At 58.3% G+C, this 43,567-nt stretch carries 63 protein-coding genes and 1 pseudogene (1 of these 64 running past the window's edge); 10 read left to right on the top strand and 54 right to left on the bottom strand.

All coding sequences use genetic code 11. From position 1 onward, the window contains the following. Positions 1-41 precede the first annotated feature (41 nt). On the top strand, positions 42-701 hold the full coding sequence (locus RGM3321_RS28340; RefSeq protein WP_244395793.1) for a hypothetical protein: 660 nt from the start codon (positions 42-44) through the stop codon (positions 699-701). Positions 702-740: 39 nt separating this feature from the next. On the opposite strand, the gene RGM3321_RS28335 is transcribed toward RGM3321_RS28340, so the two are convergent. Together RGM3321_RS28335 and RGM3321_RS28330 are read right to left on the bottom strand one after the other, a co-directional pair. After that, entirely contained in the window at positions 741-959 is a 219-nt protein-coding gene (locus RGM3321_RS28335; protein WP_024641928.1) for a hypothetical protein, read from the bottom strand. A 384-nt stretch (positions 960-1,343) separates the two neighbouring features. Beyond that, positions 1,344-1,556, bottom strand: coding sequence for a hypothetical protein (locus tag RGM3321_RS28330; RefSeq protein ID WP_244395776.1), 213 nt, complete (start codon positions 1,554-1,556; stop codon positions 1,344-1,346). A 124-nt stretch (positions 1,557-1,680) separates the two neighbouring features. On the opposite strand from RGM3321_RS28330, the pseudogene RGM3321_RS28325 reads away from it, so the two are divergent. The 4 genes and pseudogenes from RGM3321_RS28325 (at position 1,681) to RGM3321_RS28310 (ending at position 3,817) form a co-directional block, all read left to right on the top strand. After that, positions 1,681-2,178: pseudogene (locus RGM3321_RS28325) on the top strand (hypothetical protein). 51 nt (positions 2,179-2,229) lie between these two features. Next, the gene (locus RGM3321_RS28320) at positions 2,230-2,454 is read left to right on the top strand and encodes a hypothetical protein (protein WP_244395775.1); all 225 of its coding nucleotides are present in this window, start codon (positions 2,230-2,232) and stop codon (positions 2,452-2,454) included. Positions 2,455-2,492: 38 nt separating this feature from the next. Further along, positions 2,493-2,705, top strand: coding sequence for a hypothetical protein (locus RGM3321_RS28315; protein ID WP_096137030.1), 213 nt, complete (start codon positions 2,493-2,495; stop codon positions 2,703-2,705). Further along, positions 2,705-3,817, top strand: coding sequence for a tyrosine-type recombinase/integrase (locus tag RGM3321_RS28310; protein WP_244395792.1), 1,113 nt, complete (start codon positions 2,705-2,707; stop codon positions 3,815-3,817). Before RGM3321_RS28315 ends, RGM3321_RS28310 begins: the two co-directional genes overlap by 1 nt. A gap of 239 nt (positions 3,818-4,056) precedes the next feature. Here RGM3321_RS28310 and RGM3321_RS28305 read toward each other — a convergent pair whose 3' ends face one another. From RGM3321_RS28305 to RGM3321_RS28145, 33 genes are all read right to left on the bottom strand, one after another. Next, entirely contained in the window at positions 4,057-4,314 is a 258-nt protein-coding gene (locus RGM3321_RS28305) for a hypothetical protein (RefSeq protein WP_244395774.1), read from the bottom strand. After that, the gene (locus RGM3321_RS28300; protein ID WP_244395773.1) at positions 4,301-4,612 is read right to left on the bottom strand and encodes a hypothetical protein; all 312 of its coding nucleotides are present in this window, start codon (positions 4,610-4,612) and stop codon (positions 4,301-4,303) included. Before RGM3321_RS28300 ends, RGM3321_RS28305 begins: the two co-directional genes overlap by 14 nt. Positions 4,613-4,709: 97 nt before the next feature. Further along, the gene (locus RGM3321_RS28295) at positions 4,710-5,954 is read right to left on the bottom strand and encodes an SGNH/GDSL hydrolase family protein (RefSeq protein WP_244395772.1); all 1,245 of its coding nucleotides are present in this window, start codon (positions 5,952-5,954) and stop codon (positions 4,710-4,712) included. Continuing rightward, positions 5,951-6,163, bottom strand: a complete 213-nt coding sequence (locus RGM3321_RS28290; protein WP_244395771.1) for a hypothetical protein — start codon at positions 6,161-6,163, stop codon at positions 5,951-5,953. Before RGM3321_RS28290 ends, RGM3321_RS28295 begins: the two co-directional genes overlap by 4 nt. Positions 6,164-6,175: 12 nt before the next feature. Beyond that, entirely contained in the window at positions 6,176-6,703 is a 528-nt protein-coding gene (locus RGM3321_RS28285; RefSeq protein WP_244395770.1) for a DUF2514 domain-containing protein, read from the bottom strand. Then, complete coding sequence (locus RGM3321_RS28280; RefSeq protein WP_244395769.1) at positions 6,688-7,104, bottom strand: DUF6527 family protein; 417 nt, start codon at positions 7,102-7,104, stop codon at positions 6,688-6,690. The genes RGM3321_RS28285 and RGM3321_RS28280 overlap by 16 nt, the downstream gene beginning before the upstream one ends. Next, positions 7,101-7,646 carry a glycoside hydrolase family 19 protein gene (locus tag RGM3321_RS28275; RefSeq protein ID WP_244395768.1) on the bottom strand — a complete coding sequence of 182 codons (546 nt, stop codon included), beginning with the start codon at positions 7,644-7,646 and terminating at the stop codon, positions 7,101-7,103. The genes RGM3321_RS28280 and RGM3321_RS28275 overlap by 4 nt, the downstream gene beginning before the upstream one ends. 64 nt (positions 7,647-7,710) lie before the next feature. After that, positions 7,711-9,144 (bottom strand): tail fiber domain-containing protein, encoded by a 1,434-nt coding sequence (locus RGM3321_RS28270; protein WP_244395767.1) that lies wholly within the window; start codon positions 9,142-9,144, stop codon positions 7,711-7,713. Between the two features lie 25 nt (positions 9,145-9,169). Further along, positions 9,170-9,856: a hypothetical protein gene (locus RGM3321_RS28265; RefSeq protein ID WP_244395766.1), complete on the bottom strand. Its 687-nt coding sequence runs from the start codon at positions 9,854-9,856 to the stop codon at positions 9,170-9,172. Continuing rightward, complete coding sequence (locus RGM3321_RS28260; protein ID WP_244395791.1) at positions 9,856-10,164, bottom strand: hypothetical protein; 309 nt, start codon at positions 10,162-10,164, stop codon at positions 9,856-9,858. Before RGM3321_RS28260 ends, RGM3321_RS28265 begins: the two co-directional genes overlap by 1 nt. Before the next feature lie 8 nt (positions 10,165-10,172). Beyond that, a complete protein-coding gene (locus RGM3321_RS28255) occupies positions 10,173-13,976 on the bottom strand; it encodes a DUF1983 domain-containing protein (RefSeq protein ID WP_244395765.1) in 3,804 nt (1,267 codons plus the stop codon). Between the two features lie 57 nt (positions 13,977-14,033). Then, positions 14,034-14,627, bottom strand: coding sequence for a tail assembly protein (locus RGM3321_RS28250; protein WP_244395764.1), 594 nt, complete (start codon positions 14,625-14,627; stop codon positions 14,034-14,036). Positions 14,628-14,685: 58 nt separating this feature from the next. Beyond that, positions 14,686-15,321, bottom strand: coding sequence for a zinc ribbon domain-containing protein (locus RGM3321_RS28245; RefSeq protein ID WP_244395763.1), 636 nt, complete (start codon positions 15,319-15,321; stop codon positions 14,686-14,688). A gap of 82 nt (positions 15,322-15,403) precedes the next feature. Beyond that, positions 15,404-16,207 (bottom strand): C40 family peptidase, encoded by an 804-nt coding sequence (locus tag RGM3321_RS28240; RefSeq protein ID WP_244395762.1) that lies wholly within the window; start codon positions 16,205-16,207, stop codon positions 15,404-15,406. A gap of 1 nt (position 16,208) precedes the next feature. Next, positions 16,209-16,958, bottom strand: coding sequence for a phage minor tail protein L (locus tag RGM3321_RS28235; RefSeq protein ID WP_244395761.1), 750 nt, complete (start codon positions 16,956-16,958; stop codon positions 16,209-16,211). A 9-nt stretch (positions 16,959-16,967) separates the two neighbouring features. Then, positions 16,968-17,306: a phage tail protein gene (locus tag RGM3321_RS28230; protein ID WP_244395760.1), complete on the bottom strand. Its 339-nt coding sequence runs from the start codon at positions 17,304-17,306 to the stop codon at positions 16,968-16,970. A 2-nt stretch (positions 17,307-17,308) separates the two neighbouring features. Beyond that, entirely contained in the window at positions 17,309-20,800 is a 3,492-nt protein-coding gene (locus RGM3321_RS28225) for a phage tail tape measure protein (RefSeq protein WP_244395759.1), read from the bottom strand. A 10-nt stretch (positions 20,801-20,810) separates the two neighbouring features. Then, positions 20,811-21,059 carry a DUF1799 domain-containing protein gene (locus RGM3321_RS28220; protein ID WP_010201907.1) on the bottom strand — a complete coding sequence of 83 codons (249 nt, stop codon included), beginning with the start codon at positions 21,057-21,059 and terminating at the stop codon, positions 20,811-20,813. Between the two features lie 62 nt (positions 21,060-21,121). Next, positions 21,122-21,505: a phage tail assembly chaperone gene (locus RGM3321_RS28215; protein ID WP_244395758.1), complete on the bottom strand. Its 384-nt coding sequence runs from the start codon at positions 21,503-21,505 to the stop codon at positions 21,122-21,124. A 3-nt stretch (positions 21,506-21,508) separates the two neighbouring features. Next, a complete protein-coding gene (locus tag RGM3321_RS28210) occupies positions 21,509-22,165 on the bottom strand; it encodes a phage tail protein (RefSeq protein WP_244395757.1) in 657 nt (218 codons plus the stop codon). Positions 22,166-22,231: 66 nt separating this feature from the next. Further along, complete coding sequence (locus RGM3321_RS28205; RefSeq protein ID WP_244395756.1) at positions 22,232-23,020, bottom strand: hypothetical protein; 789 nt, start codon at positions 23,018-23,020, stop codon at positions 22,232-22,234. 15 nt (positions 23,021-23,035) lie between these two features. Then, positions 23,036-23,446 carry a phage tail terminator-like protein gene (locus tag RGM3321_RS28200; RefSeq protein WP_244395755.1) on the bottom strand — a complete coding sequence of 137 codons (411 nt, stop codon included), beginning with the start codon at positions 23,444-23,446 and terminating at the stop codon, positions 23,036-23,038. Then, positions 23,443-24,099 (bottom strand): hypothetical protein, encoded by a 657-nt coding sequence (locus RGM3321_RS28195; protein WP_244395754.1) that lies wholly within the window; start codon positions 24,097-24,099, stop codon positions 23,443-23,445. The genes RGM3321_RS28200 and RGM3321_RS28195 overlap by 4 nt, the downstream gene beginning before the upstream one ends. Next, a complete protein-coding gene (locus RGM3321_RS28190; protein ID WP_244395753.1) occupies positions 24,096-24,464 on the bottom strand; it encodes a hypothetical protein in 369 nt (122 codons plus the stop codon). Before RGM3321_RS28190 ends, RGM3321_RS28195 begins: the two co-directional genes overlap by 4 nt. 16 nt (positions 24,465-24,480) lie before the next feature. Continuing rightward, the gene (locus RGM3321_RS28185) at positions 24,481-24,981 is read right to left on the bottom strand and encodes a DnaT-like ssDNA-binding protein (RefSeq protein ID WP_244395752.1); all 501 of its coding nucleotides are present in this window, start codon (positions 24,979-24,981) and stop codon (positions 24,481-24,483) included. Between the two features lie 3 nt (positions 24,982-24,984). After that, positions 24,985-25,413, bottom strand: a complete 429-nt coding sequence (locus RGM3321_RS28180) for a CTP synthase (protein WP_244395751.1) — start codon at positions 25,411-25,413, stop codon at positions 24,985-24,987. Between the two features lie 45 nt (positions 25,414-25,458). Next, positions 25,459-26,409 (bottom strand): major capsid protein, encoded by a 951-nt coding sequence (locus RGM3321_RS28175; protein ID WP_002553404.1) that lies wholly within the window; start codon positions 26,407-26,409, stop codon positions 25,459-25,461. Between the two features lie 12 nt (positions 26,410-26,421). Further along, positions 26,422-27,150 carry a hypothetical protein gene (locus tag RGM3321_RS28170; RefSeq protein ID WP_244395750.1) on the bottom strand — a complete coding sequence of 243 codons (729 nt, stop codon included), beginning with the start codon at positions 27,148-27,150 and terminating at the stop codon, positions 26,422-26,424. Positions 27,151-27,232: 82 nt separating this feature from the next. Beyond that, positions 27,233-28,318 carry a minor capsid protein gene (locus RGM3321_RS28165; protein ID WP_244395749.1) on the bottom strand — a complete coding sequence of 362 codons (1,086 nt, stop codon included), beginning with the start codon at positions 28,316-28,318 and terminating at the stop codon, positions 27,233-27,235. After that, on the bottom strand, positions 28,293-29,714 hold the full coding sequence (locus tag RGM3321_RS28160) for a DUF4055 domain-containing protein (protein ID WP_244395748.1): 1,422 nt from the start codon (positions 29,712-29,714) through the stop codon (positions 28,293-28,295). Before RGM3321_RS28160 ends, RGM3321_RS28165 begins: the two co-directional genes overlap by 26 nt. Continuing rightward, positions 29,711-31,012 carry a terminase family protein gene (locus RGM3321_RS28155; RefSeq protein WP_244395747.1) on the bottom strand — a complete coding sequence of 434 codons (1,302 nt, stop codon included), beginning with the start codon at positions 31,010-31,012 and terminating at the stop codon, positions 29,711-29,713. The genes RGM3321_RS28160 and RGM3321_RS28155 overlap by 4 nt, the downstream gene beginning before the upstream one ends. Next, positions 30,999-31,460 carry a DUF2280 domain-containing protein gene (locus RGM3321_RS28150; RefSeq protein ID WP_244395746.1) on the bottom strand — a complete coding sequence of 154 codons (462 nt, stop codon included), beginning with the start codon at positions 31,458-31,460 and terminating at the stop codon, positions 30,999-31,001. Before RGM3321_RS28150 ends, RGM3321_RS28155 begins: the two co-directional genes overlap by 14 nt. Positions 31,461-31,491: 31 nt before the next feature. Then, positions 31,492-32,115 carry a putative metallopeptidase gene (locus tag RGM3321_RS28145; RefSeq protein WP_244395745.1) on the bottom strand — a complete coding sequence of 208 codons (624 nt, stop codon included), beginning with the start codon at positions 32,113-32,115 and terminating at the stop codon, positions 31,492-31,494. 120 nt (positions 32,116-32,235) lie between these two features. Here RGM3321_RS28145 and RGM3321_RS28140 point away from each other — a divergent pair, with 120 nt between their 5' ends. Then, positions 32,236-32,433, top strand: coding sequence for a hypothetical protein (locus RGM3321_RS28140; RefSeq protein WP_244395744.1), 198 nt, complete (start codon positions 32,236-32,238; stop codon positions 32,431-32,433). Between the two features lie 15 nt (positions 32,434-32,448). Here RGM3321_RS28140 and RGM3321_RS28135 read toward each other — a convergent pair whose 3' ends face one another. The 19 genes from RGM3321_RS28135 to RGM3321_RS28045 all read right to left on the bottom strand — a co-directional run bounded on the left by RGM3321_RS28135 (position 32,449) and on the right by RGM3321_RS28045 (position 41,755). Then, on the bottom strand, positions 32,449-32,718 hold the full coding sequence (locus tag RGM3321_RS28135) for a hypothetical protein (protein WP_244395790.1): 270 nt from the start codon (positions 32,716-32,718) through the stop codon (positions 32,449-32,451). Between the two features lie 181 nt (positions 32,719-32,899). Then, complete coding sequence (locus tag RGM3321_RS28130; protein WP_244395743.1) at positions 32,900-33,091, bottom strand: hypothetical protein; 192 nt, start codon at positions 33,089-33,091, stop codon at positions 32,900-32,902. A gap of 131 nt (positions 33,092-33,222) precedes the next feature. Then, a complete protein-coding gene (locus tag RGM3321_RS28125; protein WP_244395742.1) occupies positions 33,223-33,582 on the bottom strand; it encodes a Gp49 family protein in 360 nt (119 codons plus the stop codon). A gap of 86 nt (positions 33,583-33,668) precedes the next feature. Further along, positions 33,669-34,007: a hypothetical protein gene (locus RGM3321_RS28120; protein ID WP_244395741.1), complete on the bottom strand. Its 339-nt coding sequence runs from the start codon at positions 34,005-34,007 to the stop codon at positions 33,669-33,671. Further along, positions 34,007-34,378: a hypothetical protein gene (locus RGM3321_RS28115; RefSeq protein ID WP_055010094.1), complete on the bottom strand. Its 372-nt coding sequence runs from the start codon at positions 34,376-34,378 to the stop codon at positions 34,007-34,009. Before RGM3321_RS28115 ends, RGM3321_RS28120 begins: the two co-directional genes overlap by 1 nt. 227 nt (positions 34,379-34,605) lie before the next feature. Further along, positions 34,606-35,187: a hypothetical protein gene (locus tag RGM3321_RS28110; RefSeq protein ID WP_244395740.1), complete on the bottom strand. Its 582-nt coding sequence runs from the start codon at positions 35,185-35,187 to the stop codon at positions 34,606-34,608. Next, on the bottom strand, positions 35,184-35,771 hold the full coding sequence (locus tag RGM3321_RS28105) for a recombination protein NinG (RefSeq protein WP_244395739.1): 588 nt from the start codon (positions 35,769-35,771) through the stop codon (positions 35,184-35,186). Before RGM3321_RS28105 ends, RGM3321_RS28110 begins: the two co-directional genes overlap by 4 nt. After that, positions 35,762-35,992, bottom strand: coding sequence for a hypothetical protein (locus RGM3321_RS28100; protein WP_244395738.1), 231 nt, complete (start codon positions 35,990-35,992; stop codon positions 35,762-35,764). Before RGM3321_RS28100 ends, RGM3321_RS28105 begins: the two co-directional genes overlap by 10 nt. After that, positions 35,989-36,291, bottom strand: coding sequence for a hypothetical protein (locus RGM3321_RS28095; protein ID WP_244395737.1), 303 nt, complete (start codon positions 36,289-36,291; stop codon positions 35,989-35,991). The genes RGM3321_RS28100 and RGM3321_RS28095 overlap by 4 nt, the downstream gene beginning before the upstream one ends. Then, positions 36,291-36,689: a recombination protein NinB gene (locus RGM3321_RS28090; protein WP_244395736.1), complete on the bottom strand. Its 399-nt coding sequence runs from the start codon at positions 36,687-36,689 to the stop codon at positions 36,291-36,293. Before RGM3321_RS28090 ends, RGM3321_RS28095 begins: the two co-directional genes overlap by 1 nt. 90 nt (positions 36,690-36,779) lie before the next feature. Next, the gene (locus RGM3321_RS28085; protein ID WP_244395735.1) at positions 36,780-37,703 is read right to left on the bottom strand and encodes a hypothetical protein; all 924 of its coding nucleotides are present in this window, start codon (positions 37,701-37,703) and stop codon (positions 36,780-36,782) included. Beyond that, complete coding sequence (locus tag RGM3321_RS28080) at positions 37,696-38,064, bottom strand: hypothetical protein (protein ID WP_244395734.1); 369 nt, start codon at positions 38,062-38,064, stop codon at positions 37,696-37,698. The genes RGM3321_RS28085 and RGM3321_RS28080 overlap by 8 nt, the downstream gene beginning before the upstream one ends. After that, entirely contained in the window at positions 38,061-38,444 is a 384-nt protein-coding gene (locus RGM3321_RS28075) for a phage protein NinX family protein (protein WP_244395733.1), read from the bottom strand. Before RGM3321_RS28075 ends, RGM3321_RS28080 begins: the two co-directional genes overlap by 4 nt. Next, positions 38,441-38,692, bottom strand: coding sequence for a hypothetical protein (locus RGM3321_RS28070; protein ID WP_244395732.1), 252 nt, complete (start codon positions 38,690-38,692; stop codon positions 38,441-38,443). Before RGM3321_RS28070 ends, RGM3321_RS28075 begins: the two co-directional genes overlap by 4 nt. Further along, positions 38,689-39,420: a replication protein P gene (locus RGM3321_RS28065; protein ID WP_244395731.1), complete on the bottom strand. Its 732-nt coding sequence runs from the start codon at positions 39,418-39,420 to the stop codon at positions 38,689-38,691. Before RGM3321_RS28065 ends, RGM3321_RS28070 begins: the two co-directional genes overlap by 4 nt. Beyond that, positions 39,417-40,082 (bottom strand): helix-turn-helix domain-containing protein, encoded by a 666-nt coding sequence (locus RGM3321_RS28060; RefSeq protein WP_244395730.1) that lies wholly within the window; start codon positions 40,080-40,082, stop codon positions 39,417-39,419. Before RGM3321_RS28060 ends, RGM3321_RS28065 begins: the two co-directional genes overlap by 4 nt. An 83-nt stretch (positions 40,083-40,165) precedes the next feature. After that, complete coding sequence (locus RGM3321_RS28055; RefSeq protein ID WP_244395729.1) at positions 40,166-40,972, bottom strand: phage regulatory protein/antirepressor Ant; 807 nt, start codon at positions 40,970-40,972, stop codon at positions 40,166-40,168. Between the two features lie 334 nt (positions 40,973-41,306). Further along, on the bottom strand, positions 41,307-41,495 hold the full coding sequence (locus RGM3321_RS28050; protein ID WP_122425135.1) for a hypothetical protein: 189 nt from the start codon (positions 41,493-41,495) through the stop codon (positions 41,307-41,309). 29 nt (positions 41,496-41,524) lie between these two features. Next, positions 41,525-41,755, bottom strand: a complete 231-nt coding sequence (locus RGM3321_RS28045; RefSeq protein WP_244395728.1) for a YdaS family helix-turn-helix protein — start codon at positions 41,753-41,755, stop codon at positions 41,525-41,527. A 103-nt stretch (positions 41,756-41,858) separates the two neighbouring features. Between RGM3321_RS28045 and RGM3321_RS28040 the strand changes: the two genes are divergently transcribed. The 4 genes from RGM3321_RS28040 to RGM3321_RS28025 form a co-directional block, all read left to right on the top strand. Beyond that, a complete protein-coding gene (locus RGM3321_RS28040) occupies positions 41,859-42,572 on the top strand; it encodes a S24 family peptidase (RefSeq protein WP_244395727.1) in 714 nt (237 codons plus the stop codon). 53 nt (positions 42,573-42,625) lie between these two features. Then, the gene (locus RGM3321_RS28035) at positions 42,626-42,763 is read left to right on the top strand and encodes a hypothetical protein (RefSeq protein ID WP_244395726.1); all 138 of its coding nucleotides are present in this window, start codon (positions 42,626-42,628) and stop codon (positions 42,761-42,763) included. Positions 42,764-43,031: 268 nt separating this feature from the next. Then, positions 43,032-43,283 carry a type II toxin-antitoxin system HicA family toxin gene (locus RGM3321_RS28030; RefSeq protein WP_122283811.1) on the top strand — a complete coding sequence of 84 codons (252 nt, stop codon included), beginning with the start codon at positions 43,032-43,034 and terminating at the stop codon, positions 43,281-43,283. Continuing rightward, positions 43,284-43,567, top strand: the 5' portion of a protein-coding gene (locus RGM3321_RS28025) for a type II toxin-antitoxin system HicB family antitoxin (protein WP_122283810.1). It continues 163 nt past the right edge of the window; the window shows 284 of its 447 coding nt (coding positions 1-284); its start codon is at positions 43,284-43,286; its stop codon lies off the right edge, out of view.

The raw sequence follows: 43,567 nt of genomic DNA, 5'->3' as shown, positions 1-43,567 counted from the left end.
GAGCGCCTGCACTCGACGCTGCATTACGTAAGTCCGATGCAATACGAGCAGAACTGGCAAAGGCAACAACCCTAGATACTCGACCCCGACGCCGGGTTAAGGGATACGTTTCTCGGGGGCAAGGTCAGACAGTCACGCGGCGGGCGCTCAAGGTGCAACCGCACATTGATGCGAGCGGTAATTTCTGTGTAGGGGGCTCCAACTACGGGCAAGACATTTACGGCAAGCCGGTGACAAAACACTTTGTCAGCAGTGACTGCCCGTACGGCCAACGCGGCGACCGGCTTTGGGTGCGAGAGGCTTGGCAGGCTGACGCTCAATTGAATGCGATTGCGCCGCGAGAGCTGAGCCACGGCGAGCCGATCCAGTACCCGGCAGATGGTTCCTCAAGGCAAACCGGATGCTCGATGATCAGGCCGGGGAAAACTCGGCCATCCATCCACATGCCGCGCTGGGCAAGCCGCATCCTGCTGGAGATAACTGACATACGCGTTGAGCGCCTGCAAGCCATTTCCCGCAGCGACATCCGGGCGGAAGGATTGGAATGCCCTCCAGAACTGGCGAGTGACGACGTATCACCGAATTATCGCGACTGGTATCCCGCTGCATGGCAGGAACTGTGGAAATCAATCAACGGTGCCGACTCGTGGAATAGCAACCCATGGGTCTGGGTTGTCGAATTCAAGCCGGTGACACCATGACAGGCTGCCAAGCACTAGAACAAGCCGGCGTCAACGACGTCAGCCTATGCTAAGCAACCGCGCTGGCGGTTTCTCATCAGCTTTCCGGTAGAGATATTGACGCCATTCCATAAAGGCGCTCTGCTGACGCGAGCATGCATCCCTCCACTGCTCACCACCAACCTGCCCCACATGCAGGGCCATCATTATTTCAGTGGCCTTGTCTAGCTCGCCCACTAAATCATGTGCGTTGGTTGTATCGAAATAATTGGTGTTCATAAAGATCCATTTTAATTATTGGCTATCAATCGACTAGCCGTCTCCTTGATCGTGCTCGGGCTCTGACGAGCGGTAGAAATACAAAACCCAGCTCGAAACGTTAAGCACGTCCACTCTCCCACCAAAACATTTACAGCCTGCCGGTAATCGGCGGGCGGAGACCTGTCATGTCCGAAAGAATCCCCTGCGTCGAGTACGACGCCGCAGCCATTAGTTGCAATAGCGGTTTCCCGGTTCTGCACTCTATCTGCCATGGCGGTCCTGACGGCTGCCATTTCTGCGGCGCGCCAGGAAGCATGCCCATGTGTCTGCGTGAAGACCTTCCGCCTCACCTGATGCGGGACGACGGTACGCCGCTCGGCTGGCCTGACAAATCAAACCGCCCTACATAATCGTAAAGATCAGCTCTCCCCTGTCAGTCATCGCCATGCCGTACTTGAGCCTGCCTAGGTACTGCTCGTGCATTGAGTAGACCTGGTCATTGATGATTCTGAAAATGAGGGTCCTGCCCGACCATATGTTGCCGTCAGCGCCGCGCTGACCCAGCTTGGCGTTACACGGCCCGTAAACCTCGTTCGTGGCTGTGATGCATTCCATGACCTCTCCTTGGTGCCGTCCCAGCTCCTGCTGGCTGCATGGACCATAGCAGTGATCGATAGCGCCTGCCGGATATTCCCTTTCAATTGTCAGCCTGCCGGTGATCGGCGGGCGAGGTATTTCTATGGCTAGTCCAAAGCATCACACGCGTGAAGCAATAATCAACGCCCTGCCTGACATTGCTGTGCAGCTCCCACTCGACTGCGAGCTGGTTGTGGTAGCTGTCCGTCCAGGCAGCCACGACTTCGACCTGGTCCTGCCTTCTCCGGAAGCGAACCTGAACAACGCTCTTGATGCTCTCCGGCGAAATGGCCTGAGCATTGACGGAGACAACGTGTACAAACGCGATCTTCTGGATGCGGCAGTGGGCGCGATGGGGTATGGCTTTCAAGGCACGAATCCACCGCCTTCCGGTCACTGGGGCCAGCGCTTCTATGACCTTGGCCGCGCAGAGGCTGAGCTGCGTGAATAGCTGGTCGCTGCACTCAAGCTCACCCGCGAAAATCTCCGGGCATGCCAGGCGACCATTCACCTTCGAGGCGGCTTCGATCCCGGCTACATCAACGATGCGCAGGCAGCCATCAAAGTGGCTGACGCAGTGCTGAGCAAGACCCCTCAATAACACCTTCCTCTACCCAGAGCCTGCCGGTGATCGGCGGGCGGAGACGTGCCCATGAAAGTAGAAATGAGCGGCGCCGGAATCACGATGGCTTTCGCCCACCCCAGCGCGATCAAGTGTCCCAAGTGCGATTACAAGGGGCATGGCCAGCTGACAACTCGATATCGAACTTACTGCCCGGTTTGTTTCGACGAGTTCATTCGCCGGAACGTACCTGAGGTGGTCCCCGACCCCGAAGGCAAGCCATTCGACCCAAACAGCCAGATCGCCTATCTATAACCCCCTTCCGCCGCCCAGCGCGGCCCGGAGCCAAGAAAATGAGAAAAGAACTGATCAAGATCAGTGAGTTTCAGCGTCGGCGCTGGGGCGAGAACGGTACGCCGCCCTGCCCCCAAGCGATCCGAAATTACATCCGCAACGGCCAGCTGCCAGGTGAGCAAATTGGGAAGCTCTGGTATATCGACTGGACCGCCTACAACAAAGCAGCAGGTAATGACCTGATCGCGATGGTATTGAAAGGAGCTGCATGATGGTCCCCCGGCCGCGCAACAAATCAAACAAGGGCCTGCCCCAAAATCTGTACATGGACGACCGGCGCGGAACCTATCGATATCGCAGGCCGACTGACGGCAAGTGGTTTCAGTTTGGGACCGACCGAATCAAAGCGGTCGACGCGGCCAAGCAACTGAATCTGGCATTCATGCAGGGGGCCGATCTGGTCGAAACGGTACTGGGCGTGACCTCTGAATCGTTTACAGGCTTCCTTGATCACTATGAAGCAACCGTACTGCCGCCGAGGGAGCTGGCGAAAGGAACGCTTCAGCTGTACGCGGTTCACTTTCGGAGATTCCGGAAAGCGTTCGAAGGCAAGGCCGTGGATCAGATCAGCATCCGCATGGTTGCCGTGATGCTCGACGCCTTGACGCCGCGTACAGCGAATCAGTGCCGAGCCCTGCTCATCGACATATTCAACCACGCTGCAGCTAAAGGCTTGTGCCCGGATAATCCTGCGGCCAGCACCATCAACCGAATCGAGAAGAAACAGCGCAAGCGCCATACCGTCGAGGGCCTGAAACTGATTCGCGAGAAGTCGCCGGCCTGGCTACGGAACGCGATCGATCTGGCACTGATCACAGCGCAGCGCCGAACCGACATTTTGGACATGAAGTTTGAAGACGTGCGGGAAGGCTTTCTGTATGTCATCCAGCAGAAGACGGCCAAGGCCAGTGACGCAGCCTGGATTCGATTCCGAGTGACGCCAGAGTTACAGGCTGTCATCAGTCGGTGCCGGGACAACGTGGCTTCGCCCTATCTAGTTCACCGGCGCCCGGAGCGCCTGAAGCAAAAGCAGGCCCAGACCAAGGACCACTGGACGAAGATCGAAGAGCGTTATCTGACACGCGCATTTAAGACTGCGCGCGAGGAGGCAGGGTGCTACGCGGATTGGAGTGATGAGGAAATGCCGGGCTTCCACGAAGTGCGGGCGCTGTCACTGCACCTGTACAAGAAAGCCGGAAAGGACGGGCAAAAGATCGCCGGGCATGCGAGCGAGGATATGACGAAAAACTACCAAAAAGACCACGCCGAAATTGTCTGGTCGGAGGCAATACCCGACCTCGACATCAGCCAGTTTTCGAATTAGTTTTGCGCCAGTTTTGCGCGGGTTTTGCGCAAGCCGAAAATTAAAAAGGGGATCAGCACCGTAAGTGACTGATCCCCTTAACAAAATATGGTCGGGACGGAGTGATTCGAACACTCGACCCCTAGCACCCCATGCCTGTGGCACCCCAGCAAACACACAGCCTATGGCTGTTTTCTATGGCGCTCGCTGCAATCGAATAGCTATAGATCATCATAGGTGTAAGAGAAGTCACGCAAAAGTCACGCACCCTCCCCCGGCGTTCTGCCAACGAACAAACCAATCTCCTCAGCTTCAGCCAGTTCCACCTCGGCCCAAATCTTGGCGCAGTCCAGGAGCTCGAGCATTTCGCCGAACTCTTCGTCGCCTACCTGGCCTGCACCCAGGGCCGCCCTTGCCAGGTCGATCAACCGTTGCCGGTGCTGCTCCGGCTCAGCCAAGAACGAACCACGATCATCAATGCACCGATTCCAGGCGGCCAGTGGATCACGCCCGGTCATCGACGATCTCCCTGCACCACCACGACTGCCAGTAGAAGGCATCACCGACCTGCTCGATACCGGTCAGGTTCATTCCGTTGGTTGCCATGCTGGTGATCGTGACATCGATGAGCGGCGGTATCACTTCCGGCAGATGAGGCGATGATTTGTACAGGAAGGCGCTGATCGCAATACGGCCCAGCGCCTCGATCTTGTACTCGGCAATATGGATATCACCACGGACCGGCTCAATCCGGTGAAGCTCCTTACGGTCGATGGCGATGCCCAGGTGTCGCCGCCTGAGGATGAGATAATGCATTTTCTACTACCGGTTAACTGTATATCCAGCCAGTAGAATCGATACGGGGTTTGCCGGGCAATACTGTATGAGCAGGTTTTCGACAGGTGGCGGCAGCCTAAACCTTGCGGATGCCGAACTGCGCAACCTTCACGATGGAGTTCTGCGCCACGCCTGCGGCCAGGTACAGGCCCATGCGCGAAGTGATGACAGTTTCCGTCAGATCGATGGTCCCGCGCTGCGTCTCCAGTTGCCCGGAGAAGCTGGCCGGCATGGTGAAAGGCTCTTGGTACTTGTCCATCGACCGATAGTAGATGGTGGTGGATGCGCCGCTGACGGGCTTGGTGATGGTCAACTCAGCCTCCCAGGCCAATATGCCGCGCGACGAGCCGACAATATCCACCGCCGACACCATCTCAATAACGTCGCCAGCTGCCAGGTTGGCCTGCACAACGTTGGCCGAGGGCTGCACGTAGACGTAGCCGCCCGCCGCAGCCAGGGTTCCGCCCAGTTCAATGCACTGCGCCTCGCCATACGCGGCAGGCTCCTTGTACCACCGCGTGGTGATCCCGGTCAGGCCAAAGCCCACGGCTTTGTAGCCGTCCGCCAGCACCGACCCGGCCACAGCGTTTACACCAGCCGGGAGCGTGCCGCCAGTGCCCGCCAGCAGCGGGTTGGCATTGAGGCAACCAAACGGGCGGATGGCCGAATAGATGTCGCCAGCGTCCGTCGGGAGCGGGACGCCGGGGAACTCAAAGTTTGCGGTGACGATCGGCACGACTCGCGAACTGATGAAGTCAGCACCCAAGATGTTCGGGTGCAGGCCTTCCACGGTCATGGCCTCGGTAAAGCCGTCCCAGATATTGACCACCGGCACGAACTGGCTGACGTAGCTCAGCACCCAAGCTTTGTAGGCGATCGCATCCGCCAGCGCCTGACCGGTCAGCGCCCTGCTACCGAAGCGCGGCGTACCGGTGCCGACGATCAGGTACTTGCCCGGCGTGTTCAGGAACGCAGTGACGATCTTCATTACGTTGGCTTTCGTGTCCGCCAGCGACATGCCGGCCGTTGTGCTGTCGTTGGTGCGGGACAGCAGCATCCACAGGTCAGCCGTCGACGAAGCAATGCAGGCCGGCAGCCGGGCGAGAAACTGGCCGGTGTGGTCGCCGACCTTGCCCTGGTTGTCGAGGTAGCTGGGGAACAGCCCGGTGCGCGCCGCGATCCAGGCCGCATAGCCGTAGGCCTCGGTGCCGAACGCCGTAGCCGCGATGGTGTGGCAGTTTCCCGAGAAGCTATCGCCGAGCAGGCCCAGGCCACGCCGGATCGGTTGGCGCCGCTGAACTTGGTTGACCAGAAGGCTCATCGGGTGACCTCGAAGTAAGCGCCGGCCGTGGGCGTGATGCGTGTTGCAGAATTGCCGAGCTGGAGCAAGTAACCGCCGTCGCTGGTAAAGGTGTCAGTCACTACCCAGCTACCGCCGGCCTGCTTTTCGACGGTCACGCTGCCGCCGTTCGCCTTGACGATCAGCATCGTCTCGCCCATGTATTTCTGAATCAGCTGCGTCGTGGCCATTTCGTTGTTCCGTTACTCAGAGGTAATCAAGGATTTGTAGGATCTTTCGCACGCCAGCCCGGCTATTCTGGAATTATCAGCAAATTTTGCCAGCTCTCCCGCTCGCGCGTCAGCCCGGCCGAGCAAGTCGGAGAGCACCATGGCGGCGCGGGTGGCTGCCTTGCCTCGCTCGGAAGCTCCGGTATCGCTGGGCACACAACTTGCGCTGGCTGCCAGCTTTCCGGCTTCGACGCGCAGCCGGTCGCCAGCAGCGTCAGCGACAGCAGCATCAGTAAGCGCAGCGGTCTGGTTTTGTCTTGCATCGTTTGCCACCTGGTTGGCCGCTTTCTGGCGGCGTTGCTCTTCGGTTCGGTACTCGGTGGTCGTGGTGGCCACCGCTTCGGATTGGGCGCTGACTTCCTCGGCCCACTTCGCCTTCCAGGCCAGATCGGTAACGGTCACGCCGTGCAGGTATGCCCCGTACAACGCACCGGCCACGGCCAGCAGGATCAGCAGCGCGCCGCCGACCCGGTATGCGAACCCACTCACCACTGCGCCCATGACTCCTCCCAATTCGGCAGGCCGACCGTTTGGCCGGCAAGCGCGTGCGTACAATCCCCCAGATACTGGATGCGACCGTCTGTTACGAATGAGTGGCAAACTTTTCCGAAGCGGCTGGCGAACAGAGCTTCTCGACCGCCCGACCTGCAGATGGCATCGTGTTCTTGCGCCTCTTCGTCCGTCATGACCTCTCGTCCGTCAGGTGCGCCAGTTGTCCGGGCCAACACCGATGGCGTGAACGTGGGCGCGTCTGGGTTGCCGTTATAGCTCCAGTTCGGCCCCGGCGTTCCCGGGGAGTTGACCTTGATGCTGTGCGGACCGTTGCAGCCGTTGCAGAAGAACCAGACCGAACCATCGGACCCCATACCCAAGCATCGGCCTATCGTTTTAATCGAGCTCATGCCAGCACCTCCAACGCACGCTTGTACAGCGCCTGCCGATCGGCCAGACCATTCGTGCCACCGTTGATTCTGCGAGTGATTTGGAGAAGGTCGCCCTTGTCGGCCAACGCATTCAGCGCCGCCCGGTGCCAGAACCACGCCGCCGACATCGCAGCGTGCTGCGGCTGCTCGAGCAATTCAGGATGGTTGATCAGGTCCAGCCCCAGCGCTTCGCCGCACGCCTCGTAGTTGGTCCGCCCCGTAACCTGAATCAGGCCACGGCCACGGTAGAGCTGGCCGTCTCCATCGGCCTCCGGCGTGTTGCCCAGGCGCTCAGCCAGCTTGCCGGTGTCGTACTTTGACAGGTAGGCGCTGCCCCCCAGCTCGCGCACGTAACGCAGTTGACCGGACTCGTGGCCGACCTGGGCGATGAATGCGGCGATGCGCGGCACCGTGACGATCTGGTACTTGCTCATCGCCGCATTGAGGACGGGTGCAAAAACGCCGGCTTTCTGGCCGGCGTTCGGGAGGATTTGCAGCAGCAGCTGCGCAGTGATCGGCATTTGGGTTTCTCCAGGCAAAAAAATACCCGCTCGATGGCGGGGTGCGGGTGTTGCTGTGCAGGTGTTATGCGGCGGCAGGTTCTGGTGCCGGCTGAATCGACGCCTTGAGCGCGGCCAGTTCGGCGCGCAGCTCTTTGACCGCGCCCATCAGATCGGTGATCAGCGCCATCGGGTCGAGCTGCTGGATACGCGGGTTGCCGTTTTCATCAACGCCGTCCTTCTCGCCCGATGCCGCCAGCGGGTTCACTTCTTTGGCTTCATGGGCGATCAGGCCCTGATAAACCTCGCTGCCTCCTTTAAAGACGTCTCCAAAGTTCTTGCGCTGGTAGGTGACAATTCGGTACGCGTCGATACGATCCAGAAAAGACGGTGCTGAAAATTCCTTTATGTACTTCTTGAGGCGGTAATCCGATTGGAAGAGCGTCATTGAACCGATGTAGGTTGCATCGATATAGACGTCCACATATGAGCCGGTCCAGTTGAAGTTATACACCGTTCCTTGTCTGGCTCCGTTCAACCCTGTCCTGCAAAAGATTCCGTTAGAGGCGAATTTACCTTGCAGGCCCAGCACCCCGGCCGCATCGTTCATCAGGCGCACATCGTAGTCGGCAGTACTACTATTGAAATGAAAGTCCAGGTATGGAGTAGCGCCTATAAGCTCAGCAGAACCCAAAGTAACGCTCTGCCCCGCCACAAAACCTAATGCTGTTCTTGCTTCTGCAGCTGTAGTCCCGCCTGTCCCGCCCTTGGCGATAGGCACCACATTCTCTATGGCGGCAGTCCCGAGCCCTAAATTCGTGCGAGCACCAGCCGCAGTCGTTGAGCTCGTTCCGCCAGACGAAATGGCAATAGGGCTGGCAGTGACTTTCAGTTGGGCGACGGAAAGAACGCCGTCATAGGAGTAAGTCATCACTGGCCCGGCTGCCGTGTTGTCTGCATTCACGGACCACCATGCATGCCCACCAAGGCCGCCGCCACGGTTGCAAATGTAGTTCGCCCCGCCGTCGCCGTTGCCGTTCCAGCCCATGTAAAGGCCTTGCACGTTGTAGCCGACCGGAGCACCTCGAAAGCCGACGCTTTTGATCAGGGCGTCGTACGCGCCCCCCTTCATGCCGAGACTTGTAAGCGCTGAAACGCTATCGGTAGCGCCAGTCCCGCCCTTGGCCACCGGCAGGATATCGTAGTTCCCGGTCGTGCCCAGCGCGGCCAGCTTCTGACCATACTGAAGAACCAGAGCGCGCAGCGCATCGGCGGAATCCTTGACGTAGCCTTGCAGCGGAGCCAGCGCATACCCGCCAGCGCCGTTGGTAGCACCCTGATAGTTTGGCGATATCGACATGGCGATATCGCTGGCGATGTTCGTGACCTCGTACCAGCCGCCATCCGGGCCACGAAAGCCATCGCCGACACGGCTGTTTGCGATGAAGGCCGTACCGCTACCAATAACGGCGTTGGAATTTTGGGTGACGCTGACAAGCCCTTGCTTGTACCAAGGCATATTTCTTACTCACTAAACGGGTTTCTTAGACATTCATCTTTGCGAAGACTGCCGGCAAAAAGAATGCTGTTGGGTTGGAAGCGGCAATGGTGATTGCATAAAGCTTGCTGTTCGGGAAATCCCACCAGCAGTAGAGAGCCCTTGATATGGCGCTACCTGAGTTCAGCCCCATACCAAACGAGTTTATAAGCAAGTACTCGCTTGCTGGAAAGTTGAAAGCGACCGAGTAGTAACAGCGGACAAGATTTTGCGCAGTGTAGTCAAACTTCTCGTACGTCCAATTCTGAAACGATCTGGTGAAATTCGCGCTTGCGGTTCCCGAATCAAACAGCAGATTTGTAGACTCATCCCAGAGCCGCATCCCGAAGTCGGCAACGGGCTGGGCCGCGAACTGTGCAACGAAGTACCGGCCGTTTGGTTGCGCAGTGTTCACGTCATAGGCCCGAACATAGAAGCCAGTCCAGTTGCCCGCCGAGCCCACCAGACGCATTAGGCACAGGCCCGCGATCGCATTAACGGTGTCCGGCCGCACGAAAACCAAAGGCGGCTCTTGCGAGGTAACTGGCCGAGGAAAATAAGTGGTCGAGCCAAGCCCGCTTTCCTCTGTGGGCTGATATCGCCCCGAAGCAATCACCATCAGGCGCGCATATTGCGAATCGAGAACGACCACATTGCTGTTGTTGGAAAACTCAAGTCCGTATGTATCCGCCATTATGAAAACCTCATAACGATCAGCCGCATAGTCCCTGAGGAAACCGTGCTTGATCCATAAGTTCTGGTGTGGTTATAGACTCGCGCAATTCCATCAACCAGTTCCGTTTCGTGCTGCCTTTGATTGTTGTCGTAAGTGCCAGACGGTATGACTATTGCCACACCGTTACCCGGCCCCACTCCCGGTACAGCGAAGTCCTGACTGGTCTTTGCCGTGCTGGAGAACGTGACGAGTGTCGACAGTACAACCCGAATCGTAAATGACGTTTCATCCAACTGGAGCGCGCTGTCTGCGCCCCATACCATCATTCCGTTGCTCATTCACTGAGATCTCCGAGCTGCACGCGCTTGACGTTGTTGGCGTCGTAGACGCGGACTGATCGGTTTGTAATCACCAATCGGCCACCGCCGGCGACCACCCCGTTTATTTCGAGCGTGCCGTTTTTGTTGAGGATCCAGCCGCTCTGCCCGGCCAGGTAATTGGTCGAACTGATGTAACTCCCAATCTTGGCGTTGGTGATCGTGCCGTCCTGAATAAACGCCGACTGAATGAATGTCTGGCCGCCAGTGATACCGAAAAACGACTGAGGCGATTGGGAGCTGGTGTTCATCACCAGGAACGTATCGGCTCGCACAACAAACTGCGACGTCGTGCCAGCCGCTCCGCTCTCAAGTCCCAGCCCAAACCCGGCCGCGTAGGGGATGTTGTTTTGTGTGAGCTCCATCCTCACCGACCAGATCCCCGCTAGCTTGTTGTTGGTGTTAGCCAACGCACTGGATGTCTGCTGGACCTTAACGCTGGCGTCGTTGGCTGTTGCCTGGACCGTGTCAACACGCTTGCCCAATGCCGTATCGCCGTCAGACCTGGCAGTTCCTTCGGTCTGAATGGCGGTCTGGTTTGTTCCAACTGCCGTATTCAGCGTTGAAAGTTGCTGAGCCGTGGCCTGCCGATCCGTGTTTGCGGTTGACTCAATCGTCGTGATCTTCGATTCGCTCGTGCCTACGCGAGAATCGATTGCCGTGATTCGCTGGGCGGTTGCCTCGCGGTCTGTGGCCGTCGTCGTTTCGACTGTGGAAATCCGTGCCTCGTTTGTGCCGACTCGGGCCTGAAGCGTTGTTGTGCGCTGCGCCTGAGCAAAGTCTTCTTCTGCTCTGACCTTCACTTCCTGCGCAGCGCTGGCAGCGCTGTCCCACCCTCTGAGCGCGTCGAGCAGATCGCCTTCCCCGCTGTCTGCCCGGGATTGCGCCTGCACAGCTTGGAGTTGGCTGGCGGTCGCAGAGGTCTTGCCGTCAACCGTGGTGATGTCAGTGGTGTTCTTCGTTACTTGGGCAGCGAGAGCATTTGCAGTACGGATCGACTGGCCGGTGTTGACCCAATACGTCGGATTCGGCGGACCGTTTGAACCATTGGCCGCAGCAGGCACCGCCGCGATGGCCGTCCAAAGGTTGTCACCCACGCGCACGGTGTTGTCGCGCACGTAGGCATCAGTCGGCACGTAGACCAGAGCGTCGGTGATTTCGCCGATCTCGGTCTTGAGCTCGTCAAGTCGCTCGTTGACTGAGCCCGGACCATCACCATCAATTAAATCAATGCGACCCAGCAGATGCTCGCCGAACTGGCTTTCCGTAAGCTTGCCAGTCAGAAGGCCAAGAACAGGAGTTGCATCACTGCTGGTCTGCCCCATCACGCCAACGCCAGTCGGATACCACGGCCCCACGTTGCCGGTCCGGTCCACCAGGCGCGCCCAGAAGAAGAACGTCACACCCGCCAGCAGGCCCTGCATAATGTGTTCCGATTGCGGGTAGGCCAGGTCGCTCAGCTTGGTGGCCTTGGCCAGGTCAGTAGTCGGCCCATACCAGATTTCAGTGCGCTGCGTGTCCTCTGCGCCTGGCGGGAAAGTCCATTTCAGCTTGATGCCGAAGATCAGCGAAGCGGCGGTCAGCGAAGTGACAGCCGGTGGCAGCCCTTCCTTGCCTTTGAGCTGAGTCAGTATTGAATTTCGCCAGTTCGACGAAATGTCGTAAGCGCTCACGGCGCGAACTCGGGCGAGATAACCGCCGGCATATATGCCCGTGATATCGACGCTGGTGGAGCCGGTTCGCTGAACCTTGATCCAGTTGCCGCTGTCCTTGCGCCACTCGACGTCATAAGACACCGCGCCGACGACAGCGGGCCAGCTGATGGTCATCGTTGTAACGGCCAGCCCTTGGGCTATCGCCGTCGTCGACGTCAGTGAAACGCTGGCAGGCGATGGAACAACGGTGATCGGGATTACGCTGATTGGGCGCTCTTCCAGTCGCGCCCCGGTGTCGATGTAGCCGAACTTGCTTGGCTCGTATTGGAGGGCAGTTATCGCGTATTCGCCTTCGGTGTTGCGCTTGACGCTCAGCACCCTGTAAAGCGGGATAGCAAGATCATCAGCGTCCAGCGCCCATTGCAGCTGGGTATTCGGTGTCTCGCTGTAAGCGACAGTGACGGTAATTGCTCGGCCCGCAACTGACTGAACGGTCCGACCTTCGGCCTGCCCGCTGGGCAGGTTGACGATCAAGCGGTCTCCAGCCTTTGCCAAGGTATCGCGGTCAAGCGTCACCACTCTCCCGGCAGCGCCAGCAATCCGCCCGCCTACCTCCCGGCCAGCCAGCAGCGAGTCAGCTACCGGGATGATGTACCCAGGCAGCGGAATCGCGCCCTCCATGCCGGTACTGAAGCTGACGGTGCGGTCTTGGTTGTTGCTCATGACTACCCACTTGCCACGGCGCTGCGCCTCGGAAGCGCGCGTGCAGCCGATGGCAGTGAGTTCAGTGGGCTTGTCACCGAAACGGCGCTGCAGCACCGGGTCGGCAAATGGAATGACGTCTGTGTCGTAGTTGTTGTCAGGGTTGTCGTAGCCGACGATTGCCCGGGTGTAGCGTGTCTTCGCCGAAGCGCTGCCGTAGGTGAATTTGCCGTCGATGACGTTGGCGCGAGTGAAGACGTAATCGAAATCTTGCGCGCGCGGCATATCGGCCTGCGCCACTAACTGGCCCTGAGCCCAGTAGGTCATGCCGCGATAAATGCCGGCGATATCGCGCAGCAGCGACCAGGCATCAGCTTTGCCCTGAAGGTTCATATCGCAGAGAAAGCGAGGCTCTACACCCCCAACCCCGTTTGGGACATCCTGATCGCAGTACTGCGCGATGCGATACAGCTCCCACTTGTCGACCATCCATGTCTTGATGCGCTTGCCCAGGCCGAACCGGTCTTCGGTGCACACGCCAAAGGTGATCCATGCAGGGTTGTTGGTCCACGCCAGCTTCATGCTGCCGTCCCACACGCCGGAATAGGTGTGATTGACCGGGTCGTAGTTGCTGGGAACCTGCCACTTCCGGGCCTTGCACTTGACGGTGACGGCCGGGATATTGGTGAACTGCTCGGCATCGAACTCGATGTAGAGCAGCGCCGTGTTCGGGTAACGTAGCTTGGCGTCGATGACTTCCGTCAGGCCGGCCACCAACATGGTGTCAGCGATCTTGTTGGTGTTCTGATTGGCGGTCAGGCGACGCACGCGGATCTGCCAGCCAGATGTCGCGGTGGGCAGATCAATGCGGCGCGAGCGCTCGTAACGGGTGGTGGTTTTCCCGTCCACAGCCTCCAACAGCACTTGCTGGTAGCTGCCTCCGTCAGTGGCAACATCAATGGCGTATTCGATCCGGTAGCCGCCGACATTACCCTCGTCGTCCTGCTGTTGAAGCGCAGGCCATGCAAGGCGCACGCGCACAGCCGATAACTGAGTGTTGGTGATCGAGCGAACCCACGGGGAGTCGTTGCGCAGCTCGACATTGACTGTCGTCTCGTTGTCGATCGACGGAATGCCAGGAATGTACGACTGATCAACTGAGCCGGTGCGCCACTCCCATTTGACGTTCTGGAAATTGACGTTGCCGCTGGCATCGTTGATCGGCGTGTTGTCGAGGTAGATGTCAGCAGCCGTCGGAGTGCCTTCAAACTCGCCCTCGCCTACGGCAATGAGCAGCTTGGCCAAGTTGGTAGAGCGCAGGCTATCGGACGCCTCGGTCGGCGACTTCGGACTGGTGCTGCCGCCTTTCTCGCCGTGGATATCAATCTTCAGTGCTGCGCCCATGCTTTTCTCCAGGCATAAAAAAACCGCCTCTCGGGCGGTGTGGTCTTGCGGGTGTGGTTACGTTTTGTCTTCGGCGTAGATTGAGGCCGAGATGATCGCCCCACCCCAGCGCCGCTCACCAATGCAGATCGGGACCGGGTTGCCGCTGGCAGTGGTGTTCTTGGCGCTGCCGAAGGCGTAGGACGGCGAGTTTTCCGGCGATGCGCTCTGCTTCAGTCCGGAGGCTTGGGGGCTTAGCATCTGGATGACGCCACCCGCAGCCGAGCCAATACCTGCCGCCAGCAGCGCAGCCTGAGAGCCTGGAGCGACAAAGAACGAGGCAACGATCAGCGCTACACCCAAAACAGTCTGAAGTATGCCGGCACGCTTGCTACCATGAACAACGGGCACCACACGAACTTCGCGTGATCCGCCCAGGGCAAAGCCGCCCTCTCCGACGTTCTTGCCGTTGCGGAATATCGCGAAACGCATACCCAGTCGGTCAAGTCGGCGAATCTCGTCAGCGAATCCGTCCAGCGTTGCCTTCAATGCCTTGAAGACTTCCCAGGTCTGCCCTGAGTCGATCTGCCTGCGATGCACCCTCCCGAACTTGCGGGCCAGCGATCCCGACAGCTTGATCGTGGTCATGGGTGCGTAATGAATGGCTGCCATGTGTTTCTCCGGGTATGAAAAAGCCCGCACACGGCGGGCTCTTTTATGTTTATTGCAATCAACTGAGCGACTGATAACGAATGGTGGATTCGAGGCGGTAGCGCGAGGAAAGATTGCGCCTCAACACCTCTGCATCCGATTTTTCATGGAATAGACCGCCAACAGCAACAAGACCGTCGGGAACCAATGATGGTGCGTCAAGCTCAGTTATTTTTGAATAAGCCTCGGCAAGCTCTTCCTGCGAATAACACTCAACCCGAACAGCCCAGCCGTCTGTAATAATTTGAACTGAGGGGCTAGCGTCTTTTTCAATCTCCGCCCCGCAATGTTTACACTTCACCGCCGCCTTCTTTATAGTTTCGGCGCAGAGCGGGCACTGCCTCTCGCTCAACGATTGAATAGCTTCAAGATCGCCCGATCCAGATTTTATCCATCCACGCTTCAAATAGGAGGACTCGAGAATTCCCTTTATTCCAATTGCGTAACCAATCGAAGCAATTGGCAGCGCAATAATAACGCCCGGTCCGCCCGTCAAAAACGCTATGCCTCCAACAAAGACGAGCCAACAGACGACATGCGCCCAGAGCCCCCTGTAAGCAAGGTAAAATACGCCGAGAAAAAGCGGCCCCGCCCACACAGCATCACCGACTGTCTCGGCATGTCCGTTTGTTGAGTTTCGGAAAGTAGTCGGCATGATCATCATCCTGAAATGGATGCTTAATATAGCAAAACCGCCTCATGCCCACACTGTTCCAAATGAATAAACATCGGTTGCATTAACCTGTGCCTGCCGCCTTTCCCGATGGCGCCGTATCTTCAGGGGCTGATTGCGCTTCTGTATGCCTGAGGATCAGACGTGTCCGATCAATCCACGGCCCGCCAAAGACTATGATCTCCGACGGCCTTCCGTACAGGTGGTGCAGCAGGAAAGGCCCGGGGCCGAATACGCCTGCTTCCTCGCCAGTCAGCGAAGCGTCCGCGCCGAGATAGATGCCTGCATGGTTCGGATGCTTGGTCCGCCCGGCCTCCATCACGATCATATCGCCACGTTGCGGCTGATCGACCCGGACGAAACCAGCGGCCTCGTAGTTGGACTCGTAAAGACTTTCGGCTTCGGCGCTTTCCCACCATCCATCCGCGCGCTTGAACGCTTCGAACTCCAGGCCGAACTCGCGCTTGTACCAGTCGGCGCAGACCTGCCAGCAGTCCCAGGCGCCATGCACAAATGGGCGCTTCAGCAGCGGCGTATTGCCGGTGGGCACGATGGTGCGTAAGTCACCCTCGGGCCAGCTTAGGATATGCCAGGGCAACTCCGTCGCCTCGCACATCGCCAGGTCGCGTGGCGACGGTCTGCTGGTCGCGTCGGGGTGCGAATGAACAACGCCAATCACGGTGCCCACATCTTCCGCTGCGGCGTAATCGTCGGGGCTGATGCGGAACTCTTCGCTTGGATCGGTTGCCGTGTTGGAGCAGGGAAAGTACTGCTGCTTTCGTCCCACGCTCAGTAGAAGCCCGCAGCACTCGCGCGGGTACTCGGCGGCAGCATGCGCCTGCACCGCCGCCAGGATGTATTTCAGCATGTCAGCTCCGCGCTATCAGGGATACGGCGGGAAAACCGCCGAAGGGGATTTCGTTGCCTGCGCCGAAGTGCGCGATGCAGCCCGTCGTTAGCAAGCCGTTGCAGGTATCGAGCTCTGGGTCGTCAGTGGGCAGACCGTCTTTATCGACGTATGGCCCGGTGTAGCCGCAGTTCGGCCCGCGATACCCACCAGTGAGGCACCAGTGACAAAGCGTGGTCATCTGCCGACCAATCGACTCCCCGCCGACGTCGCCCGGGCTGGCAAGCTCCCAACTGACCGTTTCACCGTCCTCATTGGTTTTCTGATCGAGATACCAGACCTCGATAGATTCCTGAGTCGGATCAGCATCGGGGTTGCCGCCAGGGAAGTTCTCGGCGTCCAGATACCTGCCGAGCGTATGCCGCATCGTCAGTTTGAACTCGAGCAAATCCTCAAACGCCAGGCATAGCGCGGTGATGCGCCCGTTGACGTTACCCACGGAAAGCGTGGGCCGGACCGCCGTGCCGTCGCCATTCGCTTCAATGCCGTCAATCTGCATGGGCCAGGCACCGTACTCGTTGCCTTGCCACCAGATTGATTTGGCAGGCAACTGGTCAGCGTCCAAGCCGACGGCGAGAAGTTCGGATGGCGTGTGCGGGATGGCGTGACCATGAAAGCGCAGAATGTCTGCGCCGTAGTCAGAGCCATCCAGCTCAAACAGCAACGCTTCGCTGCCTGGCTCAAGCGCCTGGATGTCAGCAATCAACGGCATGATAAGTCCTTAAGGGTGAAAGGCCCGGTCGAACGTGGCCGTCAATTTGAATGCGATGCCCCCCATTGGGGTGGGCACCGGGTTTTTGCAGGTGAACAGACCGAGCTGTCCCAGCGGCGTGGTCCAGAGAAACGCTTTCGCCCCGGCGTGCCTGTCGAGAAACTCCATAATCTGCAAGACACGCTCTTTCGTTCCGGTGAAGGTGATCGGGTATGAGTCCTCCTTGTTGTTCGGCCCTTCGCCGACATCCTGTTTGTAGCCGTTGCCAAACTGGGAGGTGCGCACCCGATAGGTGATATCGGGCGCGTCTCCGTGCTGGGTAGGCCAGGTAAAGGTTTCAATCGCCATGATTACCTGCCATTTGTGAGCCTCCAGATCGAGCCGCCAGGTTGCAGCGCGCGAGCGATTGCAGTCTCGGCCTCGGTTTTCGCCGCCTGCTGAATGCCCTTACCGAGCTGAGTGGACGCTTCCTGTGTGCTTGCGCCGCCCGAGTCGCCAGATGTCTGGACGGAGACTGAAACAGGGAAGTTGTAGGTGCTGCTTCCGCTGTTAACGCCTCCGCCCAGCGCCCGGACGCCGAGCTGGCCGCCAGCCGTGCGAGTGAGCGGCATGATTGCCTCGTCGCCCGCCTCACCCATGACCCCAACTCCGCCGCCAGCGATGCCGAATGCCGTCGGCTTGCTGACGATGCTGTTGGTGAACGCTGCGCCGTTGGCGAACATCTGCACGCCGTTGGACCATGCGCCGCCTTTGGCTTGAGCCACGCCGGACCAGCCGCTCAATGCGGAGTTGCTGTAGCCTGCCGCGCTCGCACCGGCGTTTGATGAGATAGCGCCCGCCGAACCCGTTGCAAGTCCGTTGCCGGTGCCGCCAGTAAAGTAGCTGGTGGCAGCGCCTACCAAGCTGCTCAGCAGTGCCGAGCTCGCTTGACGGGTAGCAATCCTTGCCATGTCGGCCAAGATTGATTTGGTAAAGTCCGCAAACGACCCCTTGCCAGTTATCGCGAAGTTGGCGACCGAGTCCTCCATGCTGCTGAACGCGCTGGTGAACAGGCTTTTGGTCTGCCCGGCTACATCCCTCGCCGACTCCAGGTAGTTCTGGAAGGCGGACGATGCACCAGCACTCCAGCTGCCCTGGGCGATAGTCATGTCGTCGTAGTTGGCCTGAACCGTGTCGCGCAGATCCTGCTGGTTCTTGTTGAGCGCTGCCAGCTTCAGGTTGTACTCGTCGAGGCTCATACCCCGTGAGCCATCGCCGTACTGGTTGGCCAGATCGACCTTTTGCTGGTTAATCCGGTCATCTACGGAGTTCTGCTGGTCCGTCAGTCCGCGCTGGCGATCACCCATACCAAGTGTGGCCGCAGAGCGCTGCCCCTGTTGGCGTAGCGTTTTTACCTGCTGCTCCAGGGCGCTGGTGTAAGTAGAAACCGCCAGTTCCTGCCTCTTCAACCTGCCAATTTCGCTGGTAGCGAGAACAGACAGTTCGCCGTCTGCCTTCTTCTGCGCCTCTACCATTGAGGTGCGGGCGTCGGCGATCTTTTGATCCAGCTGAATCCGCTGTTCAGCGCTGGTAGATGCCTTGCCCTTCGCCGCTTCTAGCGCCGCAATCTCAGCCTCATAGGCCGAAGTGACATCGCCCTTCTGCTGCTCGATGATTGCGCCGCGCTGGCTGGCATATGATTCGGCAGACACCAGGCCTGCTTTCTGCGATGCGTCCAGCTCTTTTTGAGCTATATCGTAGTAGGCGGTGATCGACTTTAGCTGGTTTTGCGCAGTATTGAAGTCAGTCAGGTCAACAGATCCGGCCGGCTTTGCAGGATCCTTGTTCTTGTCCTTGATGTTTTGCAGGGTTTTGGCGACGTAGTCGGCCTGGACCATAGGGTCTGAAGGGTCAGCTTTTTTTCGGATTTCGACATCGCGCAAGTAGGCTTTCTCAAGCTTGTTGCGCTTCTCGGCGTTGGTGAGATTTGAATCGCTGATCTGTTTCAGGCGCAATCCGGCAGCAATCCCTTCTTTCTGCACTTGCGCTTCGTTGCCCTTGGCTGCCGCAATAGCTGCCAAAGTGTCGCGCTGCTGAGATAGAAACGTCAGCTCCTGCGTAAGAGCGTTCAGCCGTTTCTTGGCATCCTTGTCGTCAGGGTCAGCTTTAAGCTGGCTTTGCGCATAGGCAGCCTTCTGTTGCAACTCTGCGACACGCTGGGCATCGTCCTGCTCTCTGCCAATGTTCTTGACCGAGTCGAGCGTCGCCTTTGCCGAGTCGCCTACAGCCTTCCATCCGCGCTCCCAAAGACCGAGGCTCTTCGTGATGTCGCCTGAGCGATCATTGATCGCGTCAGCGTAGGCATCGGTCAGAAGCTTGGCCGCACCTATCGTGTCGCCCTGCTCTTTGAGCGCAACGATTTGACTGTAAACCGATGCAGTGAGGAAGTTGTACTGATCGTTCAGTTCCTTTGCAGCGCCTACAGGGTCTTTCCCGATTTTGACGAACTCGGAAACGGTCTTCTCAACTGCCTTGCCGGTAGCGTCCTCCATCGCAGCAGCTGCATCAGCTACCGTCTTAAAGCTTCCCGATGCGATACTGCCACTGTTTGCAATTTGCGCCAGCGATGCAGCGGCCTCGCCGATGGTTCCGTTGACCGCGGCTACCTGCCGAGCCATCACGGCGAGGCTTCCAGACGTTGTGCCGGCGACGTTGCCAGTCAAGATCAGAGCTTTGTTGAAGTTGTCAGTTTCCTTGTTGCCCTGGCTGTAACCGTAGATCAGCGCCCCAATGGCTGCGGCAGCAGCAACGGCACCCGCCACGACAAGACCAAAGCCTATGCTGAGTGGTGGCGTAGCAGCGTTAAGTGCTCCGGCAGCCTCCTTGGCGTTCTTCGCCGCATCAGCTGCGGTGTTTGCCCCCTCAGCCATCGCGCCCAAGCCAGCACCAGCGGCTTCCGCACCATCAGCAGCAGCCTTGGCACCAGTACCTACGCTTTCAAAAGCATCGCCTACTGCGCCAATGCCCCCGCCAATGCCAAGGATAGATTTGATCTTGCTGCCCAGCACATCAAGCGTTGGCCCGATGCCGCCGAAAGAATCCTTGATCTGCCCGCCCTGCTGTAGGAGAACCAGCAGAGGGCTTTGTCCTGCGATGATGCTGGTGAAAATGTCGGTGAATTGCTCGGGTAGCTGCTTCAGCGCCTGCTCAGTCTGGGCAGACGACGAACTGGTCTTTTTGAGCGTCTCACTAAAATCGCCAAGCTTCTGACGCGACGCGTCAATCCGTGTTGAGTACTCTTTGAAAGTGTCGGCATCGATGAGCCCGGCGTTCTTGTATTTCTGCAGCTGCGCCTGCTGCTCATCGAGCTTGTTAAGGGCTACCAGAGTGGGGTTGATCTTGCCCAGCAGAGCCTGCAAGCCTTCAGCCTCAACACCGGTTGCGGCCGCTGCCTTCTTGGTCGATTCGGCGAGCTGATCGGTCGATCCCACCAGGGCATCAGAATCCGCCTGCAACCGCCGACGAAGTGCGGCCAGGCTGCTGACAGATGAACTGGAAGCATCCACCGCCGAAGTATTGCTGGTAACGCTGGTCGTCAGGCGCTGGTAATACTCGCTCGAATCCAGTGAGGCCTTGGCCATCGCCGTGAGGCGCGTCATAGCCTGCTCGGTTGTTTCGTTGAGCTTTGTCTCTGCTGTGTTCAGCCCTGCGGCCGCCGTAGAGGCCTTGTCAAAGCCTGACGAGACGCCCTCGGCCGCCTTTTCTGCTCGCCCGCCCGCCGCAGCCAGCTTGTCCAGATCGGTAGCGGCCTGCGCGGCATCGCCGGAATCAACCTTGATTCCGAGTTCAGCAATGGTCGTCATGAGCGCTCCGTTATTTCGATTCGCTCATCACGAGCAATGCTTCGACTTCCAGAGTGCGGAGGTCGGAAAAGATGCCAGGTAGTTCGTTACGCTTGATGCCGGCCATGTGAGCCGTGGCAGGGATGGCGGCATAGTCGAGACCAGATGCGCCGCCCGGCCCGGTCCGCCACTGAGTGGAGAGCGATTCGAACAGACGGAATGCCTTCCACGAGTCAGGCCAGACCTCGACCTCTTCGACAGGAATGTCAGCCAAGGTCATACCGAAGGCGGCGAGTTCCTGCTCCGACGGCCCGTGCTCATACAGCGCACGGGCCGCCGCCTTCAGTTTCCCAAGCGGGCCGGGTCGTATGCCGACTGGTATGCGTCGATCACAGCCTGAGGCGCGCCAACGCAAGTGGTCACCAGTGCGGCCACGGCCTGGTCGGTGAACTTGTCGTCGAAGGTCCAGCCGGTGACAACGTCCTTGATCTGCTCGACCTGCAGAGCAATCTCGGAGGCCGTCACTTCCTGCCATGTGATACCGTCGTCGATGCGCTTGGCGTTCAGATCGGCACGGGCCGTGTTCCAGCGCTCGAACATTTCGGCAAGCGCCTTGCGGTCCATGTACTTGAATTCAAATTCCACCTTCACCGGCGCTTCGCCGATGCGGGGAATCATCACCGGCGCTTTGAACGTAGGGTTCTGGGCGATTTTGATTTTGGCCATGGGTTACGCCACCACTGCCGAGTAACGGGTTGGACGGCCAGCCAATGACAGCGTAATGACGCGGGTCATCAGGTTGTTTCGGCCCAGAGTGGGCGTCGTGGTGATGGACACGTAAGCGTTGTAAACGATGCTGCTACCGCCCGGCAGGTTCAAACGAAGCACGCGCGTCTGCTTGTCGTCGTCGGCAGCCTCTACGATAGCGACATAGGGAAGGTCTGGGTCATCTGCCACGGTGAACGACATGCTGATCGGGTTTTTGGTGGTTGGCATTTGGCGATCATCGTCGTCGGCGAGGAAGCCGAAGGTCAGAAACTGTTGGTCACCACCACTGGTGTTTACTTCGGTGACCTGGGGCACCTCGACAAAGCTGGTCACCTTGCGCACTGAGCCGGAGCCCGAACCAGCTGGGTATGGCTGCAGATTGGTGGTATTGATGTTTTCCAGCGCAAACGTACCGCTCAGGCTTTTGGAAACACGAGTGGCACGATCATTGAGCCGGGTCCATCCAGAGGTAACAGCGATGATGTCGCCGTCGCTCAGGCCATGCGCCGCGGCCGTGGCCACCGAAGGGTTTGCATTGCTCAGCGCAGTTACCGGGATTGCCGCGCCGTAGGCGGAGGCGATCTGGAGGGTTGCGCCGTTGGGGAGTCTGAAGCCCATGAGTTTTTCCTTTTTGCGAGCATAAAAAAACCCGCTCAAGGCGGGGTTGTCGGTATTGCTTGGCTGTTACTTGCGGTGCAGGATTCCGCCTGGCTGAAGTTCTTTGCGGATCACATCACGGACTTGATCGGCAACGCCAAGGCCCTGATTCACGCGGACCTCAACCGCGCCAACGCGGGCAGAAATCTGAGTGTCGGCGCTGGCGCGAGCGTTGACCTCATGCTCGATTTTGGCTGTCAGGCTTTCGCCACAGCAACCGACGAGCCCTCCAATTCCAGCGAGCACTGTTTGGCCTGCGGCGTTGGTAGTCGTTCGCAAAGCCCAAGAGTTGGAAGGCGTGCCTGCATCAATGAAAGCCTGGTTCAGAATGACCTGATCACCTTCAACAGCGAATGGTGTATCGATCTTTTCTTCAGCCTTGCCGAGGTTGCCCAGCACCATGCGGGGTAAGCCATCATGGAAAAAGGTGAATTTGCCACCCTCTTTCTTGATTGAGTATCCGGCGCTTCTCGACTTCTTCATGCGCGCCGAAAGCTCTTCAGCCGTTTCTGGCCTCTCGTAGGTCAGGATGATGCGGATGTCCGCGAACCCCGGCTCGTAGGACTCATCGGACGTGCTGATCTTTGCGCTGGCTCGATGCTCGGCGGGGATCTTGATTATCTCTGAGCCAATGAAGGCGTAATACTCCCAAGCATTTTCGGGAAGATCGCGTGCAGCCCACTCGCCAGCTGTAACGGTGATCATCTGAGGCTGATCAGGCTGTCCGCCGACCGAGAACTCGGCCGAGTTGACTTCGAAGTTACCCTTGCTCAGCTTCCAGCCAGAAAGGCCCGGCACGTAGTTCGAACTTTGCATTTTCTTCTCCGATGATCAGTTTGTGTCTGATCGATACTGAAATGAGGCTGAGACTGTCAGCGTGGTGTCGCCAGTGATTGGCGGCCCAGGCTCGACCGGCGTGAGCACCAGCACCTCGAACGCGTCTTGTCTGAGCCTGAGATAAGCCGGGAATAGAGCGGCAATGTCATCGACAAGGCCCTCAGCGCCGCCAGCACCATTGCCTGCCGGGGTCACGACGTTGATCTGGAACAGACCTGTATATACGCGGTGATCGCCCGACAAGGTGTCGGTGCCGGTGCCGGCCGGAAGCATGAACGCTGCCAGATACGTCTCGTCTGTCTCTGGCGTGAAACTGACGCCCTGATAGGCGATCCTCAGGTTGCGCCCACCCGCCCACACCGTGAGTCTCTGCTCGAACAGTGAGCGGATTATTTTGTGGCTCATACCTGATGATTCCTGATGGCCGCCTCAACGATCTGCTGGAAGCGCGCCACGGTGATTCTGACCATGCCGCCCGGCGCTTGGGTCGAATGCCCAAATTCCAGCGGGATGGCGTATGGCAGGCTATTGGTGATGTATGCGACGTCGCCTGCGTGGAATTCCAGCACACCGTTGACGATGCGGGCCGTGGACTTGCTCCCACTTGGGTCGATCTCATCGGTGGTGGTGCCGTTTGGCGCGCCAATACCGAACATCCAGTTACCTCGGAATCGGCCACCCACATATCCTTGTCCCGCAACGAGACCATTCACATTGAAGTTTTGGTCCCGCTCAGTCTTCGTCAACGGCTTGGCGTATTTCACGCCTCGCTTCAGCTTGCCGGACTTCGTGAAGTTCGACTCAGTCAGGTTGATGACCGTATTGCGCAGGGAAACCTTGAAGTCGTAGTCGTCGGCTGCGCGGGTGTTGGCATCGCGGAACGCCAGGTTGGCCGCCCAGATTTCAGGATTACCGACAGGCGACATGCGGATGACGCTGCTGCCAATCTCGATGATGATGTCGCGAAGGCTGATATCAACCGCCTCCTTGGCCTGCTCAGCAAATTTCGCGAGGTCGAGGGCGAAGCTACCGGACTGCCCCGAACCTGCGCGGCTCATGAGCGCACCTGCAGCTCGTAGAGCAGTGGTGTGCCTGCCGGGTTGATCTCTTTCAGCGGTGGAATGATCGACCACGTGCGACCCTGGACCACCACCTTGCTGAGCAGCGTCGGTGGCTCACTCAAGCCTTGAGCGGCAATCTTCAGCTTCTTGTCGCCAACCTTGATCAAAGAGTTGGTCTGAAACTCCTGACCGGTGAAGTCGAGCAGGATGCCTTGGGCGGTTCGCTCCGTGACCGTATCTGGTGATGTGGTGCTGGTGCCCGGGTTGTACCCGCCTTTAACCGAGTCGCGGATGGTGACTGCCTGGCCGTATTCGGTAATCAGATCGAGGGCCATCGCGGCCATCTCATCGTAGAAGGCCATGGTGGCTCCAAATCAATCATGCGCGCACTGCAAAAAGCCCGCGTCGTTGAAGATAGTCTGCAAACTGTGTTGCGCTCGGCCGATCAGGCGCAGCAGGCAGCAGTCGCTTGCTCGTATTGTTGATGGTCGCGTATTCACGCTCTACCGCGCCGTCGACCTTTTCCTTCGTGACCGCGCCCTTGCGCTTGTCGATAGGATCAATGTCGTCGGCATGAATCTCTGCGGCCAGAGCCATCTGACCGTACTGAATGCGTGCCGGAAGGTAACGCTCCGGCTTGTTCTCACCATCCAGGCGAATCTCCCGGCGAGGCCAGGACAGCGCCTGATCGCCCGAGGATTTGCGTCCCTTCCAGGTCATGCCGTCCATCACCAAGGCGGCCCGGCGCAAAACAGCCTCTTGCGCAGCCTCTTCAGCGGGAATGGCCACACCGAATTTCCCGGCGTAAATGACCAGTTCAGCGGCAGTGGCGTAGCTTTCAGCACCCGGTACGCCGGTGCCGTCCTCGATGATGAGCATGACTTATTCCTTGGTTTCGTTCAGGCGATCTGCTTCGGCCTTGGCCTGAGCTTCATCACCAGCAAAGTCGCTGAATCGTACACCGTCGCGGGTGATGATGATCCACTGGTTGTCCGCTTCCAGCTTGGGGATGTAGACCGGTTCGTCCTTGGTGCCATCCTTCTGGGTGCCGTTGGACTCAGGCTTGGTTGGGCCTTTGCCCGGCTTTGCAAGAGTTTTGTCAGCGGCCTTGGCTTTGCCTTTCACAGGCGTCTTGCGTGTCTCGATCTCCACCTCAATCTCGACCGCCTTGTAGGCATCGACGATTTCCGGGTAATCGCCAACCACGGTGACCTTGGTCACGCCGCGTTCGACGTTCCGGAACAGATCCGGGTTGCGATAGCGCTTGTTGGGATCGAAGTCGCCGCGCTGGTTGCTGTAAACGAGTTCCATGATGTTCTCCCTGGCGGCCATCTCTGACCGCGCCTGTCGGATGGCTTAGGCAGCCGGAGTGAGTTCGATCATCACGCCTGCAGTGACCTTGTCGCTGGCAGAGTGCTTGACCCAGTTGGCGGACGAGCCGACAGCGGCGAGCGATGGGTTCGCACCACCGGCAGTTTCCTTCCAGCTGTAACCCAGAACATCGATGTTCACGACGCCTTCAGCGCGGTAGCCGATGCCGAGGTTTTCCTCGTCGTTGACTTCATAGGAGCGGAAGCCAGGCGCCTGAGATTCAGTGATGGTCACGGCGCTTGGCAGCAGGCCGAAGATCACGTCAACCGGGGCGGTATCGGTAACCAGTACCGGCTTGCCCAGGGTGCCTGGCAGGCCGCCGTAGATCACGACACCCGCCTCTTCGTACAGCTTGTTGGTGATGGCTTCGTCGACGATGTCGAAGTATGCCGACGAGTGCATGACCCACAGCGCGATACGGCCGAATTTGTCACCGAACTTGCGCATGCCGCGAGTCAGCGTCTTCTTGCCGTCGGTCTCGATGCTGGCTTCAACGACCATTGCAGGGTTGGAGCCGATCGACGCGCGCAGTGCGGCAGTTGCGTACTGCACGAAACCTTCAAGGGTTGCGTCGGCGACGTCCTGGCCGATGATCTGGGAGAACTCGTCTACCGGGCGACCGCGACGCTTGAACGCTTCTTCGGTCGTCTGGTAAGGGCCGTACTTCCACGGAGCCTTGACGCCAACTGCCTCACCGGCGCCGATTTTCTTGGCGACGACTTTGGCTTCGGAGTTGACGTCACGGTGATCCAGCGAACCTGCCAGCTTGTAGAAGGCGCGTTTGCGGAAGTCGCCTTCGATCAGCTCGTTGTCGAGGATGATTGCGCCGTTGGAGGACGCGTTGAAGATGTCCAGGTTGTCCTGAACACGCTCCAGATATGCGGTCTGAGCCTCATCGTTGTAGATGATCAGATCGCTGTTCACAGTTGTTGCCATGGGTGAATCCCCTTACTTGGGCAAATTGAGGTATGCGGTTTGGCCGTGCTTGCGCTGGTAGTCGCGCTTTTGCGTGGCTGTCATTTCGGAGCGCTTCAGTGCAGCCTGGCCGCCACCCCCGCCCGGGGCATTCGTACCCGAGGCCCTTGGCCACAGGTGAGGAGCGCTTTCGCGCAAAGATTCCGCCCATTCGAGCGGGGTCAGAGGGGTCTTGCCGTCCTTGCCGAGGATGGTCTGACCAGACTCATCAACGGCGACTGCTTCGCCCTCCTCGTTCAGTGAGAACACGCCTTTGGCGCGCAGGATGATGTCGTCAGTTGCTTCAGGCAGCGCACCGGCTTTGAGGGCTGCGCCGCGCACCGAATCCCCCAGGACCTTGCCCTGAAACTTGGCGGCGAATGTTTCAGCCTTTGTCGCGCGCTCGCTGATTGCCTTCAACTGCTTGTCATAGTCGCCGCGCAGACGCTCGGTGCGCTTGTTGAACACCTCGTCCACCTTGCCCTCTGTAAGCAGCTTGGTTTCCTCGTCCTGACCGGCGCGGCTCAGCAGCCCTTTGACGGCGTCGATGTCGATGCCTTCAAACTGGGTTTCGAACTGAGTCAGCTTGCCGGTGGCTTCTTTGAGCTTACCCAGCAACTCACTGTTTTTATTTTTCAGACCGGCCTCAGAGGTCCTGACAGCAGCCTCAATAGCGGCTTTGATGGCTGGGTTTTCCAGGTCGATTTCGTTTTCTTCTGCCACGGTGATGCACCCCTTGGGTTTTGTCGGCCCGCCTTACGGGCGTAAAAAAACCGCCCGGAGGCGGCTGATTGAAAGTGTTCGGTTAGATTCCCGCGCGTTCGAACGCCAGCGGCTCAAGCTTTTTCATCTGTTCCAACGTCAGCGGCTTGAAGTTACGGTCGAGCTGCAGCTCAGAGAAGCGCTCAAGCGCAAGCCCTCCATCGCGGAACAGCTTCGCGCGGGTCGGGCCAAGCGCCTGATCCTGAAACGCCGAAGGTTGGAGCTTGAGCCAATCGTAATAGCTCAGATCGGCCGCCACCTGGCCTCCGCCGTTCGGCCCCACCGAGGCGCGAGTAGCATCCTCGCTGAGGAACTTGGTCCATTTGGTCACGGGCACGAAAGTCGTCCGGCACCTGATGTGAAACGGTGGGCGCGGCCCTGAATCAACTGGAAAGCGGCGCTTGTCCATTGACCTACAGGTCTGGGTTGTCTTGCTATCGAGTGTGGCAACGATCTCAATCTCAGCGACTACATCAGGATTGGCCTTGATCGTCTCCATCCGGGCCTGCGAGGCCACATGCTGCACAGCGGTATGCACGACTGCACTCGCATTGCGCTTGGTCGTCGCCAGTATCCCGTCGCTGTACCCCGCAGCCTTGGTACCGCGAATCTTGCGGATGACCTGAAAGTTCGTCTGCCCTTCGAAGAATCCCTGCCTGATGGCACCACTGACGCGCTCACGCTCGGTAGATGCCCAGTCCTTGATGAATGGCTCCAGCAGCTTGCCGCCGCCGTTGTCGCGCACGCTGAGCGGGTTGTTGAGCACTGCCGAGCGAATAGCGCGTGCTGGCGGGACCACGGCATCAAAGGTGACACCCACAGGCGCGGACCGGGATAGCGCCGTCGCTTCGAACTGAGCCTCGTAGTTGGCCAGGTCGATCAGATCAAGATTCAGCGTCGTGGTATAGCGGTCGAAGATGCCGAGCAGAAGGCTGTCGACCTCGTCGAGCAGCTGGTTCAGCCGCTTGATGTTGTACTCGCTCAGGTCGGCATTGGTGAGCTGCTCGCGCACCGCCCGGTCTATCTCTTTGAGGAAAGGAGCGAATTTCTCGACCTCACCAGCCTTCAGTTGCTCCAGGAACACCGAGTGCCGAATCGTGGCATCAAGTACCGCTTGGTTGACGGCCATCGCTTAATTCCTCGTCATCATCCAGGCCGAGGTTGTCGGTCTGTTCCTGAAGCTCTCCGTCTATCTGCTTGTCGGTTCGCTCAGGTGCGATCAGCCCCAACTTGCGCAGGTAGCCGCGCAGATCGACTTTGGCAAACCCACCGCTCTGCCATAGCTGCACAAGCGCGGTGATCATCTGCGGGTCAGCGCTGAGTTCGACGAACTCCTGATTGATCAGATAAGCCGTCTTGCCAGTGACACCCAGGAACTGTGCGCACCAACCCAGCGCCCGGGTATAGGCCTCGTTCACGTTGGATACGCAGATCGCGAGCACCGACGTAGACGCCGACTGGTCGCCCCTCGACTCTGTAGCGGTCTTGGCCGTCATTGACGAAACCACCATGCGCGCGCCCAGCTCGATCATCATCTGGTTCTTGTCGGCCATCGCCTCTTTCACCAGCGTGTTGGGCGGGGGCGTGGCAAAGGCGAAGGTTTCACCAGCAGGCACGGGGATCGGGGCGCGGGAGCCAACGTACACGCCTTCCCTGCGAGCCATTTCGAGCCATTGGTCGTCTACGCCGCTGATCCACGGCTGAGCCTGACCGCACCAGAACACGCTGTCCTCGTAGTCGGCGCTGTTCCGGTAATGCCCGAGGTTGATCATCGCGATATCATAAAGCGGCGACTCGTCAATGCTCGGGTCGTTGTTCTGGGCGCCGATGAACGCAAAAGGAATCTCCTTGAGACGTCCGCCCTTCCCGACTGGCATGTACTCTTCCACCACCTCAAGAGGGCCACCGCCGCGCGGGCCTTTACGACGCCAGACGCGACAGACGTACAGTCCAGCCTCATCCAGAGCCAGCTCGCGAAACTGCTCAGTGCACTTCAGCCCAAACCCATCCGCCTCTTCGTTCATCTCACGCAGGACGACCATGGTCAGGACGTTGTGGCCGTCCACCATGCCGGTGCGCCAGTTGATGACGTCCTCCGCCGTGTAAGTGAGGATGACCGAATGCCCACCGATACCGCTGTCTTCGTGGAAGTCCACGAAAAGACCATGACGACCGGCTTCCAAGACCTTCTCTAGCGAGCCTTGCGACTGCTGATAGATGCTCACGCCTGCGCCATTGGCATTGTCCTGCAGGTATTCGAGGTTCTTCGGGACCGTTAGCGTGGGGTCTTTGTGGAACGCCAAGCCAATCAGGCCGTTTCGGGTGTGGCCGGTTGCGTTCTTGAAAACCGCGCGCTCCCGGTACGCGTTGTTGCGCTCGACGTTCTCTTCTGACTTGTCATGCCGATTGATGTAAGGCAGACGGTCAACAACACGGTGCTGGCCAGCACAGACGTCGCGCACAGTCAGCCAGCGATCCAGCGCCTCAATGTATTCAGGCCGCTTGAAGGAAACGTCGTTGTTCATCGGGCGTATCCCAGGTTGAGAGAAGCGACCGGTTTCACGATCGGGAATTCTTTGTGAATGAAGTAACCACCGGCGTCGTTTGCGTGGTCATTGCCTTGCGACTTGTCAGGCTCGCCATTCGCGGCCCATATCTGCTGTTCAAGGCCGTCCGCGTATGTCGGGCAGGTGAACGGATTCACCAGGTAGCGCCGCTCGCCTTGAGCGTTGCTGAACATCGCGTTCATGGCGTTGATACGGTCTTTCACTGGCGGGTTCGCAGCTGGAGCGATGACGGTGAACCCTGCCTGTTTCAGCATGGCGATATCGGTCACGCTGGCATTCACAGACTTGCGCGAGTCGCCCGATGCGTCCGGATAAACGCGGATTTCACAGGACTTTACGAATTTGTCGCCGTCGTGCCGCCAATAGCGCTCCTTGATGCGTCGGATCATGTCGGGCGTGTCATAGCCATCCATGAGTTCGTCCACGGCTCTGGGTAGTCCCTTGTCGCGCTTCACATGCGTGATCGCTGCCATCTTGCCGACGTTGAAGTCCATGCCGATGAACAGAGGCTCACCGGCTTGCACCGTGTCGAAACACTGGTTCAGCTTGCGGTCGTAGGCGTGGTAGATCGACCCAGACGTAAGGTTGACGAATTGGCCGTTCAGGTACGCCCTGATCAGCTGCTCGGGGTATGACTCCATCAGCGACGGGATGTAGTCGTCCGGCAGGTTCAGCTCGTTGTCAAAGGTGCTGGCTTGGATGAGCCCATACATCTCCTTTAGCGCCGGCTTATCGCGCAGCTGCTTCACGAACTGCAGGAAGACGAACTTGAAGCCTTCCGGCGTCGTGGTGACATCCACGCCGTTTTTCAGCCCGGGCAGGTTGTAACGCATCCGCGCGATGATTTTGCGCCACGCCTGCTGCGCCTTGATTGAGGTCAGAACATCCAGCTCATCGACCAGGGCGTGTCCGACCTTGAAGCCGACAATGGTCTGTGGCTTCTCCATCGAGCGACAGATCACGGTGCCGCGATACTGCCGACCGCTGTAGATGTGAACTTCATGGTTCGCCTGATTGATCTTTGTCTTCAGGCCCCACTCGTAAGCCACCTCCTCCATCGTCGGATAAAAGATGTCGCGTATCTGTGGGTAAGTCGGTGCGAAGTAACCAGCGTTGACACCGGGCCACTCCATGAAGTGCTTGCTCAGCGCCGAGCAGCCTACCCAAGTCTTCCCGGAGCCGAACCCGGCAACGAATGCACGAAACTTGTGGGGCAGCAGCAGGAATTTCGATTGCGGGACATTAAGACTGGGCATCAGGCTTCCTCGCGTCCACTACATCGACCTGGATGCGAGTCGGGATTGCTGGTTCGTCGCCCGGCTCATCCTTGCGGTGACGATTGACGTACATGTCACCGGATTCTTTGGCGGCCTGTTCCAGGACCTGTAGGGCCAGCGCCAGGTTGCGCATGCCTTCAGCCTTCTCAACGATTCTGCCGAGGGCACGCAGACGATAGGCCCGGTTAGCGATCGGAATCTCAGCCGTGTCTTCACGGAAACGCTTGCGTGTGTCGTGAAACAGCGTCACCCATCTGGCCGCTAGGGTTGCTCCAGCTCGTTTGGTTGGGTCGTGCGACTCACACTGCTGGCGGGATATCTCAATGCTGAATTCTTGTTTGACCTGCTCTACGACTTGCGAGGGAGTGTCGAAGCAAGCCAACGCCTGAACGATGAAGCTCTTCACCTCATGCTTCAGGACTGCCATAGGATGTTTTCCGTCTAATGCCTGTCAAATTTCAGGCCAACTTGAGCAGACAGGTTCCGCAGGCCCTCGATATATTCAATTTACCTACCTCAGCAGGCTTGTTTGCAGCGTTGACCAGCAGCTGGACGTCAGGACTTGCCCCATACCGACGGACCACACCGACGAACTCTTCGACGTCGTGGCCGCGCATCTCCAGCTTCGGTAATCCGTCTTGCGTGAACCTGGGTGCGCCGTACTGATCGGTCGCCTGGGCGATGTGATATAGCTCGTGTTCAAGTAGCGCGCAGAACTCCGCATCGCTGCACTGTGAGCAGTAATCGGCCGCCAAGGTGATGATGTAGCTCGGTACGTAGCCGAACCAGTCACGCATCTGCTGTTCCATCCGGGCTTTCTGCCAACCCCCGGCACGGAACGCTACCTGTTCGGCCTGGCCGAGCACCGTGCGACCCTGCTTGGTGAATGCAGACGAGGCCCACATGATGCAGATGTCAGCATCGATCAGATGGGCGTGGTCTTCGTTGTGGATGCTGCCGGTGTCGGCAAGGATCTCGTTCTGAATCCATCCCCATACCTCCTTGGCTGGCACCAAGCGCATGAAGACGTCTGCCTCGTCAGACTGCTTGAGCAACTCGACTGGGGGAATCGGCCTATTCATAAGACCTCCCAGTCGGGTTGATTGGTAGTCATGGAGAAATCTCGGGAAACGAAGGTGGTATTGAAATAGTGGCTGGATGCTGGTACTGGTGACGCCCAATTCATGAGCAAGGAGCCCTCCATGAACGAGCGCCACGTTACAAAAAAGGTGCCAACTGCAAAGGTGCAAGGCAACAGAAATGGCCACACAACAGGTACCGATTCCACTCATCATTGGGAAGTGCAGGAAAAATCGACCGGAAAGACGGTTGGAGGACCGTACGCAGGACAGGCTGAAGCAGAGGATGCCTGTCTAAAGCTGAATTACCCCCGACCTTGATGGGTCCGTGCCGCACTAACCTTGCGGCACTCCTAAGCCATCAGAATCCAGCAGCACATCAATCAGCTTCTGCTCACCCAGGCGCATCGCACCCAGGCATTGAAGGTCGTCGCACTTCGGGCCGAGTCCGAAGACTGTCACCTCACCCTTCGGTCCGATCAGCGTCAATGCACCTACCGTGCACTCGGGATGCTCGCCGGAGTCGAGGTCGTCGGCTATCTTGCGAAGGGTTTTCGCAGCATCACGCCAACCCTCTCGCTTGAGCTCTACGATTTTCATGCTCATGCCGTCACCCTTTGCAGCCACTCTTCAATGATCCTGCATACAACCGGCTCGTCCAGGACGCTGGACGGCTTTTCGCCCGCAATGATTGATCGTAGCAACTCGACCGGCAGGACGTGAGCGCCATCAATGGCGACAACCACGAGGTGCGGCCGCTAGTCGGCTATATCATGAACCTGCGCAGTCACTGGCACACCATCATGTGTGTTTGCGCATGGGCGTGGCCGTGAAGGATGGAAACGACGAACCCCTGAGGTAAGCCAGCCGCCTTGGCCACATCAATGGCCTTGGCGATGGCAGCGTCCAGATCAATGAGCGCCTTGCTGATCTCTGCGCTTACCGGGGCTGCATGGCGAATGTTCGTGACGTTGCTCATGCTCTACTCCACTGTGCAGCGAGGCCAGATCGACCGGGCAAAGGCAAGCGCGCCCGCGTGGTCGAGGGCGCACTCAAGAAGGATCATTGGGAATGGTTTGTAGCCGGGAGTGGTGACGGTCCAGTTCTTTTTCACTGCGCGCTGTGCAAGCGCTCGGTCAGCTCATACCCCATCAGCGGCCAGATTTTGGCAATAGCGTTCTGGCGGGCCACCTTCTTGCCGAGCTCAGCATCAAAGTTGGTCGCGCTGACACAGGCACTCTCGCCGGTCACGGTGAAGCCATTTGCGAGAACAAGTACGCAGAAGGTCAGGCGATTCAGGCTGTCAGCGTTTCCAGCGGGCTTGGTGCCCATTGCGCTTTGACCCATGACGCCTTCGCCAGCAGTGAAATAGAACTCGCTGCGAATGTTCCGCTCAACGTCGCCGGGCGTGATGCGCGGAGCGGTCAGCCCTTTAGCCTGGATCTCTTGCTCGATTGCTTGGTCGTTCATAACCGTCTCCAATGCAAAAGCCCCCGCGTATGCCAAGGCTGTTAGTGTTCGCGCCACGAAATGGCAGTGATTGAATTTGTGGCGCGCTACGGCGTCTGCCGCTCCACCGCCTCGTTGACCTTGTCGGCTGCCTTGCTGGCCACCTCTGCCGCTTCCGTAGCCTTGCCTGCCGCACCCTCAACCTTTACGGCGGCCTCGGTGGCGGACTTGGCCAGCTTGTTCAGGCGCATATCACGCTGAATGGTGGCCTCGTCGTAACCCCGGCGCACTTCGGCGACCTGGGCGCTGTACCAACTGGCAAGCGACCATTGAGAGGCACCGAAGCCCAGCGCGAACGAGCCGGTTACCAGTAGCGAGGCAATAACCCAGACTTCCAGGCGGCGCCACCAGCGGCGAGCGATGAAATCAAGTGCGCATCTTTCCATCAGTTGATACCTCCGAGCTGTGCACGCAGACGAGCGATCTCAGCGCTTTGGCTGGTGACCTTGTCAGTGAGCTGGGCAACCTGACCGGTCAGGGCTTCGATCTTCCCTTCCATCCGGCCGACAGCGGCAGCCAACTCGTTACGCTCTTTGGCGAACTGATCGGCTCGGGCCTCGGCTTCTTTGCGGGCCAAGCGTTCCGAGTCGAGCAGTTCGTTCAGCCTGCGGACGGTGCCGATATCGGCGTTGTCCATGGCGCGGTCGGTCGCATCCCTGGAGAGGAATTTCCTCAGCCACAGGAAGCCACCCAGCAGAATGGTGCCCGTTCCGCCCAGCCAGGTAGCTGTGCCTGGGCCGAGGTCGGTTGGGTCCATCTTTACTCCGGAAGAAAAAGGGCCGTCAGGGCGGCCAATGAGGTGCGAGGTACGAAAGAGTCCCTCTCAAGTGGTGCATCGCCGAGGCGAGAGGCATGGAGGGCATAGGGGAAATCTGGACACAAAAAAAGCCCGGTTTTTAGGCCGGGCTTTCGGTGTTTCCTGAGCGAGTTGCCGTAGGCAAAATACTCAATATGGCAAAATGATGCCCTCAGCCGCACGGGAAGTCAAGCGGCTTCTCTCATCTGATAAATCACCGCTCCAATCGGGCTCAAAGCCATGCGATCCAGGTCCTCACAGCAGTCGAAGGACAGGCGCACGAAACACTCCCAATCCCGGTCCCAATTGCACGATTCAAGCCTCACCCCGAACTCGCCCATCAGCCAGGACCGGAACGCCTCCGGCTTGATCAGCGGATCGTCATTTGCCGACTGTCCGCCCTGGTGCATGTAGCGATACCGGCGCATAACGCCCTTCACCACATACTCGAGCTTTTCGCGCTTTCCGGCTGTCATGCGCTTGGACTTCGACATCACAATGCCGAACACCACGCCTTCTGCAGCTTCGCGGATATCGTCGTCGCGGTTGGCGGCGTACATGTATTCCCCGAACACGCGGACCTGCGGGTGCAACTTGGCAATAGCCGACTGGATATGCCCAGCCAGTGCGCTGTGCATCGCATGGTTGGCCGTTGGGCCTCGTTCGGTGCCCTGCACTACCACGCCGAGCTGAACGACGTCAGAGGACTGGCCAGGAGCAGGGATGTAGGTGCAGTCATGCCACGCCTGACGTGCCGAATGGATTTTCATGCTGCAGCCCTCTTCAATTCTTTTGTCAGTGCCCGGTACTTGGCTGTCAGGGCCTTCAATTCGTCGACGGTGTACTTCTGGGGCTCATGCGGCCCCTCAAGCCATTCAACGTTCACGATGCCGATCCGGCGCACCAGCTCTATCCGGTACTCAATGACGTTGCCCGACTTGTGCTGATTGCACGGAACGCACTGCTTGTGGCAGTTCAGAGGTTCGAACCGCAGTGCAGGGTTGCTCCCGACGGTCCGATAATGGCCAGCGTCGTACTTGCCTTCGTGATGGCGACCGCAGCTCACGCAAGGCAGCGAAGCATCGCGGTGACGCACCCACTCGTTGAACGCCTGCTGGGTGTCTTTCATGTGGTCAGAGCGACTTTTCAGGGCCTCCTTGCGAACCTTGATCTCGGAGCGCTCGACCTGGGCCAGCGCTTTGCGGGCCTTGGCCTGATTCCTGGGTGCATCGATGATCGCGCAGGCTGGGCTGCATACCGCCTGCCCCAGCTTCTGCGGGACGAATGAGGCCCCGCACTCGGGCACGCGGCACTTCTTCGCCTTTAGGCTTTTGGATTGGAGACTTACGCGCATGGCTCGGCCTCCATGCTCAACAGAAGAACGTCAGCCCAGCGGAAACTGTAGGGACCGAACACCGCTATAATTTTGTAGCGTGCCCCTTCCTTGCAAAAGATCTGTTCACAAGTCGGAGGGCTTGCTTCCGCCGTCAGTGCGATTCGCTCCGAGCCCAGATTCCACGTCACCATGCACTTGGTCAGCAGCTCAGATATCGTCGGCTCTTTGTAATGGATCATGCCGCCACCTCCTTGGCTTTCTGCTGCTCTGGGGCGAAGTCGCCGCGCAAAGGCTTCAACCACCGCTCGCTGTAAGCGATTTCGTCGACAAAATCGGTAAGGCCAGAGATGCTAAAAGTCGAAACCAGCCTTTCAGCGGTTACCACCCAGCCAACGCACCCTGCTGGAATATCCTGGAAGGAAGTTCCGAACCAGACTCGACAGGGCCCTTCATGGCGGGAAACTATCTCAGCGCATCGCCCGAAGTTATCCTCGGCAGTGATCAGAACTAGGTCGCCCGGCTTGAATTGATGACTCATCAGTAACGCCCTCCCCACCTGTCTACCTCGGTCCAGCGGACGCCGCGCTCGGCACCAAACGCATGGATGACCTCGAAAAGATCACTGAACCACTTGGCAGACTGCTTACGGGTCGAGGTGGCCATGACGACGAATCCGCCATCGAGCCCAGGTTCTGCACGCTGCTTCTCGACCGAGGCGCTGAACAGGCACTTCCAGTCCTCATCGGTGAGCTTCTTGCCGTACCACTCGACCTGGTCGGAGACGTCGCGCAGCATTGCCCACATCTTGCGGTTGAGGACGTCAGGGCGTTTCTCGTCCTTGATTACCACTACCTTGGGTTTGGTCAGGTCGATGGCGTGCAGTGCTCCGTACAGGCGGTTTAGGTCCTGCGGGCTTCGGATGGCGAACTCAGCCATGAACCACCCCCAAGAACGAATACGCTTCACGGCCGTTATGCAGAACCTTGGCGGTGTTGAGCAGGGTTAGGAGTTGCTCCCAGGTGAGGATCATTGGGAGGCCTCCTTGCCCATGGCGGCGTCGATGTTCTGGTCAGTGGACGACTTTCCTTGATGACCAAAGAACTCCCAGTCAGCGGAACCCGCAGAGTCGCGCAGCCACTCATAGCGCCTGGAGTTGCGGATGACGGCCTGCAGCGCCGGCACAACTTCCTGCCTGAAGACCACAAGCGGTGCTTCTGGCCGTGCGCCGGTAACACCAAGCAACCCGGACACTTCGTAGAACGCATCGGAAAAGCTCTGGCGATTGCGCAGCGCCTCGCACTCCGCCCGCAACGCAGCTGCCGCCCGCGCCAGCCCAATCAGATGATTCAGCGCGCTATCCTCGCCCGCCGCGTCGAAACCAAGCTCGCTTGCAGCAGACCTGATGATCCCGCTCACGCCCAGGCTGGCTTTCTGGCACAGCTCAAGATTGGCGATGCGCTGGGTCAGCTCAGCATTCACCCGCTCATATGCTTCGTAGCCGGTCTTGAGGCCTGCGTTTTCAGCTTTGAGCTGTTCAAGCTCATCAAGGATCGACAGGCACTCCTCTTCATCGCCTAGGACACCAGCGCCATCACACTCGCCGCACTTGTCCATGATCGGCTCTGGCGGCTGGTTGTACCCTTCGTATGAGGTACGGCCGCTGTAGACCTCGCCTTGCCCGCCACACTTCGTGCAGCACAGCAGGCGCGAGGCCATGCGCTTTTGGTCGGCGATGAGCTCCAGCACGGCGGCAGGGTTGGCGGCGAGAACCAAATCTGCATAGTCTTTGTTCTGCGCCATGAAATCGGGGAATGACCGGTTCTGATGCACGTCAAAGACGATGCCGCTATCGTTTCGGATGTACAGCGCGCCGTGGCTGCGCATGAAGCGAAGCGGCTGATGCTGCTGGCACGCCTCGGCAATCGCTTTCAAATCGCGAAATTCATTCATTAGCGAACTCCTTGAGCAGTTGGCGAGCGCCCATGACTGCACCCTTATCGCCGGATGTGCGGCTGATATCCTTGATCCATTCCAGCATTCGCGTGTTCTGGGCTTTCAGGTCGATGACCATGCCAAGCAATGCATCGCCGTCATCGTCCATATCTGCCTTGAGGGCTTCACTGATCGCTCCAAGGTCGCAAACAGCGGCCAGAAGCATGCGCTTGTGGCTCTCAAGATCCTTAATCAGGGCCAGAACCACATCAGGGGTTGCGGCGTTTTGAAACCCTACTTGGCACGGAATGTATGGCGACGCCGGATCGTCTTTCGCAGCCAGCGCAGCGGCCTTCAGCTTTTCGATATCGACGGTCATGACAGCAGCTCCTTGGGCACGCTTACGGTTTCGCCAAGGACTGAGGCGACAATGGCGCGGCAGGCGGCGATGAGTGGAGTTTCGCCTTTGTATCCATCGGGATGTCCCCACTCGGTGGCTGCATTCCAAGGACCGCTTTTATTTTCCAGTGGAGCACCGATGTCGAGCTTGTACTTCTCAATCAGCGGCCCGCCTTGGCTCCAGTCTAGGGATGGCTGATACAGATTCGTCCAGCAAGTATCGCCGTCCGACATTCCGTAAATGCAGGTGACGCCAGCTGACGTTGCGCTTATCTCCTGGCACCCCACAGCAATAGCCACTACCCAGTCCAGCGCAGCACCGACCAGATCAGCCGTCTTCACTTCTACGAATTCGCTCATGGCTTCACCGCCCGATGCTCAAGGCGCATGCCGAGGACGAAAAGGACAAGGGTGACGATCCATGTCAGAAGCAGCAGTGCTTGGTTGGCCTGAATGGAAATGAATAAGCCCATTCCTCCGCCAACTGCCTCAATGATCTGCTGGTTTCCCCAAGCCATCATGAAAGGGGCATAGCCAAAAATCTGGATCACGTTCCCGCCAATGAAGACGACCGATGCTGCGATAAAAAACCTTTCTGACTTGCTCATTGCCCCGCCCTCCTGCCAATTCTCGCCAACAGCAGAGCGCGCGCCGATGCGCCGTCTACCGGGATTCCTTGTTGAATGATTCGTGCCTGTACCGCCTGCTCGGCCTGCTCTTCGGCGAGTTCCAGCTCGGTCTTCTGGCTGTCATGGCCAATGCCGGTCAGGATCTTTCCGTCCAGCGGCTGCCCGGCCTGGGCGCGGCGGATCACGATCGTGTAGTTGTGGTCGAAGCGCTGGCGCAGGCCCTTGTCTTCCTGCTTGGCTGAACGCAGGTCGAACAGGCCGGTGGCAATGGCCGCGATCTTCACGCCTTCGTGGCTGTACAAGCCCATCAATGCCTCCATCCATGCGTCAGCGCTCGCTGGCAGGCCGAACGCTTCAGGTCCAGGCGTGCACCAGCCTATGAACTGGCCGACGCTTGGGGCGAACGGTGATCCGCTCTTACGGCACTGCTCGATACCGAAACGAATCTGCTCGAGCGTGCGTATGCCGGCGGCCATGAAGCCCATCGTCCAGTTGCGCATTGCGGCAGCCTTGGCCTTGTCATCCGGCCATGCCTGCTTGTGCGCCGGGAATATGGCCTGCAGCTGGCGAAACAGGCGTTCAACCACTTCACCGGTTGCATCGTCCACAACGCCGAGTTGGGTGCTGGTCTGCGCCGGGGCCTGATAAGGCGCGGAGGTGCCCAGCGCCCGTGCAGCGCCGGGGATCATCTGAGTGACGTTCTTCATAGGTCATCACTCGTATCGGTGCGCCACGACTTGTCGTAGAAGTCTGGGCCGTTCTGGCGCTGGGCAGATGCTTTGGCACCCGGCAGGACCTTCTCAGGGAACAGGCCGGTCCAGCCGTTGCTGATGGACTGGTTGATCACTGCGTCAGCGTCGTTATGGCCTGCCAGGGTCTTGGCTTGCTTGGCGCTTGTGGTGGCGGTCAGAGGCTTCTTGATTTCGCGGCGGTGCTGACACCAATCAGCCCAGGTCGATTCACTGACATTTGAAGGGCGAACAGGAAGAGGATCAAACTTGGAAGTCTTGCGCGAAGCGGACGGAGAAGCCTTGGCTGATCCGCGCTTTTCACCCTCAGTTGTACTGTTGCTCTTTGTATTACTCTCCTGCGCCTTTTCCGAATAGGGGTCACCGCCTTTTCCGAATAGGGTCGAAGTGTTTTCCGAATAGGTATTCGACTTTCCGAATAGGTCAGTAAGGCGCACGCGGCGCTCTACAACCTGACGTCCATCACGGATCAATTCGACCCGCAATAGGCCCTTGCTGGTCAATGAACTGATGATTTCCGAGACGCGAGAATTCGACAGCCCAAAGAACCGGCCGAAGTGGTTATTGCTGGCGTAGCAGCCCCGCACAGGGTCTTGCAGGCTACCGATCTCGACCATCATCACTTTCTCAGTGATCGACAGTGATCGGTCCAGCCAAACCTCGGCAGGAATCCACACGCCTTTGAATTGGCGCGGCACGTCGTTCATGCGGCACCGCCCAGGATCGCCTTGTCTCGGCCGCACCACAGCGACTGAAGCTTCGTGAAGCCCTTGCCGGTGACCTTGCAGGTGAACTTCGTTTTGCGCTCACCGGTTTCAGGGCAGTTGTAGGAATGCGGCTCAGCCACCAGATGCCCTGATTCGACCCGGCCCTGATATGGCGTGTTGTGACGGTCGACCCAGCGCTGCTGGCGCATGAACGCGAACAGACGGTTCTGGCCGGTGCCTATGGACTGGGCCACCTCCCGCACAGAATGGATGCTGGTAGAAGTGATAACGGCGTTGAAGAACTCAACCTTCGGAGCATCGGCAACCAGCTTCTGCTCCAGCAGGTGGTTCTCCTGGGTGAGTTCGGTATTGTCAGCCTCCAGATGGACGACCTTGCGGACATTGTCGGTCAGCAGGGCAAGGAGCACCTTGGGATCGTTCAGGCTGGAAATGTCGAAGGCTGGTTCAGATACCGCTTGCTCAAGCTCATGTAGGCGACGAATAACCTTGAGCCTAAGAGGAACGCTGTAGCCAGTTACCAATGTCTCCGTCAGCTCGCGATTGAGGTGATATTTCTCCGTGTACCCACGGGAATCCTTGTCCTCATGGACATGATCCAAAGCTGGATCATCGCCCAGAGCCTTGATCATGACTCGGATATCACGAATGACGTGGGCATGAAGCTTTCCGGTCAGCTCGGCGATATCCAAGCTGCTCATAGAAATGCTTCGCGCCACGATTTGCGAAGGTGCGATTTCGTGGCGCGGACGGTCAGAGTTGACGACGTGTTGGGAAATGGGCATTATTCGCTCCAGAACGTTGTGTTGAATGCAGTTGAAAGAGCCGGGATTGCGCCCCGGCTTTTTTGTGCCTGCGATTTGGTGGTTGGGTTCTTCATTCAGCAGTTCCTCAAGAGTCCCTCAGGGGCTAATCAGCCCTTCTCCCTAGCGACCTGACCTTTCCCCTGCTTGGGGGTGGCCGAGACATTCGGTCCAATTCCTTGTTGATGATTTTTGCTGCCAGCTCTTCGGGGGATATCCCTTCCCGCTCCGCCAGCAGCTCCAAATTGCTCAGTCCGATCCCGTCAAGCTGGACATCCAGCTGTTTTCTTTCAGGCACAGGGCCTCCTCGGCAACTTCAGGCCACATCAGTCTTTGCGTTAAGCTCTTCCATCATCTGGTTCAGCCCGCGCTCGAGGATCTCGCGAGCCAAAACGGCTTTCTGCGTGCGCTGATACCTGGCCATGGCGGTCAGCAGGTCGTCGGCCACCTCATCCAGGCGGACTTTGGTGGGCTTGTCGTGCATGTGGCTCGGGTCAAAGTGCATCGGTTTTCTCCAGTGGCTGATGAATGGGTTTAGGCAGCAGAAAGCTCTGGCCAGATCTGACGCCAGTCTTCCGGGCGTAGATCTCGCCTGGTTACGGCGCCGTTGGTGGCGGATTCGGTGCGGGCAGCTATTTCTGCGGATGCAGTCTTGTGCCCATAAGCGATAAGTCGGAGGTAGGCGCGAGTTGTGCCGGTGTCCTGAACCTGCGCATCGGTTGCCGTTTTCAGCCAGGCAAGCAGGCTTTGATTTTTGCTCCGCATCGGGAACCTCCGTATAGATGTGCGGATTATTACCCGCAGGTAATGATCAAAGCAATACCCACAGGTAATTTACCCTGCGGTAACAGGCGGCGATCATTGGGAAATGGATATTTCAGAAATTAGGCGGATCAACCTTCAGCACTTGACCGATACTAAGTTCGGTGGTGTGAAGGCTAAAATTGCAGCGAAGCTTGAGCGTGAAGCGAGTTACATCGCGCGATGCTTGTCGCTTACGGTTGCCCCGGAGAATCGCAAAAAGATTGGCGAGGATTTTGCGCGCCATATCGAGGAAAGGCTCGGCCTGGAACGGTATGCTCTTGATAGCCCCTCGCTTAACGCGGCCAAGCGTGATGATGCAGGTGGTGGCGTAGCCTCATCCGCACCAGAACCATCCAACGTAGGTGACGTCGAGCAGCCAACGCGTATGTACCGCTACCCGGTCGTGAGCTGGGTAGCTGCTGGAGAGTGGTCCGAAGCGGTTGAGCCTGGGGGCTCTGACGAATACGAAATCACAGACTACAAGGCAAAGGGGCCTGCGTTTTGGCTTGATGTGAAAGGGGATTCGATGACGGCGCCCACTGGCCCTTCAGTTCCTGAGGACTCGCAGATCCTTGTGGATACCCGCGCAGACGTGCGCCCAGGCAAGCTGGTGATCGCGAAGCTGGCCGGCAGCAACGAGGCGACATTCAAGAAGCTGGTGGAAGACGGCGGCGTCAGATACCTGAAGCCGCTGAACCCGGCCTACCCCACGGTACAGTGCTCGGATGACTGCAAGATCATCGGCGTGGTGGTCAGGTCGCTGACGAAATTTGCGTGAGCGTCGGGCCATAAGGCGCGGCGGGGATTTGTAATATCACTCAGGAGCAAGTCATGAAAAACAGGATGTTTGCAATTCTCACAGTGCTGGCCATGCGGGTGCTTGCCGCCAAAACACCGCTCTCTGTGGTACCTGATACAGAGGCACAATATTTTGCTGGAGCGGCACACGAGGCGATGACCGGAAGGTAACCACAACGCGGGCCGAAGCAGGCTGCACACCCCGCCTGACCGAAAAACGGCACTGTGAACTGGCTAAAAGGTCGCATAGGAACAATGTTAAAAAAAATTCATGCAGCAAACAATTCATCGTAACCAATTGTTTTATCAGGAAAAGGTATGGATCGCCTAACGATTAAAGGGGCTTCGCAGCTGATTCTGATGACGAATTCATCTTTGAATTTGCGTATCAGGCTGCAACTGAACTATAGTTGCAAACTATTAAAAATGGAGTCGGTTGATGAGTAAGATTCGCAAGCTCATCGACGATTTCACCCGAACCCCCTCACCGAAGGATTTTGCTTGGAATGATGCTGTCAAGATCCTTGAACATTTCGGGTACAAAGAATTTGAAGGCGCAGGATCGCGTAAAAAATTCATAGACAGCAAAAATCGCAAAATCTTGCTGCATAAGCGGCATCCTGACAGCACGCTTCTGGGATACCAGATCGAGCTCGTCGTTGAGACATTAACACTGCATGGACATTTCTAAATGAGCAAAAAGATTCTTGAGTACAAGGGATTTCAGGGATCTGTAGAATTTTCGATTGAGAACAACGTTCTCTTTGGCAAAATTTTACACATCGAAGATCTCGTGACATTCGAAGGCGATGATGTTAAGGGGCTACACGAGGCCTTTACCGAATCTGTGGATGATTATCTACAGACTTGTGAAACGCTTGGCACGCCTCCTAACCGACCTTTTTCCGGAACCTTCAACGTACGCATAGGCCCTGCTCTTCACAGGGATTTGGTGAAACAAGCCACTCGGGAAGA

This window comes from Pseudomonas sp. RGM 3321, from assembly GCF_022836805.1.
Classification (GTDB): domain Bacteria; phylum Pseudomonadota; class Gammaproteobacteria; order Pseudomonadales; family Pseudomonadaceae; genus Aquipseudomonas.
This window is presented reverse-complemented; position numbering and strand designations above follow the sequence as displayed.

What these genes read in the sequence shown, in the direction of transcription:
- RGM3321_RS28080 (WP_244395734.1), bottom strand. Translation starts at nt 38,064, where the DNA reads ATGACCGTCGATATCGAAAAGCTGAAGGCCGCTGCGCTGGCTGCGAAA.
- RGM3321_RS28320 (WP_244395775.1), top strand. Translation starts at nt 2,230, where the DNA reads ATGAAAGTAGAAATGAGCGGCGCCGGAATCACGATGGCTTTCGCCCAC.
- RGM3321_RS28260 (WP_244395791.1), bottom strand. Translation starts at nt 10,164, where the DNA reads ATGATGGTATGGGGCGCAGACAGCGCGCTCCAGTTGGATGAAACGTCA.
- RGM3321_RS28185 (WP_244395752.1), bottom strand. Translation starts at nt 24,981, where the DNA reads ATGCTCATCATCGAGGACGGCACCGGCGTACCGGGTGCTGAAAGCTAC.
- RGM3321_RS28205 (WP_244395756.1), bottom strand. Translation starts at nt 23,020, where the DNA reads ATGCAAAGTTCGAACTACGTGCCGGGCCTTTCTGGCTGGAAGCTGAGC.
- RGM3321_RS28155 (WP_244395747.1), bottom strand. Translation starts at nt 31,012, where the DNA reads ATGCCCAGTCTTAATGTCCCGCAATCGAAATTCCTGCTGCTGCCCCAC.
- RGM3321_RS28145 (WP_244395745.1), bottom strand. Translation starts at nt 32,115, where the DNA reads ATGAATAGGCCGATTCCCCCAGTCGAGTTGCTCAAGCAGTCTGACGAG.
- RGM3321_RS28030 (WP_122283811.1), top strand. Translation starts at nt 43,032, where the DNA reads ATGAGTAAGATTCGCAAGCTCATCGACGATTTCACCCGAACCCCCTCA.
- RGM3321_RS28240 (WP_244395762.1), bottom strand. Translation starts at nt 16,207, where the DNA reads ATGCTGAAATACATCCTGGCGGCGGTGCAGGCGCATGCTGCCGCCGAG.
- RGM3321_RS28105 (WP_244395739.1), bottom strand. Translation starts at nt 35,771, where the DNA reads ATGCGCGTAAGTCTCCAATCCAAAAGCCTAAAGGCGAAGAAGTGCCGC.
- RGM3321_RS28250 (WP_244395764.1), bottom strand. Translation starts at nt 14,627, where the DNA reads ATGGCAGCCATTCATTACGCACCCATGACCACGATCAAGCTGTCGGGA.
- RGM3321_RS28200 (WP_244395755.1), bottom strand. Translation starts at nt 23,446, where the DNA reads ATGAGCCACAAAATAATCCGCTCACTGTTCGAGCAGAGACTCACGGTG.
- RGM3321_RS28100 (WP_244395738.1), bottom strand. Translation starts at nt 35,992, where the DNA reads ATGATCCATTACAAAGAGCCGACGATATCTGAGCTGCTGACCAAGTGC.
- RGM3321_RS28330 (WP_244395776.1), bottom strand. Translation starts at nt 1,556, where the DNA reads ATGGAATGCATCACAGCCACGAACGAGGTTTACGGGCCGTGTAACGCC.
- RGM3321_RS28285 (WP_244395770.1), bottom strand. Translation starts at nt 6,703, where the DNA reads ATGGGCGCAGTGGTGAGTGGGTTCGCATACCGGGTCGGCGGCGCGCTG.
- RGM3321_RS28335 (WP_024641928.1), bottom strand. Translation starts at nt 959, where the DNA reads ATGAACACCAATTATTTCGATACAACCAACGCACATGATTTAGTGGGC.
- RGM3321_RS28060 (WP_244395730.1), bottom strand. Translation starts at nt 40,082, where the DNA reads ATGATGGTCGAGATCGGTAGCCTGCAAGACCCTGTGCGGGGCTGCTAC.
- RGM3321_RS28130 (WP_244395743.1), bottom strand. Translation starts at nt 33,091, where the DNA reads ATGAGCAACGTCACGAACATTCGCCATGCAGCCCCGGTAAGCGCAGAG.
- RGM3321_RS28235 (WP_244395761.1), bottom strand. Translation starts at nt 16,958, where the DNA reads ATGCCGTTGATTGCTGACATCCAGGCGCTTGAGCCAGGCAGCGAAGCG.
- RGM3321_RS28040 (WP_244395727.1), top strand. Translation starts at nt 41,859, where the DNA reads ATGGATATTTCAGAAATTAGGCGGATCAACCTTCAGCACTTGACCGAT.
- RGM3321_RS28265 (WP_244395766.1), bottom strand. Translation starts at nt 9,856, where the DNA reads ATGGCGGATACATACGGACTTGAGTTTTCCAACAACAGCAATGTGGTC.
- RGM3321_RS28295 (WP_244395772.1), bottom strand. Translation starts at nt 5,954, where the DNA reads ATGAGCCTTCTGGTCAACCAAGTTCAGCGGCGCCAACCGATCCGGCGT.
- RGM3321_RS28280 (WP_244395769.1), bottom strand. Translation starts at nt 7,104, where the DNA reads ATGAGCTCGATTAAAACGATAGGCCGATGCTTGGGTATGGGGTCCGAT.
- RGM3321_RS28290 (WP_244395771.1), bottom strand. Translation starts at nt 6,163, where the DNA reads ATGGCCACGACGCAGCTGATTCAGAAATACATGGGCGAGACGATGCTG.
- RGM3321_RS28120 (WP_244395741.1), bottom strand. Translation starts at nt 34,007, where the DNA reads ATGGAAAGATGCGCACTTGATTTCATCGCTCGCCGCTGGTGGCGCCGC.
- RGM3321_RS28180 (WP_244395751.1), bottom strand. Translation starts at nt 25,413, where the DNA reads ATGGAACTCGTTTACAGCAACCAGCGCGGCGACTTCGATCCCAACAAG.
- RGM3321_RS28110 (WP_244395740.1), bottom strand. Translation starts at nt 35,187, where the DNA reads ATGAAAATCCATTCGGCACGTCAGGCGTGGCATGACTGCACCTACATC.
- RGM3321_RS28135 (WP_244395790.1), bottom strand. Translation starts at nt 32,718, where the DNA reads ATGAGCATGAAAATCGTAGAGCTCAAGCGAGAGGGTTGGCGTGATGCT.
- RGM3321_RS28085 (WP_244395735.1), bottom strand. Translation starts at nt 37,703, where the DNA reads ATGAATGAATTTCGCGATTTGAAAGCGATTGCCGAGGCGTGCCAGCAG.
- RGM3321_RS28065 (WP_244395731.1), bottom strand. Translation starts at nt 39,420, where the DNA reads ATGAAGAACGTCACTCAGATGATCCCCGGCGCTGCACGGGCGCTGGGC.
- RGM3321_RS28165 (WP_244395749.1), bottom strand. Translation starts at nt 28,318, where the DNA reads ATGGCCGTCAACCAAGCGGTACTTGATGCCACGATTCGGCACTCGGTG.
- RGM3321_RS28125 (WP_244395742.1), bottom strand. Translation starts at nt 33,582, where the DNA reads ATGAACGACCAAGCAATCGAGCAAGAGATCCAGGCTAAAGGGCTGACC.
- RGM3321_RS28150 (WP_244395746.1), bottom strand. Translation starts at nt 31,460, where the DNA reads ATGGCAGTCCTGAAGCATGAGGTGAAGAGCTTCATCGTTCAGGCGTTG.
- RGM3321_RS28115 (WP_055010094.1), bottom strand. Translation starts at nt 34,378, where the DNA reads ATGGACCCAACCGACCTCGGCCCAGGCACAGCTACCTGGCTGGGCGGA.
- RGM3321_RS28050 (WP_122425135.1), bottom strand. Translation starts at nt 41,495, where the DNA reads ATGCACTTTGACCCGAGCCACATGCACGACAAGCCCACCAAAGTCCGC.
- RGM3321_RS28140 (WP_244395744.1), top strand. Translation starts at nt 32,236, where the DNA reads ATGAACGAGCGCCACGTTACAAAAAAGGTGCCAACTGCAAAGGTGCAA.
- RGM3321_RS28210 (WP_244395757.1), bottom strand. Translation starts at nt 22,165, where the DNA reads ATGGGCTTCAGACTCCCCAACGGCGCAACCCTCCAGATCGCCTCCGCC.
- RGM3321_RS28045 (WP_244395728.1), bottom strand. Translation starts at nt 41,755, where the DNA reads ATGCGGAGCAAAAATCAAAGCCTGCTTGCCTGGCTGAAAACGGCAACC.
- RGM3321_RS28070 (WP_244395732.1), bottom strand. Translation starts at nt 38,692, where the DNA reads ATGAGCAAGTCAGAAAGGTTTTTTATCGCAGCATCGGTCGTCTTCATT.
- RGM3321_RS28075 (WP_244395733.1), bottom strand. Translation starts at nt 38,444, where the DNA reads ATGAGCGAATTCGTAGAAGTGAAGACGGCTGATCTGGTCGGTGCTGCG.
- RGM3321_RS28195 (WP_244395754.1), bottom strand. Translation starts at nt 24,099, where the DNA reads ATGAGCCGCGCAGGTTCGGGGCAGTCCGGTAGCTTCGCCCTCGACCTC.
- RGM3321_RS28035 (WP_244395726.1), top strand. Translation starts at nt 42,626, where the DNA reads ATGAAAAACAGGATGTTTGCAATTCTCACAGTGCTGGCCATGCGGGTG.
- RGM3321_RS28300 (WP_244395773.1), bottom strand. Translation starts at nt 4,612, where the DNA reads ATGCATTATCTCATCCTCAGGCGGCGACACCTGGGCATCGCCATCGAC.
- RGM3321_RS28175 (WP_002553404.1), bottom strand. Translation starts at nt 26,409, where the DNA reads ATGGCAACAACTGTGAACAGCGATCTGATCATCTACAACGATGAGGCT.
- RGM3321_RS28225 (WP_244395759.1), bottom strand. Translation starts at nt 20,800, where the DNA reads ATGACGACCATTGCTGAACTCGGAATCAAGGTTGATTCCGGCGATGCC.
- RGM3321_RS28160 (WP_244395748.1), bottom strand. Translation starts at nt 29,714, where the DNA reads ATGAACAACGACGTTTCCTTCAAGCGGCCTGAATACATTGAGGCGCTG.
- RGM3321_RS28220 (WP_010201907.1), bottom strand. Translation starts at nt 21,059, where the DNA reads ATGACCTTGGCTGACATTCCTGTCGAAGAGGTCGAGGTCTGGCCTGAC.
- RGM3321_RS28055 (WP_244395729.1), bottom strand. Translation starts at nt 40,972, where the DNA reads ATGCCCATTTCCCAACACGTCGTCAACTCTGACCGTCCGCGCCACGAA.
- RGM3321_RS28245 (WP_244395763.1), bottom strand. Translation starts at nt 15,321, where the DNA reads ATGCCGACTACTTTCCGAAACTCAACAAACGGACATGCCGAGACAGTC.
- RGM3321_RS28190 (WP_244395753.1), bottom strand. Translation starts at nt 24,464, where the DNA reads ATGGCCTTCTACGATGAGATGGCCGCGATGGCCCTCGATCTGATTACC.
- RGM3321_RS28275 (WP_244395768.1), bottom strand. Translation starts at nt 7,646, where the DNA reads ATGCCGATCACTGCGCAGCTGCTGCTGCAAATCCTCCCGAACGCCGGC.
- RGM3321_RS28305 (WP_244395774.1), bottom strand. Translation starts at nt 4,314, where the DNA reads ATGACCGGGCGTGATCCACTGGCCGCCTGGAATCGGTGCATTGATGAT.
- RGM3321_RS28230 (WP_244395760.1), bottom strand. Translation starts at nt 17,306, where the DNA reads ATGGCGATTGAAACCTTTACCTGGCCTACCCAGCACGGAGACGCGCCC.
- RGM3321_RS28255 (WP_244395765.1), bottom strand. Translation starts at nt 13,976, where the DNA reads ATGGGCGCAGCACTGAAGATTGATATCCACGGCGAGAAAGGCGGCAGC.
- RGM3321_RS28095 (WP_244395737.1), bottom strand. Translation starts at nt 36,291, where the DNA reads ATGAGTCATCAATTCAAGCCGGGCGACCTAGTTCTGATCACTGCCGAG.
- RGM3321_RS28090 (WP_244395736.1), bottom strand. Translation starts at nt 36,689, where the DNA reads ATGGCTGAGTTCGCCATCCGAAGCCCGCAGGACCTAAACCGCCTGTAC.
- RGM3321_RS28215 (WP_244395758.1), bottom strand. Translation starts at nt 21,505, where the DNA reads ATGGCCAAAATCAAAATCGCCCAGAACCCTACGTTCAAAGCGCCGGTG.
- RGM3321_RS28315 (WP_096137030.1), top strand. Translation starts at nt 2,493, where the DNA reads ATGAGAAAAGAACTGATCAAGATCAGTGAGTTTCAGCGTCGGCGCTGG.
- RGM3321_RS28310 (WP_244395792.1), top strand. Translation starts at nt 2,705, where the DNA reads ATGGTCCCCCGGCCGCGCAACAAATCAAACAAGGGCCTGCCCCAAAAT.
- RGM3321_RS28270 (WP_244395767.1), bottom strand. Translation starts at nt 9,144, where the DNA reads ATGCCTTGGTACAAGCAAGGGCTTGTCAGCGTCACCCAAAATTCCAAC.